General features: G+C 48.7%; 47 protein-coding genes, 1 tRNA gene and 3 other annotated features (1 of these 51 running past the window's edge). Of the genes, 4 read left to right on the forward strand and 44 right to left on the reverse strand.

All coding sequences use genetic code 11. From position 1 onward, the window contains the following. Positions 1-234 precede the first annotated feature (234 nt). Positions 235-883, reverse strand: a sequence feature (16S ribosomal RNA rRNA prediction is too short). Positions 884-1261: 378 nt separating this feature from the next. The 12 genes from BN1360_RS26170 to BN1360_RS01335 all read right to left on the reverse strand — a co-directional run bounded on the left by BN1360_RS26170 (position 1262) and on the right by BN1360_RS01335 (position 12403). Beyond that, a complete protein-coding gene (locus tag BN1360_RS26170; protein WP_068778105.1) occupies positions 1262-2956 on the reverse strand; it encodes a LysM peptidoglycan-binding domain-containing protein in 1695 nt (564 codons plus the stop codon). Positions 2957-3123: 167 nt separating this feature from the next. Then, a complete protein-coding gene (gene ilvE / locus BN1360_RS01285; protein WP_068778106.1) occupies positions 3124-4002 on the reverse strand; it encodes a branched-chain-amino-acid transaminase in 879 nt (292 codons plus the stop codon). Continuing rightward, on the reverse strand, positions 4002-4892 hold the full coding sequence (gene pheA / locus BN1360_RS01290; RefSeq protein ID WP_068778107.1) for a prephenate dehydratase: 891 nt from the start codon (positions 4890-4892) through the stop codon (positions 4002-4004). Before pheA ends, ilvE begins: the two co-directional genes overlap by 1 nt. Further along, on the reverse strand, positions 4889-5863 hold the full coding sequence (gene thrB, locus BN1360_RS01295; RefSeq protein WP_068778108.1) for a homoserine kinase: 975 nt from the start codon (positions 5861-5863) through the stop codon (positions 4889-4891). Before thrB ends, pheA begins: the two co-directional genes overlap by 4 nt. Positions 5864-5932: 69 nt before the next feature. Next, positions 5933-7219, reverse strand: coding sequence for a homoserine dehydrogenase (locus tag BN1360_RS01300; RefSeq protein ID WP_068778109.1), 1287 nt, complete (start codon positions 7217-7219; stop codon positions 5933-5935). Positions 7220-7265: 46 nt separating this feature from the next. Continuing rightward, positions 7266-7703: an ACT domain-containing protein gene (locus BN1360_RS01305; RefSeq protein ID WP_068778110.1), complete on the reverse strand. Its 438-nt coding sequence runs from the start codon at positions 7701-7703 to the stop codon at positions 7266-7268. Positions 7704-7941: 238 nt separating this feature from the next. Then, a complete protein-coding gene (gene obgE, locus BN1360_RS01310; protein WP_068778111.1) occupies positions 7942-9255 on the reverse strand; it encodes a GTPase ObgE in 1314 nt (437 codons plus the stop codon). Continuing rightward, on the reverse strand, positions 9246-9911 hold the full coding sequence (locus tag BN1360_RS01315; RefSeq protein WP_229520739.1) for a Spo0B domain-containing protein: 666 nt from the start codon (positions 9909-9911) through the stop codon (positions 9246-9248). The genes obgE and BN1360_RS01315 overlap by 10 nt, the downstream gene beginning before the upstream one ends. Positions 9912-10355: 444 nt before the next feature. After that, the gene (rpmA, locus tag BN1360_RS01320) at positions 10356-10667 is read right to left on the reverse strand and encodes a 50S ribosomal protein L27 (RefSeq protein WP_068697198.1); all 312 of its coding nucleotides are present in this window, start codon (positions 10665-10667) and stop codon (positions 10356-10358) included. A 19-nt stretch (positions 10668-10686) separates the two neighbouring features. Beyond that, the gene (locus BN1360_RS01325; protein ID WP_068778113.1) at positions 10687-11019 is read right to left on the reverse strand and encodes a ribosomal-processing cysteine protease Prp; all 333 of its coding nucleotides are present in this window, start codon (positions 11017-11019) and stop codon (positions 10687-10689) included. Between the two features lie 13 nt (positions 11020-11032). Next, positions 11033-11344, reverse strand: a complete 312-nt coding sequence (rplU, locus tag BN1360_RS01330; protein ID WP_068778114.1) for a 50S ribosomal protein L21 — start codon at positions 11342-11344, stop codon at positions 11033-11035. Between the two features lie 13 nt (positions 11345-11357). Next, positions 11358-11441, reverse strand: a sequence feature (ribosomal protein L21 leader region). A gap of 176 nt (positions 11442-11617) precedes the next feature. Next, the gene (locus BN1360_RS01335) at positions 11618-12403 is read right to left on the reverse strand and encodes a DeoR/GlpR family DNA-binding transcription regulator (protein ID WP_068778115.1); all 786 of its coding nucleotides are present in this window, start codon (positions 12401-12403) and stop codon (positions 11618-11620) included. 573 nt (positions 12404-12976) lie between these two features. Between BN1360_RS01335 and BN1360_RS01340 the strand changes: the two genes are divergently transcribed. Together BN1360_RS01340 and BN1360_RS01345 are read left to right on the forward strand one after the other, a co-directional pair. Then, entirely contained in the window at positions 12977-13924 is a 948-nt protein-coding gene (locus BN1360_RS01340; RefSeq protein ID WP_068778116.1) for a metallophosphoesterase family protein, read from the forward strand. 22 nt (positions 13925-13946) lie between these two features. Continuing rightward, a complete protein-coding gene (locus tag BN1360_RS01345; RefSeq protein ID WP_068778117.1) occupies positions 13947-14807 on the forward strand; it encodes an EamA family transporter in 861 nt (286 codons plus the stop codon). 264 nt (positions 14808-15071) lie between these two features. On the opposite strand, the gene BN1360_RS01350 is transcribed toward BN1360_RS01345, so the two are convergent. The 32 genes from BN1360_RS01350 to BN1360_RS01505 all read right to left on the reverse strand — a co-directional run bounded on the left by BN1360_RS01350 (position 15072) and on the right by BN1360_RS01505 (position 56522). Beyond that, positions 15072-16265 (reverse strand): Rne/Rng family ribonuclease, encoded by a 1194-nt coding sequence (locus BN1360_RS01350; protein ID WP_068778118.1) that lies wholly within the window; start codon positions 16263-16265, stop codon positions 15072-15074. Between the two features lie 64 nt (positions 16266-16329). Further along, positions 16330-17187, reverse strand: coding sequence for a M50 family metallopeptidase (locus BN1360_RS01355; RefSeq protein WP_068778119.1), 858 nt, complete (start codon positions 17185-17187; stop codon positions 16330-16332). After that, positions 17180-18124, reverse strand: coding sequence for a M23 family metallopeptidase (locus tag BN1360_RS01360; RefSeq protein WP_229520740.1), 945 nt, complete (start codon positions 18122-18124; stop codon positions 17180-17182). The genes BN1360_RS01355 and BN1360_RS01360 overlap by 8 nt, the downstream gene beginning before the upstream one ends. A gap of 191 nt (positions 18125-18315) precedes the next feature. After that, positions 18316-19110 carry a septum site-determining protein MinD gene (minD, locus tag BN1360_RS01365; protein WP_068778120.1) on the reverse strand — a complete coding sequence of 265 codons (795 nt, stop codon included), beginning with the start codon at positions 19108-19110 and terminating at the stop codon, positions 18316-18318. 3 nt (positions 19111-19113) lie between these two features. Then, positions 19114-19773 carry a septum site-determining protein MinC gene (gene minC, locus BN1360_RS01370; protein ID WP_068778121.1) on the reverse strand — a complete coding sequence of 220 codons (660 nt, stop codon included), beginning with the start codon at positions 19771-19773 and terminating at the stop codon, positions 19114-19116. Between the two features lie 76 nt (positions 19774-19849). After that, a complete protein-coding gene (gene mreD / locus BN1360_RS01375) occupies positions 19850-20377 on the reverse strand; it encodes a rod shape-determining protein MreD (protein ID WP_068778122.1) in 528 nt (175 codons plus the stop codon). 2 nt (positions 20378-20379) lie between these two features. After that, complete coding sequence (gene mreC / locus BN1360_RS01380) at positions 20380-21255, reverse strand: rod shape-determining protein MreC (protein WP_068778184.1); 876 nt, start codon at positions 21253-21255, stop codon at positions 20380-20382. A 276-nt stretch (positions 21256-21531) separates the two neighbouring features. Then, complete coding sequence (locus BN1360_RS01385) at positions 21532-22566, reverse strand: rod shape-determining protein (RefSeq protein WP_068778123.1); 1035 nt, start codon at positions 22564-22566, stop codon at positions 21532-21534. A gap of 39 nt (positions 22567-22605) precedes the next feature. After that, positions 22606-23295, reverse strand: a complete 690-nt coding sequence (gene radC / locus BN1360_RS01390) for a RadC family protein (protein WP_068778124.1) — start codon at positions 23293-23295, stop codon at positions 22606-22608. A 130-nt stretch (positions 23296-23425) separates the two neighbouring features. Next, a complete protein-coding gene (locus BN1360_RS01395; RefSeq protein WP_068778125.1) occupies positions 23426-24031 on the reverse strand; it encodes a Maf family protein in 606 nt (201 codons plus the stop codon). Positions 24032-24242: 211 nt separating this feature from the next. After that, complete coding sequence (locus BN1360_RS01400) at positions 24243-25508, reverse strand: SPOR domain-containing protein (protein ID WP_069188263.1); 1266 nt, start codon at positions 25506-25508, stop codon at positions 24243-24245. 226 nt (positions 25509-25734) lie between these two features. Then, positions 25735-27111: a UDP-N-acetylmuramate--L-alanine ligase gene (gene murC / locus BN1360_RS01405; protein WP_068778127.1), complete on the reverse strand. Its 1377-nt coding sequence runs from the start codon at positions 27109-27111 to the stop codon at positions 25735-25737. A 5-nt stretch (positions 27112-27116) separates the two neighbouring features. Beyond that, positions 27117-28493 (reverse strand): bifunctional folylpolyglutamate synthase/dihydrofolate synthase, encoded by a 1377-nt coding sequence (locus tag BN1360_RS01410; protein ID WP_068778128.1) that lies wholly within the window; start codon positions 28491-28493, stop codon positions 27117-27119. A 597-nt stretch (positions 28494-29090) separates the two neighbouring features. After that, positions 29091-31763, reverse strand: a complete 2673-nt coding sequence (locus tag BN1360_RS01415; RefSeq protein ID WP_068778129.1) for a valine--tRNA ligase — start codon at positions 31761-31763, stop codon at positions 29091-29093. Positions 31764-31874: 111 nt separating this feature from the next. Further along, positions 31875-32145: a binding site (T-box leader), on the reverse strand. 1689 nt (positions 32146-33834) lie between these two features. Beyond that, positions 33835-35091 carry a LysM peptidoglycan-binding domain-containing protein gene (locus BN1360_RS01420; RefSeq protein WP_068778130.1) on the reverse strand — a complete coding sequence of 419 codons (1257 nt, stop codon included), beginning with the start codon at positions 35089-35091 and terminating at the stop codon, positions 33835-33837. A gap of 233 nt (positions 35092-35324) precedes the next feature. Next, the gene (locus BN1360_RS01425) at positions 35325-36230 is read right to left on the reverse strand and encodes an RluA family pseudouridine synthase (protein WP_068778131.1); all 906 of its coding nucleotides are present in this window, start codon (positions 36228-36230) and stop codon (positions 35325-35327) included. Then, on the reverse strand, positions 36227-37528 hold the full coding sequence (hemL, locus tag BN1360_RS01430; RefSeq protein ID WP_068778132.1) for a glutamate-1-semialdehyde 2,1-aminomutase: 1302 nt from the start codon (positions 37526-37528) through the stop codon (positions 36227-36229). Before hemL ends, BN1360_RS01425 begins: the two co-directional genes overlap by 4 nt. Positions 37529-37574: 46 nt before the next feature. Next, positions 37575-38579, reverse strand: a complete 1005-nt coding sequence (gene hemB / locus BN1360_RS01435; protein ID WP_068778133.1) for a porphobilinogen synthase — start codon at positions 38577-38579, stop codon at positions 37575-37577. A 29-nt stretch (positions 38580-38608) separates the two neighbouring features. Next, positions 38609-40165 carry a uroporphyrinogen-III C-methyltransferase gene (cobA, locus tag BN1360_RS01440; RefSeq protein ID WP_068778134.1) on the reverse strand — a complete coding sequence of 519 codons (1557 nt, stop codon included), beginning with the start codon at positions 40163-40165 and terminating at the stop codon, positions 38609-38611. 7 nt (positions 40166-40172) lie between these two features. After that, complete coding sequence (gene hemC / locus BN1360_RS01445; protein ID WP_068778135.1) at positions 40173-41138, reverse strand: hydroxymethylbilane synthase; 966 nt, start codon at positions 41136-41138, stop codon at positions 40173-40175. A gap of 3 nt (positions 41139-41141) precedes the next feature. Then, positions 41142-41789, reverse strand: coding sequence for a precorrin-2 dehydrogenase/sirohydrochlorin ferrochelatase family protein (locus tag BN1360_RS01450; RefSeq protein WP_068778136.1), 648 nt, complete (start codon positions 41787-41789; stop codon positions 41142-41144). A 579-nt stretch (positions 41790-42368) separates the two neighbouring features. Then, entirely contained in the window at positions 42369-43760 is a 1392-nt protein-coding gene (gene hemA / locus BN1360_RS01455; protein ID WP_068778137.1) for a glutamyl-tRNA reductase, read from the reverse strand. A gap of 393 nt (positions 43761-44153) precedes the next feature. Then, a complete protein-coding gene (gene speD, locus BN1360_RS01460; protein ID WP_068778138.1) occupies positions 44154-44552 on the reverse strand; it encodes an adenosylmethionine decarboxylase in 399 nt (132 codons plus the stop codon). A gap of 315 nt (positions 44553-44867) precedes the next feature. After that, positions 44868-45455 carry a non-ribosomal peptide synthetase module gene (locus BN1360_RS01465; protein ID WP_068778139.1) on the reverse strand — a complete coding sequence of 196 codons (588 nt, stop codon included), beginning with the start codon at positions 45453-45455 and terminating at the stop codon, positions 44868-44870. A 205-nt stretch (positions 45456-45660) separates the two neighbouring features. Next, positions 45661-46278: a ribosome biogenesis GTP-binding protein YihA/YsxC gene (gene yihA / locus BN1360_RS01470; RefSeq protein WP_068778140.1), complete on the reverse strand. Its 618-nt coding sequence runs from the start codon at positions 46276-46278 to the stop codon at positions 45661-45663. A 16-nt stretch (positions 46279-46294) separates the two neighbouring features. After that, entirely contained in the window at positions 46295-48631 is a 2337-nt protein-coding gene (gene lon, locus BN1360_RS01475; RefSeq protein ID WP_068778141.1) for an endopeptidase La, read from the reverse strand. A gap of 124 nt (positions 48632-48755) precedes the next feature. Further along, positions 48756-50477: an ATP-dependent protease LonB gene (gene lonB, locus BN1360_RS01480; protein ID WP_068778142.1), complete on the reverse strand. Its 1722-nt coding sequence runs from the start codon at positions 50475-50477 to the stop codon at positions 48756-48758. A 234-nt stretch (positions 50478-50711) separates the two neighbouring features. After that, positions 50712-51857 (reverse strand): flavodoxin-dependent (E)-4-hydroxy-3-methylbut-2-enyl-diphosphate synthase, encoded by a 1146-nt coding sequence (gene ispG, locus BN1360_RS01485; protein ID WP_068778143.1) that lies wholly within the window; start codon positions 51855-51857, stop codon positions 50712-50714. Positions 51858-51971: 114 nt separating this feature from the next. Beyond that, on the reverse strand, positions 51972-53228 hold the full coding sequence (gene clpX, locus BN1360_RS01490; RefSeq protein ID WP_068778144.1) for an ATP-dependent protease ATP-binding subunit ClpX: 1257 nt from the start codon (positions 53226-53228) through the stop codon (positions 51972-51974). 19 nt (positions 53229-53247) lie between these two features. Then, positions 53248-53832 (reverse strand): ATP-dependent Clp endopeptidase proteolytic subunit ClpP, encoded by a 585-nt coding sequence (clpP, locus tag BN1360_RS01495; RefSeq protein ID WP_068778145.1) that lies wholly within the window; start codon positions 53830-53832, stop codon positions 53248-53250. Positions 53833-54115: 283 nt separating this feature from the next. Further along, positions 54116-55462 carry a trigger factor gene (gene tig / locus BN1360_RS01500; protein WP_068778146.1) on the reverse strand — a complete coding sequence of 449 codons (1347 nt, stop codon included), beginning with the start codon at positions 55460-55462 and terminating at the stop codon, positions 54116-54118. Positions 55463-55658: 196 nt separating this feature from the next. Further along, complete coding sequence (locus BN1360_RS01505; RefSeq protein ID WP_218652988.1) at positions 55659-56522, reverse strand: hypothetical protein; 864 nt, start codon at positions 56520-56522, stop codon at positions 55659-55661. A gap of 205 nt (positions 56523-56727) precedes the next feature. On the opposite strand from BN1360_RS01505, the gene BN1360_RS01510 reads away from it, so the two are divergent. Further along, positions 56728-56801, forward strand: a tRNA-Arg gene (locus BN1360_RS01510). Between the two features lie 663 nt (positions 56802-57464). Beyond that, a protein-coding gene (locus BN1360_RS01515; protein ID WP_068778148.1) for a phospholipase D-like domain-containing protein crosses the window boundary here: on the forward strand, positions 57465-57671 show its beginning. The gene runs 1254 nt beyond the window's last position; only the first 207 of its 1461 coding nucleotides appear in the window; the start codon lies at positions 57465-57467; the stop codon falls past the right edge of the window.

Consider the following 57671-nt stretch of genomic DNA (forward strand, 5'->3'; position numbering starts at 1 on the left):
CGTCCTTCTTCGGCTCCTAGTGCCTAGGCATCCTCCGTGTGCTCTTAGTAGCTTAACCATGACTTTTCCCAATAAAAAAAAAAAAAAAAAAAAAAAAAAAAAAAAAAAAAAAAAAAAAAAAAAAAAAAAAAAATGTTTCTAAAACGCAAAATTTCGTTTCGTATATCCAGTTTTCAAGGATCAAAGACAAAATTCAAAACAATCACGCAAGTGACGTTTGAAATTTCTGTCAAGTTGAGAGTTGAACTCTCAAAACTGACCAACGAGTGAGCGAACAGCTTTACATCGTAAAGCTTGCTTCGGAAGCATTGCTTCCTGAAGACTTTTNGCCCCCTACGTATTACCGCGGCTGCTGGCACGTAGTTAGCCGGGGCTTTCTTCTCAGGTACCGTCACTCCGGTAGCAGTTACTCTACCGAACGTTCTTCCCTGGCAACAGAGCTTTACGATCCGAAAACCTTCATCACTCACGCGGCGTTGCTCCGTCAGACTTTCGTCCATTGCGGAAGATTCCCTACTGCTGCCTCCCGTAGGAGTCTGGGCCGTGTCTCAGTCCCAGTGTGGCCGTTCACCCTCTCAGGTCGGCTACGCATCGTCGCCTTGGTGAGCCGTTACCCCACCAACTAGCTAATGCGCCGCAGGTCCATCTGCAAGTGACAGATTGCTCCGTCTTTCATTACTTCCCCATGCGAGAAAATAAATTATCCGGTATTAGCTAACGTTTCCGCTAGTTATCCCAGTCTTACAGGCAGGTTACCTACGTGTTACTCACCCGTCCGCCGCTAACTCTCTGGAGAGCAAGCTCTCCATCAAGTCCGCTCGACTTGCATGTATTAGGCACGCCGCCAGCGTTCGTCCTGAGCCAGGATCAAACTCTCCAATAAAGTGTTGCTCATTGAAAAGAGCGATTAGCTCATTTTGAATCTGACTTATTTCTTAGATTTCACTTGACGTGAAACCCGCTCACTCGTTGTTCAGTTTTCAAAGATCAACTTCGTTTTTAGCGTCGCTGCGTTCTCAGCAGCAACTCTTATAATATATCATGTTGTTCCGTGAAAGGCAAGCTCTTTTTTAAAAAGTTTTTGAAGCCTTTTATTAAAAACAGCCTGTACTTTTCACATCCGTGAACGATCATTTAATCGTCCAACGGGTTATTAATATATCATAGAATACTGCTCAGTACAAGCCTTTTTGCAAATTAAACAGGATTCAAACAAAAACGAGAGCAGGGCATCCTTTTTTGCCCCACTCTCGATCTTCTCTTATCTCTGCCCCCAAGGATTGCGCCGTGTAGAACTCGCGCGGCTCTTCTGCGATGAGGCACCCGACTTCGAGCCAGTGCGCTTGCTACCGCTTTTCTTGCTTGCAGAACTTGCTGAGCTTCCCGAAATTTTAACTTCTTTTTTCCCTTTTGACCTGGTCTGTGCCTGAGGCTTCGAAGCTTCCAAGGTTTCTGTGCTTTCTTTTTGCTCCGAGATTGTTGCCTCTTTGAAAGCTCCCGCCTGCTGTTCCCGTTCAAGGTTAGTTTCATTAAAGGTTCCGAATCCACCTTCAAACCAGACAGGTTGTTGTCCCCCTGAAGCTGCAAAAACCGGATTAGAATTATAGTTCATAGGGTAAGCCTGGAACGAAGGGTCAAACGAATTTACCGGATATTCATATCCATAAGGATATCTATAATGACAGCCGCAAGAATGCATTGGCCACACAGGTCCCGGTCCACAATGTTGTGGCGATACCCCTGGATATTGGCTGTTTGGCGCCATATTTGGAGACATGTTAGGCGACATATTAGGGCCCATATTAGAACTCATATTGGCTTGTGCATTATTGTCACTATAAGGCATCGGTGTCGGCCAACCGCCTTGACCTTGCTCCTGAACCCATGGCTGATTGTCTACCTGGCCCATAGGCCCCCATCCCATACCCATCATTTCATGGTTGTGATGCATAAAATCATTTCCGATTCCCGGATATCCTCCAATAGAAGCTCCATTATCCATCATATTGCCCATCGTGGACGGACCTTGGTTAGGCAGCTGCGGAAAATCATAGAAGGATGATACATTCCCGCTTGGCAGTTCTTCATGCATCGACATGTTTTCTTTCATAGGATGAGTATGATGTCCGTGTTGGGTCATATGTCCGGTATGATCATCACATCCACATGGAGAAGACGGATGCATCATTCCCCCGCCGCCAAAAGGCTCAACGGAGTAGAATGGCGAAGTCCATGGATCCGGGCATTCAGGAACTGGCTTGCATGACGGCTCTTCTTTTTTGATCGTCTGGAATTGAATCTGCTCCACAAATTCTACTTTGATTGGCTGAATTGGAGCAGGCATTGGCGGATTGGGATTAGGCATCGGTGGATTGGGAATCGGCATTGGTGGGTTCGGATTTGGCATCGGCGGGTTTGGATTTGGCATTGGCTTCGAAACTGGCGGATTCGGATTTGGTTTTGGAGCTGGTGCGATTGGCTTCGGTTTTGTCATTTCCTCTTTAGGCGGAGCTGGCTTTACTTCCGGTGCCGGCGCTGGCAATGGCGTTGGCTTCGGAGCTGTATTCTTCTTCCCGCCCGTTCCTGGAGCAACATTCGAGCCGCCATGTGCCGGCGGGTTCGCCGCGCCTCCCCCCTTGACCGGGATCAAGACGACATCTCCTACCTTCAGCACATTTGGATCACTGATTTGCGGGTTGGCATCGATCAGCGTCTGCAGAGGGATCCCCCAGGCTTTGGACAGCTTCCAGAGCGTATCCCCTTGTTTGGCAACATGCTTGTAGCCGTCGCCTTCCACCTGCACTGCACCAGCCGGAATTTTAATCTTCTCTCCGATGCTCAATTGATCTGGATTAGCGATCTGCGGGTTGGCTTCAATTAACTTCTGCAGCGGTACATTGTACTTTTGAGATAGCTCATATAATGTATCGCCTTTTTTCACGATGTGTATTTTCACGCGCTAAAGACCTCCTAGGTTTCTTCTCCGGTACGTGATATTCGCCCGGGGCCCAATTAATACATCCTATGCAAAAAGCCTAGTTTTGACATCCACGAAAATAAAAAAAGCAAAACAAAAAAAGCCTCGCCATCCACTAGGGAGGCGAAGCTCTTCTATGAATTGAATTACCAGACTTTCACTCCGTCTTGATCCACGATGCTGCGGAACTCTTCAAGCAGTTTCAAGGTTACAGGGCCAGCTTGACCGCTGCCGATAATCCGTCCATCGACTTCGCGAACAGCAATAACCTCAGCCGCCGTGCCCGTCAGGAACACTTCATCGGCCACATAGACATCATGCAGCGTGAATGGCTCTTCCTTCAGCTTGCAGCCCTTCTTCTCACAAATCTCGATGATCGCCTGACGAGTAATCCCTTCAAGCGCTCCAAGATAGCACGGTGGCGTCGTAATAGTTCCATTTTTGACTACGAAAATATTATCCCCGGACCCTTCCGTAACATAACCTTGAGCATTCAACATGATCGCTTCACCGGCACCGGCCAGGTTCGATTGAATCTTAACGAGAATATTATTCAAGTAGTTCAACGATTTGATCTTTGGATTGAGCGCATCCGGGATATTGCGGCGCGTCGACACGGATACCGCCTTAAGTCCGTTCTTGTATGCTTCCTCGGAGTAGATCGCAAGCTGCTCCACAATAATAATGACAGAAGCCTTCTCGCAACGATTAGGATCAAGTCCCAGATTGCCTGGGCCACGGGAGACAATAAGGCGAATATAGCCATCGCGCATCTCATTGCGACGCAGTGTCTCTACCAGCGCTTGCTCCATTTCCTCATAGCTTAGCGGAATTTCCAGCATAATCGACTTCGCCGAATCATACAGACGATCCAAATGCTCTTTGCATTTGAAGATATTGCCGTTATAAATGCGGATACCTTCAAAGATCCCATCACCGTATAAGAAGCCGTGGTCATAGACAGAGACGGTTGCCTTCTCCTTCGTCACATACTGCCCATTAAGATAAATCCATTGTTCTGCCATTAATATTGCACCTCCGAATTTAGTACTTTGCTAGAATAACTAGGATAACTACCAAGCACTCTGACTTGGCATCCTAAGGCCTCGATCTCTTCTATAGCAGAGGGAAGCAATACCGCATCCAGTGCGGCCAACACATCCATATAAAAATAATAACTGCCTAACCTCTTCTTCGTTGGACGGGATTCAATTCTTGATAGATTCAGCTTGCGCCAGGCAAATGCAGATAACACTTGGTGCAGCGCACCCGGAAAATCCTCGGGCAAAGTGACCAGAATACTGGTCTTCCTTTGCGCGCCTTCTTCTAAAACCGGCAGCGGCTTAGGACCAATCAACACAAAACGAGTGTAATTATTGTCATGATCCGTCACTTTGCTGGCAAGCACATCAAGTCCATGCCGTCTGGCCCCAAGCTTAGTCCCAATGGCTGCCCAGCCTTCACCTGGATTATGCTTCACCAGTTCAACAGCCTCCGCTGTACTTCCCACATTCTCCAGCTCTGCGTGCGGCATATGCGCTTTAAGAAATTTCATGCATTGCGCCATCGCCACCGGATGGGACAGGACTCGGGACACCCTGGAATAATCCATTTCTCCATCAGTGTCCACCAATTCACTACGCCGTCCAATCAAATTTTGAATGGAAGGATAGACCCATTCGATCTGCATCGGAACGTCCACCTCATGAACAAGCCAATCCATATGCAAACTCACTGAGCCCTCAATCGTATTCTCCATCGGAATCACGCTGTAATCCGTAAGACCATTCTCGGTTGCCAGAAAAACATCGGAGATCTGTTTGTAATGAAGCAGCTCTACAGGCTCGTCGCCAAACAACTGAAGAACCGCCTCATGAGACACCGTCCCCTCAGGCAACAATGCTATTCGTATCATGCCTTGACTTCCCCTCTTACATAATCCAATAATGAACTTTCTTTATCCATAGTAAGCTCCTTAGCTCCATGTGTGCAAGGTTTTAGCCAAAGCGTACTTGCTGTTATATCATGGGATTTGAGCACCTTTAGAAGAAAAGCTTCCAACTGCTCGCCCTGTCCTGACTGTGCATCGACCAAAGCGAGCAAGGTAGGACCAGCCCCGCTAAGCGCTGTACCCAGGGCTCCATGCTGCGTAGCCTCCTCCAAAATTCGCGTCATTCCGGGAACAAGCGAAGCCCGGTAAGGCTGATGCAACCGGTCCTGCATTGCCGTGGAGATAAGATCGAGCCTCCCCATGGCCAAGGCCGCGGCAAGCATCGAGGAATGACTGATATTATAAACCGCATCTCCCAGGCTTACTTGCTTAGGCAGAGCCTCGCGCGCCTTGGAAGTGGACAATTGAAATTCCGGGATAGCCACCAGAACTTCCAAATGCTGCGGCGGCTCAATCCGCAATATATCGGCGTGGGCCCCGTCCCATACAGCCGTAATAATTCCGCCGTATAACGAAGCTCCTACATTATCGGGATGATTCTCCAGTGCTGTAGCCATATCGAGTAGACGGGCAAGCGGCAATGGAGAGCCAATCAGTGCATTGGCAGCATATAACGCTCCGACAATGGCCGATGCGCTGCTCCCCAGACCACGGGTCAGCGGAATATCCGAGTACATCGAAATTTCCAGTTCAGGAATCCGGACTCCGGCTTCTGCAAATACGGTCTGCGCCACAGTATAAATAAGATTGCTTTTATCTTTCGGCAGTCCATCCAAATTGTCCCCGTATAAATGAAAAACCGTTGTATCGGCCGGCTTCATCTCTATCCATGAATAGAGGGATAATGCCATGCCTAGCGTATCAAATCCCGGCCCCAAATTGGCTGTACTTGCCGGAACCTGAACCCGAACGCCTGAGCTGCGAACCCTACTCATAACCTACCACCTTCATATCGTCAACCATCATCATCTTGGAATTATTCATGATCTATAAGCTCCTTACTCTTAGCCCTCTACGCGGTACACGCTCTTCACCCTGCGGATAACATCCAGCGATTCAAAGTGGCTTAGTACCTTATTCATCGCCGCTTTGCTCGCATTATGGGTAACGATAATAATCTCCACATCGCTCATGCTGGCATTTGGAGACTGCACGACGGATTCCAGGCTTACGTCATATTCGGCGAATACCTGAGTGATCTTCGACAGTACCCCTGCCTTATCGGCCACCTGAAGCAGCAGGTAATTTTTATAAGCGATTTGCTCATCGTCCTTCAGCTTCTTAGGTTTGTACGGACCAATCGCTCTCAGGCCATTTACCCCGAGCTTCTGATTCTTGATTACTGCGACCAGATCAGCAACGATCGAAGTCGCCGTTGGCATTTCTCCCGCACCGGGACCGTAGAACATCGTCTCTCCAACCGCTTCGCCATACACATATACTGCGTTAAACACGCCATTTACTGCAGCGATCGGATGGCTATGCTTCACCATGGTCGGCTCAACACTTATGCTGTACTCATCGTCCTGCCGTTCCGCGATGCCAAGCAATTTTATCTCATAGCCCATTCTCTTGGCATACAGTATATCTTCCTTAGAGACTGCAGTTATCCCGCGAACGGCTACGTCCTGCAGATCCACATTGGTCCGGAAACCAAGCGAACCGAGAATGGCCATCTTACGAGCGGCATCCAGTCCCTCGACATCCGAAGTCGGGTCTGCCTCAGCGTAACCAAGCTCCTGCGCCTCAGCCAGTACATCATCATAAGAAGCGCCTTCCTGGCTCATTTTTGATAAAATATAGTTCGTTGTTCCATTCACGATACCCATGATCTTCATAATACGATCCGAGGAGAAGCCCTCAATCAGCGTGCGGATAATCGGGATCCCTCCAGCCACGCTCGCTTCATAGAATATATCGCATTGTTTCTCCCTAGCCACATCCATAATCTCCGCTCCATAAAGCGCCATCAGATCCTTGTTGGCTGTGACGATATGCTTGCCCCGGTTCAACGCTTCCAGAATGTACTCCTTCGTCTGGTCCACGCCGCCCATTACTTCAACGATGACATCGATCTCGGGATCACGAATCACTTCCCAAGGATCCTCCGTCAACTTGCTGCGCTCAATATCTATGCTGCGGGTCTTCTCTATGTTCTTCACCGCAACCTTCTCAATCACGATCGGCGATCCTACTTGACTGCTCAAATCCTCCTGATGCCCTTCCACGATACGGACGACGCCAGTTCCAACCGTACCGAGTCCAAGCAAACCTACCTTCACTGATTTCACTCGCTGTCCCCTCCTATATCCCCTAATCGGGGGAATTGATTCATTCCTATCCTTGACCGACGATTTCCGTCTTTCTTACGCCGGGAGTTCCTTGCAGCATCTTAATTATCTCATCCAGTTCCTCTGTCAAGCGCGAGGTCTCTACGGAAATAACCACATTCGCCTTACCCTGCAGCGGGATACTCTGATTTATCGTAAGTACGTTACCCCCGGAGCCTGCGATCAGCCCCAGAACTTTGGATAAAATACCGGAACGATGCTCCAGGTCGAACGATATCGTGACAATGCTCTCACGTTCAATCTGATTCAATAAATGGATTCCGTCCTTATATTTATAAAAGGCGCTCCGGCTAAGCCCGACTCTCGCCACCGCCTCGTTGACCGTCTTAACGTCCCCCGAGGCTAGCAGCTGCTTAACCTGAAGCGTCTTGATCACAGCATCCGGCAGAATATCCTCACGAACCAAATAGTAGCGTTCCTTCACAAACGTCCTCTCCTTAGAGACTTCTGTTTTTGTATAGTGGACATTATAACGGAAATCTACCGTTCCGGCAATCCATTTTTCGCGTAATTTATGTAGGTACACATCTAAAAATAACTTAGCGTGTGGGTTTTCAATTAATCCGGCTCTCAGCACCAATCAGGCTGGATGAAGCCAGGTATACAGAAAACGGCTACTGTCCCCCTCCAGGAGACGTACCCGTTTCTGCGTACATTTATGATTAATAATAGTAGCTGCTGCCCTCTACAAATTCAAATTCAAAGTCGCCGATCCGCACAATTGTACCGTCTTCAGCTCCGCGTTTGCGCAATTCTTCATCCACACCCATATGGCGGAGGGTGCGGGCCAGCTTCAGGATGGCCTCATGCGTATTCAACTGCATTCGCTTCATCATGCGCTCAATCGTCTCGCTCTCCACGACGAACATTTCGTTCTCACGGCGGATAGTGAAGCTGTTGTCTTCCTTCTTATCCAGCTTATAGATCTTACGTTCCGTCTGCTCAGCAACCGCTTCGACAGCCGGCTCTTCAGGGATCTGATCCAGCAGATCAGCGGCCTTATACAACACTTCCTGAACTCCTTGCCGGGTCAATGAGGACATCTCCAGAATTTCAAGCTCCGGGTTAATCTCCCCAATCCGCTTGCGGAATTCCTTCAGGTTGTCCGCGGCCTCAGGGATATCCATCTTGTTAGCAACAATAATCTGCGGACGCTTAGCCAGCTCAGCGTTGTACTGATCCAATTCAGCATTAATCTTCTGCCAATCATCGAAGGGATCGCGCCCCTCAGAGCCGGCCATATCAATCACATGAATAATCAGCCTTGTACGCTCAATGTGGCGCAGAAATTCATGTCCCAGCCCGACTCCTTCATGCGCACCTTCAATCAGACCCGGCAGGTCAGCCATAACAAAGCTTCGGCCATCACCAACATCTACAACACCGAGATTCGGTGTAATCGTTGTGAAATGATAAGCTCCGATCTTTGGCTTCGCAGCAGATACAACCGAGAGCAGTGTAGATTTACCTACGCTCGGAAATCCGACCAAGCCGATATCAGCCATAACCTTCAGCTCCAGCACGACCCAGCGCTCTTGGCCCTCTTCTCCATGCTCGGCGAGTTCCGGAGCCGGATTATTCGGCGTCGCAAAGCGGATATTTCCGCGTCCCCCACGCCCACCTCTGGCTACAACAACCTGTTGACCATGGCGTGTCAGGTCCGCGATAACTTCCTGCGTGTCATCATCAATGACGACAGTACCCGGAGGAATTCTTACGATCATATTCTCAGCATTAGCACCGTTCTGGCTTTTGTTGCGTCCCTTCTCGCCACGCGGCGCCTTGAAATGGCGTTGGTACCGGAAGTCCATCAGCGTACGCAAACCTTCATCAACGCGAAAAATAACGTCCGCCCCTTTGCCGCCATCTCCGCCGGCCGGACCACCTTCCGGAACATACTTTTCACGTCGGAAAGCGACGATCCCATCTCCACCGTCGCCTCCTTTTACATATACTTTCGCTTTATCTACAAACATGCGTTCACCTCATTTGTATTTTGCACTGAAGCCTTCAGCGGTACTCTTAATCTACAGGAGAAGCGGTTTGATTCCATCCGCTCCACTTGAACCCGTCTGTCACGCTGCCATTCATCGATATATCGATGTAATTTCTCAGCGTTGTCCGCCTCTACCTCTGGATAGAAAGCGGCAATAACCTCACCATTTTCCTGATACAGGCTCATGCGAAGCTCCAAGACTTCATCCCATGAGGAGCGCCCTATGAACTGGAACTTCTTAATCGTCTCCACAATCGCTTCCGTCAACTCTTCAGCATCCTCAACCTGGAGCATATGATCCAGCTGCAGTTCATCCCTGATCTCTATTTTGAGATCGATTGATCTGTTCACCTCACGGAAGGATTGCAGAAAGAATACGAGCGCCGGAACACCCAGCCTTGATATTTTGCTCTCTAATGCCATTTGATCTTTTATTCTTTCCACACAGCTACCCAGTTTATCATATTTTCCAAGCTTCAAATAGCCGTAAATCAGCTGCAGATCATTCATCCAGTCATGGCGATGATGACCCAGCGTAGCTGTGGCCGTCCTCTGTACCGATTCCAGTAAATGCTTGCGCTCATCTGCAGCCCGTCTTTGGATATATCTGATATAGCCCTGAAATAAAATTAACAAACATAGACTGATAAGGATAAATCCGGTTATAGATTGAATGAAATACATGGAAGTTAGATAACCTTCCTCGTTTCTGCACAGATTAAGTAAAATCATTACAACTCGATATATACACAGTATATCACAATCCTTGTCCGAAAACGCTTATTCTCCAGTCAGTTCTGGTAGAAAATGCCGTCTATAAAATCAAAAAGTCCTTNCAAGTCAGCACAATCACTGCGAAAAGAGTCGGAATCGCGAATCGACGTTTCATAACCTTCCTCGTTTCTGCACAGATTAAGTAAAATCATTACAACTCGATATATACACAGTATATCACAATCCTTGTCCGAAAACGCTTATTCTCCAGTCAGTTCTGGTAGAAAATGCCGTCTATAAAATCAAAAAGTCCTTGGCATCTAGGTGCCAAGGACTTTGTAAACCTTCGCTATATTAGCAAAGTTCTTAAGCTTCGACTGCAGCTGCTACTGGAGCAACTTCCACTGGGTAGACGCTCACTTTTTTACGGTCGCGGCCCCAACGTTCGAACTTCACTACGCCGTCAACTTTTGCAAACAGCGTATCGTCTTTGCCGATGCCTACATTAGTACCTGGGTGAATTTTCGTTCCGCGTTGACGAACGAGAATGCTTCCGCCAGTTACAACTTGACCATCCGCACGCTTAACGCCAAGGCGCTTAGCAATACTGTCGCGTCCGTTCTTTGTAGAACCTACGCCCTTCTTCGAAGCGAACAACTGAAGATCTAATTTCAACATTGTCCATCTACCTCCTTCTTCAAGTAATAACGTTCTGTATCTGAATATACGTTCCGTATGAATCCTCGATTGTCTTCAGCATTACAACCATAGACGAGAGCAACAGCTGTACCTGCTCCGAAACCTCTGCCTTCAGATCCGTTGGCAGCTTTGCATTCAGAAAGCCGCTCTTCACCTTCGATTTCATCACAGTACCTGTGAGCTCCTCGATGGAATTAACCGTTCCAACAGTGATGGCCGAGACTCCGGCACATACTATATCCTTCCCACTATCGTCGTAATTAGCATGACCGGACACTTTAAAACCAACGATGTTGTCATCCTTTTGACGCAGTATAGACACGATAATCAATTACCGCACCTTCTTACGCTTGGATTTTCTCGATCGTTACTTTAGTGTAAGGTTGACGATGACCTTGTTTCTTGTGGTAGTTCTTCTTAGGCTTGTATTTGTAAACGACTACTTTTTGGCCTTTGCCGTGCTTCTCAACTTTCGCTGTTACACTAGCGCCGGATACCAACGGAGCCCCCGCTACCAAACCTTCACCTTTGGATACTGCCAATACACGGTCGAACGTCACGCTTGCGCCGTCCTCAGCATTCAATTTCTCGATGTAAAGAACATCGCCTTCTTGAACGCGGTATTGTTTACCACCAGTTTCGATAATTGCGTACATTTGCTTGCACCTCCTCATGTCTCAGACTCGCCTAATTCAGGTGCCGCTCTACAAGAAAGCGGACTTGCATACCTGATCGGAGCGGTTACAGCATGTGTACAAGACTCCCTCATAACACATACCATAGTATGATAACATGAACAAAAACGAAAATCAATTATTTTTAAAGGGAGCATGGAAGTCCACTGCTAATATGAAAACCGATCGAAGAAAATCAAGGATAGAGCAACCGTGCTTCAAAGTGATTTAATACCTCAATTTTAGTGTAGCCGTTCACCCCGTCGCTTCGCTGCTGCTGATCAGCACCTCGACATCCAGCTTGTTTAACGCATCGATCCATTCCTGCGAGCAGCCCGGATCGGTAACGATCATGGAGATCTGCTCCAGCGGAGCGATTTGCGCAAAGGTCGTAACTCCGAACTTGGAGTGATCGGCAACGAGAATAGCTTCCTCTGTACGCTGCATCATTTTCCGCGACATTTGCGCTTCTTCCAGATTATACTCGGTAATTCCATCGACCAGCGAGATGCCCCCGGCAGAAATAAAGGCCTTGTTCACCTTAAACTGGTCAAGTAAATGGTGGGCGATCGCATCTGTGGAGGCCTGACAAAGCTTGCTAACCTCCCCGCCAGCAAAAATAATTCTTCCCTGGAATTCCTCCAGCGCACAGGTGAGTACTGGCACGGAGTTGGTAATGACGGTCACATCAGCACGATGCTTCAGCTCCCGCATTATCTCCAGCGTCGTTGTTCCATTATCAAGGAGAATGGTCTCCCCTTCTCTAACCAGCGAAGCCGCAAGTTTGCCGATCGACTGCTTCTCGGCGTGATTCATTTGCGATCGCTTCATGAAGGTTGGTTCAATCCATTCCGAACGGGTCTGGACAGCACCACCGTATACTTTGCGTAATTTCCCTTCCCTTTCCAATCGATCCAGGTCACGGCGAATTGTCTCCGTGGAGACGTTAAATATTCCCGCCAATTCATGTACCTGGACCTTACCTTCTTTGCCTAGCTGTGCGAGAATGGTCTGACGGCGCTCTTCATAGGTTAAGGACATGTCGTTCCCTCCTGTATTCAACAAGCTATATGATTTAGCGGGGATCCAAAGTCCGCTTTGGATAAGAAAACCGGTCGAAACATTCAAAATGAACGACCGCAATGCGAATGTAGGTTGCCATGTTTCCATCTGTCGGACAGCAGGATGATCGGGGTAAGCGTAATCCCATTGATCTCAGGTGGTCACATACTCACTACAAGCAAATGGCCTTCGCGGTCGTGTTCTACGAAAACGTATAGTTCCGCTCCTCAGTCCCTAGCTTCATCCAGCTGAATCGTTTCAATGAAACGGACATCAAATGTATGAGCATGGGTGCTGAATATCAATCTTTTACACACGCACATTAATGTGTTTTGTTGTTGTTTTTGTTTTAAGTGTATCGTTTACTTGGAAATTTTGTCAAACTTCACATCTCTGTTTGCCGCTCGTTTCTTGATTACAATCTCCCCATATTTACATAGATTTTACAAACTTCTATAAAAGGATTGACAAAAGTGTTATCAAGGCATAGAATCAACACGAAAACAACATTAATAAACAAGAAACAACAACATAACAATGAGGAGGGGCATTATGAGCCGCCGCTTATCTTATCGTCAGGATGGAACCTTTACAATTGTACAATTTACGGATCTGCACTGGAAAAATGGATCCGAGGCCGACCAGCACACCCGCAAATTAATGGAGCTGGCATTAGAAACCGAGCACCCGGATCTCGTCGTATTTACAGGGGATGTTATCTATACCGGGGATGACAATGATGAATGCGTAAATCCCGCACAGGCCTTCAGCGACGCTGTAGCTGTTGTGGAAGAACGCCGCATCCCATGGGCTGTCGTCTTCGGCAACCATGATACCGAGAATCGGATTACCCGCAAAGAACTTATGCAGGTTGTTTTATCCCAGCCGCATACGGTGGCCGAAGCCGGTCCTGAAGAGCTTTATGGTGAGGGCAATTATTCTATTGAATTGATCGATTCCAAAGGTAATCCCGCTTTCCATTTGTATTTTCTTGACTCCGGGAGCACATCGCCACTGGAACATGTCCCGTACTATAACTGGGTGCGCCGGGATCAGATCCATTGGCTGGCCAGCGAATCGGCTCGTCTTAATGCCGGGTATCAGACTGAGAAATCGCCAGCCCTTGCTTTCTTTCATATCCCGGTTCCCGAATACCAAGAGATGTGGGATACACAGGTCTGCTACGGCAATAAATTCGAACGCGTCTGCAGCGCACCTGTGAATTCAGGTCTGTTTACGACGCTGCTTGAAATGGGAGATGTCGTCGGGACCTTCTGTGGTCATGACCACGTCAATGATTATCACGGCAGCCTCTACGGCATTCGTCTCTGCTACGGCCGGGCAACAGGCTTCAACACCTATGGCCGTGAAGGATTCCCGCGCGGGGCGCGCGTCATTCGTCTCACTGAAGGAGAGAAGGACTTCACAACCTGGCTGCGTCTTGAGGACGGTACAGCAGTGACTGAACAACCGATCCATCAACCTGAAAATGCAAAATAATAGAGAGGCTGCTGTATAACAAATGGTGATACCTATCTTGCTAGTTCTGGCCTCCGGATTGTGTCATGCAGTCTGGAACCTGTTTACGAAGCGCAGCATCAATAAGGGCGTCTTCCTGTGGACGATCATGATGATCCCCTCAGTTCTGCTTCTGCCCGTACTTATTGTGGAACTTTGGAAAACCCCGCTATCCTTAGGCGCTTATGGATTATTATTGTTATCCGTTCTTTTACAAGGGGTATATTCCTGGTTATTATCAAAAACCTATGAACTCGGCGATTTGTCGCAGATTTATCCGATTATGCGGGGCACAAGCACATTGCTGGTGCCGCTGATCGGGGTCATATTTCTAAAGGAATCCTTGTCGTTATTCGGATGGACCGGCATTATACTTATGATCGGCGGATTCTTCGTTCTAAGTGGTATCAGTGTCGGACACAAGCAAACCGCCAACAGACAACCGCAAAATCTGAAACCCTTCGCTTTGGCGCTCTTAGTAGGACTGTGTACTACCAGCTATGTCTTCGTAGATAAGTTGAATCTGGGGAATATCTCCCCCTTGGCCCTGCTTGAAGTGACCAATATCGGCTTTGTGGCCGGATTGACCCCACTCGTGTTAAGGTCGAAGGCGTTGAAGCGAGAATGGAAGACAAACCGCAACACCATCCTTCTCGGTGCGTTCCTGAACCCCGGTTCATATCTGCTCTTCCTGTTTGCGATGCAGCAGGCGCCGATGGCTCATATCAGCCCGCTGCGAGAAATCGGAACTGTATTCGCTACCTTCCTCGGAGTTATGCTTCTGAAGGAGCAGCAAGGCTTAAGAAGAATCACCACCTCCATTATCATCTTCTGCGGCATTTTGATGATCGGAGTATTAGGATAAAAAGAAACCACACTTCGTTTTGAAGTGTGGTTTCTTTTTTTCTCAACGCCTTCCTCTGACATAACGAAACTGTAAATCGCTATTTCCTCAAAACAAGAGGAATTCTATTCTAACGAAACTCTATATCGTTATTCGGACTCATTACAGGCGAAAAGCTGCTAATTCGCTCATATAACGATACCCAGTTTCGTTACAATTTCTGATGGCCTTATTTCACGTAAATAGCGGTACTACGTTTCATTAGAGAAACAATCACTACATGGACTAATCAGTTAGCAGCAGTACACTTTCTTCCCGCACCCGCTTACGGGTCATCTCCAGCAGGCCTAGCTTGGTCCATCCCAGAACATGATGTTGTGTACGATCCCCGTCCAACGACGATTCCAGCATGTCCAATACCTCACTCTGATGCTCTTCCCGATCCATATCGATGAAATCGACGATAATAATGCCTCCGGCATCGCGGAGCCGCACCAGCCTGGCAATTTCCCTGGCGGCTTCCATATTCGTCTGGAATACCGTCTCCTCCAGCGTCTGTCCGCCGGTAAAGCGGCCGGTATTCACATCGATTACGGTCATCGCCTCAGTATTATCCCATACTATGTACCCGCCACCCGGAAGCCAGATCTTACGCTGGAAATCCTTCTCCAGCTGCTGACGAATTCCATAATGCTCAAATAATCCGTCCTCTCCCTCATATACCGTAAGCTTGGGGAATTTCCCCGGGAGCATCGTACCCAGAAATTCATTCGTCTGTTCCAGCTGCTCTGGACAATCCATAATCAGCTCGTCCGTCTCAGGACTATAAATATCCCGCATAAGACGTTGAACCATTCCAAGATCATGATGCAGCAGGCTTGGCGCACCGATCTTCTTGGCTGTGTCCTGGATATGGTTCCAGCGATCACGAAGCAGGCCCAGGTCCTCTGCGATCGAAGCTGGCTCCGCATTTTCCGCAACCGTCCGCAGAATAAGTCCCTCATCTTCCGTGCGCAATTCCTCACCAATTGCTCTTAGTCTTGATCTCTCATCTTCATGTCCGATTTTCTTGGATACAGCAACATACCCTGCAGTAGGCATGTAGACAAGCCATCTTCCAGGTAATGAATAATGAGTTGTAACCCGGGCTCCCTTGTTGCCTAACGCATCCTTAACAACCTGCACAATCAGTTCTTGCCCTGCTTTGAGCAGGCTCGTAATCGCCGGCTTTTGCCGCGGCTGTCTCTCCAAATGCGGGTGAAGCAAGTCATCAATATAAAGAAATGCATTCTTCTTCTGTCCTATATCAACAAAAGCAGCCTGCATACCAGGAACAACATTCACAACCTTGCCCTTAAAAAAGCTGCCCACCAGTCCCCGCCTCTGAGAACTCTCTGCTGCATACTCCACCAATCTGCCGTCTTCCAGCAGCGCCATTTGGGTGGAATCAGGGCCGCAGTGAACAATCATTCGCTTCATCATCTCACCCTTTGCCTTACTTTCTATCAAAACTGCTCTACCATTATAACATGATATAGTCCTACTAATCCTTAGGCTTGCCCCGCAAAAAAGAGGAAATAATTCTCTGTTCTGGCAACACAGCCACAATATCGCCCTGCCTGTTCATGACATATATAAAATGGTACTTCTGTCTTCTAAATAGACGTAAGATTTGTTCTAAAGGTTTCGCTTTATTCGCTACAATTGGCTGAGCGAGCCCCCCGGTCGTCCAGTGACGAACAAAGGACTGATCCCGATTAACGAGGAAACGCATAAAACGATAAGGGATATTACGGTAATCCGTCCAATTGGAATAGAGCAGAAATAATCCTACCAGCAGCAAATTTAAATTCAGCATACCTTGTCCAAGCAAAGGTGGAAGTACAGAGTAGACCAGCACCATAAGGCTGAATAATAAGCTGATTCGCAGGGAGTAGACCAGCGTCAGATGAAATGGCAGTATTAAACTGATTAGAGCTTGTGATATTTTCCCTCCATCCAATGGAAGAATCGGAAGTAAGTTAAATGAGGCGATGATGAGATTGCTATTAATAAAATAGAGAAAGAAAGCTCCCTCCCATAATCCACAAACATGTAACAGCAGCGACACTCCGATTAGAAGAATATTCTGCAAAGGTCCGGCCAAGGCGATGACGATCTCCCTTCGTGCCGTGAGATGAGTCGTATCCTCCATTTCCGCAACCCCACCGAAGGGCAACATCTGAATCGCCAGCACCTGAACGCCGTAACATCGGGCGGCGACGACATGTCCTATTTCATGAATAAATACGATTGTGAACAAGGCGATGAGCTCCAGAAAATGGCCGGTTAGCACCGAAGCCAGCATGATGATGACAAAGAAGGGATGTACCGAAATCTTGATGCCGTTCCACTTAATCAAACGAGATCACATCCGTCGGATCGATAAATCGATCGTTCTTTTTTAAGGCAAAATATAGGGTTGGGAGTGTATCCCCCTCTCCAGCATCAAGACTCCCGATCGAATCGCCCCCTTCAACCCAATCTCCCTTGCTGACCATAGCCTGTTCCAAATGCCCATATATCGATTTATAGCCGTTCGAATGCTGCACCGTTACGGTCATTCCGGTCAGGGCATCCAGCTTCACGTCCAGCACGCGTCCAGTATCCACACTTTTCACCATCGTACGATCTGCTTCCAGCTCCTTCGGAATGATCTCCACCCCTTTCAGACTGAGGGCAAAGGGATTGGCCAAATGTCCGGTTAACGGCGATGTGAACCCGCCGGCTGCGCCAACCTTCATACCTTTATCCTCATTATGCTTAAAAATGGGAATGAAGGAGGGAGCGCCACCGATATTCCTCTCATACCAAGCCTCGATAGCGCCAAAATCAATCTCCTCTGTTAGAGCTCTGGCTACAAAAGCCCTTACCGGAAACGCCCAATCCGGTTCATATCGCTCGACACCCCAAATGCCCACGAAGATAAGCGCACTAATCATAAGTCGAACAAACAGCGAGGTCCAGAAGTTAGGCCTCCGCTTGTCTCCGAAGTAATCATCTCCTCCGCCTCCGCTGGAATTATAGCCGCCGATATCTTGCCAGCGGCCTTGTCCTCTCTTCCAGAGCAGTTCCGGATCGGGTTCCACCTCATCCGACACGCCGCTATAACCGACGATGTTCCCTTGTCCGGGCTGGGCGGACGACCGGTATGGATGATCGTTGCGCATTCTATCCTGGAGGATCGGCTTGTACGCCTCTGCCGAGGTTAGCTGTCTGATCCTCTCCTCACGCCGTTTCTTAACATTCGACTTCACATCCATCGTTCTCATTCCTCCGCTCAGGCCGCTTGCTTCCAATAAACCACTCCACCTCCGGTGCAGCTTGGAACAGCAGCCCGCTTTGTCATACTCTATATTTATGAACAGCAGCGTCAGAATATGAACAAGCTTATTTTCAGTATGAATGGAACACCAGCGTAGGAAGTACCTGCAGCCAGGCACAAAAAAACCGATGCCAACGGCACCGGTTCAATCAGTTATATAATAGATCAGCCCATTCCAAAAAATTTCTTGAAACGTTTGAATCTGCCCTGTTTCTGCTCCAGAAGCATCAGCGGCACGGTATCCCCCAGAATTCGGCGCGCGATGTTGCGGTAGGCAATCGCCGCCATCGATTCCGGATTCATCACCGTAGGCTCGCCTGAATTGGCCGCTTTGATTACCAGTTCATCGTCAGGAACAATACCCAGCAGATCGATATTCAACACTTGAAGAACATCATCAATATCCAGCATGTCACCCGATTTCACCATATTCGTGCGAATGCGGTTCACCACCAGCTTGGGAGAAGAAATTTGCGAATTTTCCAGCAGTCCGATAATACGATCCGCATCACGTACAGCTGCATTCTCCGGTGTTGTAACTACGATAGCCTGATCAGCGCCAGCAATCGCATTTCTGAATCCCTGCTCAATCCCGGCAGGACAATCGATAATGACGTATTCATACTCCTTCTTTAATTCCAGCACGATATCCTTCACTTGCTCAGGCGAGACGGAATTTTTGTCCTTCGTCTGCGCTGCAGGAAGCATATATAACTCTTCGAACCGCTTGTCCTTCACAAGCGCTTGATTCAAGCGGCAGCGTCCTTCTGCGACATCGATCAGGTCATAGATAATTCTATTCTCCAGACCCATAACGACATCCAGATTTCTGAGACCGATATCTGTATCGACCAGACAGACCTTCTTGCCGAGCAACGCAAGCGCTGTGCCAATGTTAGCCGATGTCGTCGTTTTGCCGACGCCGCCTTTGCCAGACGTGACAACGATAGCTTCTCCCATCAATTACACCCCTTTGAACACGTTTAAATCCGGCCTGACCCGGAGCATATTCGTAATCTTGTCTATCTGCATTTTCCCGTCACGTAAAAAAGCGAACTCCATACTTGTCTCCCGATTCTCCCACTCGTCCGGTGGCCTGCTGATGATCTCTGCGATCCTAAGCTGCGTGGGTGCCAAATAGGAGGCGGCTATGACCGCCTCCTCATTGCCAGTATAGCCGGCATGGGCCATCCCTCTAAGAGCTCCCAATATTAAAATATCTCCGGTGCACGTAATCATTCCCCCGGGATTAACGTCTCCCAAGAAGAGCAGGTTGCCTTCATGATGCAGCACCTGCCCGGAACGAATCATTCCGCACATCGTCGTAATCTTCGCCGTATCCTCTTCAGTTACCACACCCGGTGTATCTACGGAACGGATAAGCAAGTTTCCTTTTTGCTTTAATATATCAAGCAGCGCTTCCTTCTCTTCATCCGAGATCACTCTCATTCCGAATTTCACATCGACATGAATAATCGGACCGGTCAGTATGTTCTGATGGCTGTGCTCCAATTTATAGCGCAATTCTTCAAGAAGAGCTTCGAATTCGCAATTATCGTCAAACAGGAAAACCAGGCCATCCTTGATGCCCTTAATTGTCACATGGTTGGATTTCACCGTCATAAGCCTGTCCCTCCCTCTTATTCAATTCGCGCAGAGGCAAACAAGTTCCTGCTTGCATTCATTGAAATATACGAAGTTAGGACTTCTGTTCCGGAGAACGGCGCTTCGTAATAATCTCAAGCTGCCGTCTTAACGGCACATAAATCGCCAGAGCAAATACAAATTGAATGAACAGGTTCGGAATAATGTGATTGACGAATGCCCACGAGTAAGGTTGATGCGTAAGCTCGAACAAGGAATAGATGCCAAACAACGTAGAGTCCAGCAACAGGCTTCCAAGTATAATGACGATCAGTACCATAGGGAGTGGCATCGGGCGCGACCGCGACGGAACCCCGACCAGATAGCCCGTAAATCCCATCGCAAAAGAATACGACCCGATGATAGCCCCATAGAAAACAATATCATGCAGCAATCCGAAAATAATACCAAGAACCAAACCAGTATAACGGTTCTCAAAGATAGAAAAATACATAATCACAACAAAAACCAGATGAGGGAACAGGCGCGTCTGCCAAGCGTATGGGATCAGCCAGGGGATGATTGTACCTTCTATAATGAACAGGACGAACAGCAGCAAAATCAATACAGATTTCCTATTCATCACTATTCCTCAACCTCCGGAGCAAACACCACGAACAGTTCTTTCCAATCGGTAAAGCTTGCTGCCGGTTTCACCGTGGCCGTGTAGGTCAGACCATATTGACCAACATCAATGCTTTGCACCGTGCCGATCACCATTCCCCGAGGGAATACACCGCCGACACCCGAGGAGACGATTAGGTCATCCTCTGCGAGCGGAGAAGGCGAAGTGATCCGAGACATGAGGAAATTGCCGGTGGTCTGATCATAAGATTCAATGACTCCGAACACATCATTTTCCTTACCTTGGGCAGTTACTGCAATACCATTGGAATTCGGATCCTTGGCATCCATCGTTGTAGCCAGTCTGACGGTAGATGTGAAGTGGCTCACTTGGCTAATCACACCAACTAATCCTTCTGTAGAATGTACGGCCATCCCTACCTTGACGCCCTCCCGCTCGCCGATGTTCACGACAATCGACCGGTTGATGGGATCATCATTGACGCTGACAACCTGAGCAATCTTCCAAGTATAGTTATATTGTTCTTTCTGGGCCTTGGTAAAATCAAGAGCTTTCTGAAGTTGCGCATTATCCTGCTCGAGCCGGTTAAATCTAACTTTGTCGCGCGTGTAATGAGATAAAGCAATCTTCAGTTGTTCATTCTCTTCCTGGAGAGAACGCAGGTCGGAGATGTCCTCTACAATACCCGCTATATATGAGGTAGGTTTATAAAATATATATTGCACGAAGCCTACCGTATCCTTCACAAACTTCTCCGGCCAGGATAAGCCTGCTCTTGATCCGAGGGTAAAGCCCATCACCGCAATAAATAGAATAAGTCCTATCAACAAAACAAATAATCTTTTGTTGCCCAGCAGCTTAAACAGTGGAAGCACCCTCCAATCCTTCGTATTTCTTCTAATTGTACCTTGCCACAGTTCGTCTTGAAACAACCAATTTGCCGGAAGGATGCTCATGGAGTAACTTCTTTGGCAAATCGGCTTGCAAAGATGTGCGGCTATCATCAAATCCGCAATCTTAAACAAGCAGAAACGGCCCCTCGTCTATGACGAACGAATCCGTTTCTGGCAATGGATACAAATAGAAAAGCGGCTTGGCCGCCCGGAATGGACGGCGCCGCTAATCATTATCGTCTTCACATTCGCCCGATCTTAACGTCTCGAACGAAGTGTCGAACTGTTCTTAGTCTTAAACAGGTGAATATTATCGAGCGCACGGCCCGTACCAATCGCTACGCAATCCAGCGGATTATCTGCAACGATGACAGGCATTCCTGTCTCACTGGCAAGCAGCTTATCCAGATTGCGAAGCAGCGCGCCTCCGCCTGTAAGCACAATACCGCGATCCATAATGTCGGCCGCAAGCTCTGGCGGGCATTTCTCAAGCGTGACTTTTACCGCATCGACAATCGCACTCACCGTATCATTAAGCGCTTCGGTAATCTCATCGGAAGTAATTGTGATCGTCTTCGGCAATCCGGTAACCAAATCGCGTCCACGAATCTCCATCGTCTCAACCTTCTCCAATGCGAGCGCAGAACCGACATCCATCTTAAGCTGCTCGGACGTTCTTTCCCCGATCATTAAATTATATTGACGTTTAATATATTGAATGATCGATTCGTCCATTTCATCACCGGCTACACGCACCGATTTGCTTGTTACGATCCCGCCAAGGGAGATAACTGCAACCTCTGTCGTACCGCCACCGATATCTACGACCATGCTACCTGTTGGTTCCCATACCGGAAGATCGGCACCAATCGCTGCAGCAAAAGGCTCCTCAATTGTATAAGCCTCACGGGCACCCGCCTGCTTCGTTGCATCCTCTACTGCACGCTGCTCCACCGCAGTAATTCCCGAAGGAACACACACCATGACGTTAGGATGGCGTTGGAACATCGAACGCTGTTTTTGCGCCTGACGAATGAAATATTTAATCATCGTTGCCGTCGTATCGAAATCCGCGATAACTCCGTCCTTCATCGGGCGAATCGCACGGATATTGCCTGGAGTTCTGCCGATCATCTTCTTAGCTGACTCCCCTACGGCTACGATATTCTTATTATCAGTATGGATGGCAACCACTGAAGGCTCCCTCACAATAATTCCTTTGCCACGGATATAAACAAGGGTATTCGCAGTCCCCAAATCAATTCCTAAATCCTTCGAAAAGCCACCAAACATGCTGTAATCTTCCTTTCTTCCTGTATCTAATCAATTATATTACATCAAACCCTGCTCCTTCAAACTTACGAATTGACCGTCTCCAATCACGACGTGATCGAGTACATCAATTCCCACAATCTCGCCAGCTTCACACAAGCGACGCGTCATCCGGATATCCTCCGGGCTTGGTGTTGGATCTCCACTTGGGTGATTATGAGCGCAGACGATCGATGCACTGCTGCATTTGATAGCAGCACGAAACACTTCGCGAGGATGAACAATCGAGGCGTTCAGGCTTCCTACGGAAAGCGTCTCCTGAGCAATGATATGATTTTTCGTATTCAAAAAAAGACATACAAAGTGTTCCTTAGATAAATACCTGAGCTGCTCCATTAGCAGATCGGCTGCATCCTGTGGACTCCGAATACTTACCGTATCTGGCAAGCGTGATTGAGCCAACCTTTGTCCAAGTTCAATCCCGGCCTTGATCTGCACAGCCTTCGCCATCCCGATCCCTTTCATCTGGGTCAATTCCTCCAGACTAAAATCTACCAGGCCGCGGATACCGCCAGTATCGGCAAGAATCCGCTGTGCCATATGGATGGCTGACTCATTCTTCGTTCCTATCCGCAGCAATATCGCTAATAACTCAGCTTGACTTAGCGCCCCTGCTCCATTTTTCATCATCCGTTCACGCGGGCGCTCCTCGCTAGGAAAGTCACGCAGCATATAAGGTGTCATAACCATAAATGAATCCCTCTCTTCCGAATATTAGTTGCCAAGTCCTTAACGAACTATTGACACAAACTCAATTCGGAAGGATATGCTTTATCACTTCCTAGAATAAACGGATTTTCAATTGTTTTTGTTACATTATCTACAATACTGTTACTCCAAATTGGCCAAGCATATCTACAAGTAACGATAGCGGCAAGCCGACAACATTGAAATAGCAACCTTCTATACCTGTAACTATCGTTGCTCCCAAGCCTTGAATCGCGTAGGCACCGGCTTTATCGAGTCCTTCTCCGCTAGCTGCATAAGCTTCAATCTCACGCTCATTCAGCGGCTTCATCGTAACGGTCGTTGAACGATAGTCAACGAGGGTCTCTCCTGTCCGGCTGTCTATGCAAGCGACTCCTGTATACACGATATGGCTCCTGCCCTGAAGAGAACGCAGCATCGCAGCAGCCTCCTGCTCGTTCTGCGGCTTACCTAGCACCGTCCCATCCCTGACAACAACCGTATCGCTTCCGACGATAATTCCTGCAGAATCTCCGTCGAATGATGTAGAATGATATACCGCTTCGGCTTTCCGTTTGGCAAGCTCCTGAACCATTTGCTCTGGTGTCCACTTCTCCGATGTGCTCTCGTCAGCATTGCTAGGAACAATGTCAAAGGGAATCCCTAAGGCAGCAATCAATTCCCGGCGACGCGGTGAGGTCGATGCCAAAATAATATGGCGTGGTACATTGGATTCCAAGACTAGGTCTCTCCTTCAAGCATTAAAATAGGGGTAAATATCAAATAATGACGATATAACATACTAAACTGTTGTCAACCTCGCCATTTTTTGACACTTTATTATTATAAGGTTATTTCACCCGCAATACAAACACAAAAAAGGCAGGGGGAACTATTTCCAATTCCCTTTCCTGCCCGATTCATCGTTATTCCTATGCTTTCCATTCATTTTAACTATGAAGCAGTTCCTGCTCGCTTAGAATGAAATGCATCAGTTCATCCTGTACTTCCCACAAAAGCGATTTGGAAGGCTTCTTGTTGTATTCGGACAACGCTTCAATAGCGCTGTTCATCGCTTTCTCCATAGAGCCCGTCACCGCTACCGAATTTACCGATATATTACCGCGAACCGCTGCAGCGCTCTCTGTCCATAGCTGATGCTTCTGGCTTAGCTCCGCAATTTGGTTCGCGCTCTGCGGACCCGGCTCAGCATCGCTTAGTCTTGCAGCCGAGAATGTGCTGAGAAGCTCCACCAATTCAGCGCTCTGCGCCAGAAATTGTTCAAGCGGCTTGGTGTCTCCCTCATACTCCATCATCGCCGAAGCAGGCAGGGCTATCTCATGCAGAATCAGATTGACTCCCGCTGATTTAAGCTGACTGCTTAGCAGTTTGGCCTGTTCCCGGTCGACGGATACCCCTGCATACACCCGCTTCGTATCTACCGTATCTCTCGCCGCTGCGACTCCCGAGGATTGCAGCTCCTTCTGAGCTAGCTCAACGCCTTGAGCCGTACTGAACACGCCGTATTGAAGAAAATAATAAGTCCCGGACGGCAAGGCGACATTTACCAGCTCCTTCGGGTTAGCATCCCCCTGCTCTTCTTCAAAGATCTGTCCCATGACAGGGATATCCGTGGATTGCCCGGCTGCCGACTGCTTTGGCACATTAATGCCAGGAATCGGCAGGGTTATCTCCTGATTGAAGATAGATAGAACCACAAAACCGAATAAGGCGCCGGTTACAATCGCTCCGGTAACCGATCCGGCCATCTTCCACCAGGAGTTTTTTGGGGGTCTGATAGAACTGGAAGGGACTACAACTCCGCCTGCCCCGGTGTATTCTGAAAATGGGTCGCTATAATCTACCAAAGTCTCGACAGTACGAAATGTACCCGTTGTACGATCCCAGTCATATTCGTCATACTCTGAATTCAAATGCGGCGATTCCCCTGAATCAGCTTGTCCCAATACGGGGTGAACCTCGGGGCTGCGAGGCGCTGGTGTCTGATCTTTCAAAGGACTGAATTTCGTAGGTGTACGAACCTCTGATGCTTGAATATACCCGTCATGACCTTGCTCCCTTTCATGCACTTCCTGCGTCCTATCAAAAGTTGATGCTCCGTCATTCTTATGAATCCATGCCTGATACAATGGTTCCTCAGCTATGATCTCCTTGCCCTGCTTGTCAAACCGAAAGGTCATTTTCGCCTTGTTCACGATCCGCACGCTCCTTGTCCATTCTCCTAACCTACCTTATGTCCTGAAACCGGATTATATGCTTCTCAAAGGACAAGTTGCGAAAATAAGGAAGAATTCAGGCGCTTAGGAATTTTATAAACGGTTACGCGAGATGTAGGCACATACCAAAAAACCTCCATATTCATACGCAAACACATGAATATGGAGGTTCTCTATTCGAATCAACTTTTCAAATGCAAGTAAACTATTGGGAGATTCGCTTGGATAATTCGTCCCCAACTCTCCAGATATCGCCAGCCCCCATGGTCAGCACAAGATCCCCGGGTTGCAGCCGGTCCTCCAGATCGGCAACAACATCCTGCTTCGCAGGCAAATATCTTGCCCCCGCATTGCTGTTCTCCTTAATTAATTCGACCAGCTTCGAGGAGTTGATTCCCTCAATCTGCTTCTCTCCGGCAGGTGAATAAATGTCGGTAATGATCACCTCATCCGCACCACCAAAGGCTCTGCTAAAGGCATCCAGCAGGAAAAAGGTTCGCGTATAGCGCTGCGGCTGGAACACAGCGATAATGCGCTTGCCGGTCGCTTTAGCGGCAGCGATCGTGGCTTCGATCTCTGTCGGATGGTGGGCATAATCATCGATAATGAGGATGTCTTTGCTATCGCCAAGAACCTGAAAACGGCGCTTGGCCCCATGAAATTGCTTGATCGCTGCTGCGATCTCCGCAAATGGAACCCCTGCCTCCAGGCAAACAATAACCGCCGCCATGGAGTTATACACATTATGCTTACCCGGAACCGACAGCTCTACCGTTCCGAGCTTTTCGTCGCCGCGCTTCATAGTATACGACACATATCGATCGCCAAGCTCCATATCCTCAGCGTTATAATCGCAAACCGAGTCAATTCCATAAGTGATGATATTGCAATTCAGCTTAGGCAGTAATTCGCCCAGAATATCATCATCGCCGCAGACGATGGCTGCCCCGTCCGGTTTAATCTGATTAAGGAATTGGACGTATGCTTCTTTGAGACGTCCGAAATCTCCGCCGTAATTCTCCAGATGATCCGCCTCAATATTTGTTACAATTCCTAGCGAAGGATGGTATTGAAGAAAAGAACCATCGCTCTCGTCCGCCTCGGCAACGACGTATTTTCCTTGTCCTGCCTTGGCATTTGTACCGATATCCAGGATTTCTCCGCCAATAATATAGGTTGGATCGATTCCACATTGCTCCATCACAAGTGCGATCATCGATGAAGTCGTCGTTTTTCCGTGCGCTCCGGCCACCGCTACTCCTGTCCGTTCATTAAGCAGACGGGCCAGCATTTGTGAACGATGCAGAACCGGGATACCGCGTTCCTGCGCTTCAACCCGTTCTACATTGTCCTTCGGGAGAGCTGTCGAATATACGACCAGATCGGCGCCGTCAACCTGCTCAGCCGTATGGCCGATATAGACCTTGGCTCCCTTCGCCTTCAGCTTCTCGATCAATTCCTGGGAAGCTACATCCGAACCGGTTACCGTATAGCCCATCTCCAGCATTACACGGGCGATGGCGCTCATTCCGTAACCGCCGATACCTATAAAATGTACATGTTGTTCTCTAGTATTTAACAATATGGTCACCAGCCTTTTTCAGAATCGGTGTGATGTAAGAGAGTCGCGCGTACGTCAGAAATCATGTACAACGTACCTGTAACCACTCCTAAATCCTCCCGTTCCGTCCGCGACATCAACAGCTCTAAAGCCTTTTTCCAGTCGCGTTCTACGATAATTTCCAAGTTTTCTTTTGCTTTCGTTTCTTTAAGCTGCTCCACAATACTATGGAGCGCCTCCACATCCATTTTCTTACGAAAATCAGGCTCGGTCAAAATAAGCGTATCCACTATTGGTAATATATGCTCCAAGTAGCCACGATGATGCTTATTTGCCAGCATGCCCATCATCAAATTCAGCTTGCGATACTTATAGATGTCCGGAATGCTCCTGGCTAACATTTGAGCTCCTTCCGGGTTATGCGCTCCATCGAGCACAATACGAGGCTCGCTGTTCACCTGCTCCAATCTTCCCGCCCAAGCCGTACTGCGAAAGCCGGACAGAACCGCTTCATCCTCCAGCACAAAAGCCATATACTGACGAAGCACCTCAAGCACCATCATGACCCCGGCCGCGTTCTTGCATTGATGTTCACCAAGCAGCGAGAGCTTCAGTACAAGCTCCCGGAACGGACCGTGAAAGTCCATGGATTGCTCATGATCATCACCCTCCAGCCGTTCATAGGTGAACTGTTCTCCAAGCAAGTATAGGGTAGAACGCTGCTCTTGAGCTGTCTGGCGCAGCACTTCGATCGCTTCCGGCTGTTCTGCACAACTCACGACAGGAACACCGGGCTTGATGATCCCGGCCTTTTCCCTGGCAATCTGCTCTATAGTATCGCCTAATACATCGGTATGGTCCATGCCGATATTTGTAATCAAGGAGACGATAGGCGTAACAATATTTGTTACATCCATCCTTCCCCCGAGACCTGTCTCCCATACTACGACATCAGGATAACATTCTTCTGCAAAATATAAAATCGCAATCGCTGTACTTACCTCGAACATCGTTGGCGAACCTAGCTCTGAATCGGCAATTTCCTCTACAAGAGGCAGAATCCGATTCGATAATGATACCAGAGTAGCCTCCGGAATGTCCTGACCATTAAATTGAAATCGATTCGTAAACTTGGTGATATAAGGAGAAGTAAAGGTCCCAACATCAAAACCGGCCTTCATTAGCGCAGCTGTTAAAAAAGCGCATGAAGAACCCTTGCCGTTCGTCCCGGCAACATGGATAAATTTCAGCTTGCGCTGCGGATTGCCCAGACGTTCCATCATGAGCTCAATACGCCCCAGTCCGGGACGGATCCCGAACGCAATTAGCCCATTAATCCATTCTACCGCTTCGTTATAATCCTGTAGAGATCGCTTGTTTCCTTTCTCAGTATGAGCCCCCATGAAATTCACCTTCGTCTATGATTTATATAGATATAGAGGTAGTCCAAACATATATAGTGCATGTTCAAAAAAGGTCGGATTTCAGCACCAAGCTCATCCATTCGGTATTCGTTTCTTCGAAACGCCTCAGTTGGATAATACCAGAAGCAAGGGAGCAGAGCTGCAAGTTTCTGAAGAAAACGAATCCTGAAACGTATGCTTATAGCTTGTACAAGCACGCCTGAGACGTTTCTGTTGGAAACATGACTTCGCAAGCCTCTGCTTAAGCCCGGCTGAATTCAGGTTCAGATCCATGCGATTCCACTTCCGGATTGGATTCGTGTTAGATATAGAATTTATCAGTTATCAGCGCAGCTGATGAAATTTTATATCACAAGAAGATCTGCCTTGGCGTCGCAGTCGCTTATCCTTGAATGACATCGATTGGTTTTCTTGTCAAACCGGAACTTTTTGAACAACCTCATATCGTTAAATTATCGATTGCAGAATGCCTGTTCCCTGATCCAAGTCCTTAACGCCTCAGCGCAGAACAATCGGACTGTTACCTCTGATAACAATCCGATTGTTCTATTTCTAGGACGTAGAGGCAATTTGGCACTAGGCTTTTAATTCATTGATTCGTGCAAGCACCTTGTCGCGTTTGGCAGAGTAATCATCCATCTTGGCACGCTCTTCTTCAATCACCTTGGCAGGTGCTTTAGCGACAAAACCTTGATTAGACAATTTCTTCTCCACACGTTCTACTTCTTTATTCAAATGGTCGATTTCTTTTTCCAGACGAGCGATTTCCTGGCTGATATCGATCAGGCCGGCCAGCGGCAGATATAATTCCGCTCCTGTGACAATCGCGGTCATTGCTTTATCCGGCGCTTCTACCGTTAGCGATGCTTCGTAATCCGACGTGTTACAGAACCGGCGAACATAGTGCTCGTTACGGTTAAGGATGTCAAGCAACTCAGCGGAGCTCGGCTTAACGATCAGCTCGATTTTTTTGCTCATCGGTACGTTCACTTCAGCACGAATGTTGCGGACCGAGCGAATAATATCGATCAGTAGATTCATTTCCTGAACTGCATCAGGTGCTTCCAGGGCAGGGTCATACTTAGGCCATTCAGCCAAAGTAATCGTATCGCCATTGTGCGGCAAATGCTGCCATATTTCCTCGGAAATATACGGCATGAACGGATGGATCAGTCTCAGCGTGCGATCGAGCACATAAGCAAGCACCGATTGGGTCTTGCGCTTGGCATCCGCGTCTTCGCCATAGAAGCTCAGCTTCGCGAATTCAATATACCAGTCGCAAAGATCATCCCAGATGAAATTGTACAATACACGACCGGTTTCGCCAAATTCATAGGAATCGATAAGACGCGTCACATCCCGAGCCGTCTCATTAAACCGATGCAAAATCCAGCGATCCGAAGTTGAAAGGTCACCGCTAATGTCGATGTCCTCATAGGACACTCCTTCCATGTTCATCAGAGCGAAGCGCGAGGCATTCCAGATCTTATTGGCAAAATTGCGCGCTTGTTCTACACGTTCCCAATGGAAGCGAACATCCTGACCCGGCGTACTGCCCGTCGAGATCATATAGCGCATTGCATCCGCGCCGTATCTCTCGATAATGTCAAGCGGGTCTACCCCATTGCCCAGGGATTTGGACATCTTCTTGCCCTCGCTATCGCGAACAAGACCATGCATTAATACATGTTTAAAGGGCATCTTGCCTGTGAAATCAAGCGAGGTAAAGATCATACGGGCTACCCAGAAATAAATAATATCATATCCGGTAACCAGTACGTCCGTTGGGAAGTAGCGTTTGAAATCCTCGCTCTCCTCATTTGGCCAACCTAGCGTCGAGAACGGCCACAAGGCAGAGCTGAACCATGTATCCAGTACATCCTCATCCTGTTTAAGGTCATCCCGTCCGAGCTTGGCGCGGGCTTCTTCCTCGCTGCGGGCAACAACCATCTCTCCGGTCTCTTCGCTATACCAGGCCGGAATACGATGTCCCCACCATAATTGTCTGGAAATACACCAGTCGCGAACATTCTCGATCCATTGCAGATAGGTTTTCTCGAACCGTTCCGGAATGAATTCTACACCTTTGCCCGAGTTTTGCTCTGCAATTGCAGCTTCAGCGAGCGGCTTCATTTTGACGAACCATTGCATGGACAGATAAGGCTCTATAACTGCCCCGGTCCGTTCACTATGGCCTACCTGATGCAGGTGATCCTCAATTCTAATCAATACGCCCATATCCTGCAAATCCTTCACGATCTGCTTGCGGCATTCACTGCGATCCAGGCCCACATACTTGCCAGCCGCATCGTTCATCTTACCACTCTCGTCCATGACGATAATCTGCGGCAGATCATGGCGTTGCCCTACCTCGAAGTCATTCGGATCATGAGCCGGGGTGATCTTAACTGCGCCACTACCGAATTCCTTGTCAACATAATCATCAGCGATGATCGGAATTTCGCGGTTCACAATCGGCAGAAGCAGCGATTTGCCGATCAAGTGGCTGTAGCGCTCATCCTTAGGATGAACAGCGACTGCTGTATCGCCGAGCATCGTCTCCGGACGTGTCGTGGCAACCGTAATATATCCGTCCCCATCCTTAAGCGGATATTGAAGATGATACAAATGTCCGTTAACTTCCTTGTACTCGACTTCAATATCGGACAATGCCGTACGAGCAACCGGGTCCCAGTTGATGATATATCTGCCTTTATAAATCAGACCCTTCTCATACAGCTTCACGAATACTTCGCGAACCGCCTGAGACAGACCTTCATCTAGCGTAAACCGCTCGCGGGAATAGTCAAGCGACAGACCCATTTTGGCCCATTGTTCATGGATCGTATTCGCATACTGCTCCTTCCATTCCCACACTTTCTCAAGGAACTTCTCACGGCCTAGATCATAGCGGCTTATCCCTTGCTCACGCAGTTTTTGCTCCACTTTGGTCTGCGTCGCGATTCCCGCATGGTCCGAGCCCGGCAGCCATAAGGCGTCATAGCCCTGCATCCGCTTGGTACGGATCAGAATATCCTGCAGCGTGAAGTCAAGCGCATGTCCAATATGCAGCATACCCGTTACGTTAGGCGGTGGAATTACGATCGTAAAAGGCTCGGCTTCAGGCCGCATGCCCGCTTTGAAGAACTCATTCTCCATCCAGTAGCGGTACCATTTGTTCTCCGCAGCTTTCGGATCATAAGTCGTTGGCATCTCTGCCGTAGTTGGTGATGCTTGGTTTTCTGTCATTTTGCTTCAACCTCCATTAACAATTCAGCATTGCCTAGGCGAATTCAGGCCAATAAATTCAAGAAGCCCGTAATGATTCGCGACGGCAGAAAACACAAAAAGCCTCTCGTCTCAAAGGACGAAAGGCTTTATCTTTCGCGGTACCACCTTTGTTTCGCAAGCTGCTGGATTTCGCCTGGCCATGCAGTCAAGCACAGCTTGTCGCTTGCGACACTTATACAGATAACGGCTGCAACCGGCCCGCTCTAATGGTGAGACATCACCAGTTCAAACGGACGACTCCCGGGCGACTTCGGATAGCAGTATCCTGCGGAATCTTCCAGCGATACAACTCCGCTCTCTGAAGGGCTCACTTCCTACTCTTCCCGTTCCAAGTCTTTACATTAGTGTGTTCAGAAAATCTTATTTTGATAACAATAGGTGTCTTAGAAAATAAGAAATAGCATAACTTTGTAAAATCTATATTATCATAACGTGGATGAGGCTGTGAGTCAATATGACAAACGCACAATTAGCCCACCTTGTCTCTCGCTGGTTCTTAGATGTTTTCTTTGGCTGTTCTTTGGCTGTTCTTTGGCTGTTCTTTGGCTGTTCTTTGGCTGTTCTTTGGCTGTTCTTAGCTGTTCTTAGCTGTTCCTTCGTTACTACCTATCTGTTCCTCGAGCATCTCCAAGGTTATGACTGTTTCTTAGCTCCGCCTCCTAGCGGTTAGTGAGCTATTCCCTGATCTGCTCCTCAGCTGTTTTCTAGGTGACCTCTGCATAGTTGTTCCTAACTACTCCCTATCTATCCTCCAAACTACCTCTTAAGCTTTTTTGAGACCCTTTAGTTGCTCTTTAGTTGCTTTTTAGATGTTCCCATAGTATTACCAGCGCTTCTATCTCCTCCTTAGCTGCCCCACGAGTTGTTCCTTAACTGCTCTCTAGCTCTTCCTTACTTCTGCCATTAGTTGTTCCCTTGCTACGCCCTACCCGTTCCTCAAGCTGCCTCTTTAGTACTCTTTAGCTACTCTTTAGCTACTCTTTAGTACTCTTTAGCTACTCTTTAGCTACTCTTTAGTACTCTTTAGTACTCTTTAGTACTCTTTAGCTGTTCCATAGCTTTACCTACATTCCCTATGATGCCCCCCGAGTTGTTCCCAACTGCTCTCTAGCTTTTCCTTACCTCTGCACTTATTTGTTCCTTATCTGCCCTCTCTTTGTTCCCCGAACTGCCTCTTTAGCGTTCTCAACTACTCTCTAGCATTTCCCAAACTGCCTCTTTAACTGTTCTCCCGCTACTCTCTAGCTATTCCCCGAGCTGTACTCTGCTGTTCTCTAATTCATCTTGTCCCTTAATCTCCCAATCCGCTTTTAACGGAAATGACAGCCCTTATTTCCACCATATCGAGCGATTTAAAATTTTAACGGAAATATGGTTCTCTATTTGCCTCAAATCAGCCCATTAGAGCAGAATTTCCACCAAATAAGCGCACTCAGTTCCGTTACGTTTTACATTACAGCCTATTTGCCCAAATAGCGTCTGTACGTTCCGTTAGAAGTTGAAGTTGGCTGAAGCATAAAGAAAAGGACCATTTAGACTGGACCTTAACGGTTCTCTGGATAGTCCTTGCAAACGCTCCTTCACCTGCCTATGCATGACCGCCGTCATGCAGCAATGCACCGCGCTGTAAGGGGAGCCTCAATATATTATCATTTGGCTCTTAGCTACTCCCTTAATCTCTCAATCCGCTTTTAACGGAAATGACAGCCCTTATTTCCACCATATCGAGCGATTTAAAATTTTAACGGAAATATGGTTCTCTATTTGCCTCAAATCAGCCCATTAGAGCAGAATTTCTACCAAATAAGCGCACTCAGTTCCGTTACGTTTTATATCGCAGCCTATTTGCCCAAATAGCGTCTGTACGTTCCGTAAGAAGTTGAAGTTGGCTGAAGCATAAAGAAAAGGACTATCCAGACTGACCTTAACGGTCCTCTGGATAGTCCTTGCAAACGCTCCTTCACCTGCCTATGCATGACCGCCGTCATGCAGCAATGCACCGCGCTGTAAGGGGAGCCTCAATATAATATTAAGGGATATATAACACTTGTCCTTCCGCCAGATCATGCTCGGACAGTCGGTTGTACAGTTGGAGTTCACGCGTGCTAAGCTGATAGCGCTCCGCGATATCATCCAGCGTCTCTTCCCGTTGTACAATCACGAGGCGAACCTTGCGGAACGGAGTCTGATCCTCGGTATTGCCCAGGAACAGGCTCTTCCAGCGGACTTCTTCTCCCTCTTCCTGATCAGGAATAACAATTTCTTCTTCGAAGTACTCTACACCACCATCCTTCTCCGGACGGTTGTGCAATAGCTTGCTGATGCCAAAGCCTTCATCGCGATCCTTGCTGCCAAAGGCAACCTTCAGCTCCTTCTTCTCTTCCTGCGCATGCGCTCCTTCTTCCTTCTCCTGTTGAACACTTTCCTCGAATACTTCTACAGCCTCTGCTTCTTCAACCTCCGCGGTCACATCCTCCACTTCAGCCTCCGCATAGCTATCTGTCTTCAACACAGCTTCCGCCTCATCCGCTCGTTCGGAATGGGCATTCACTTGCTCTTGATCTTCAGACCATACCGCCGCATTAGGCTCCTCTGCCTCTGAATCTTCCCACTGCGCAGCCTCCAATGACGGCTCTCCCTCATTAAGCCCCTTGTCCGCTGTAAATGTCGGTGTCAATAAGGGAGCTGAGTCTAACCATGACAACGTCTCTTCATTCTGTTCTTCGTGCTGCTCGCGGGCCCCGTACTGCTGTGCGGATGGGAAAGCCTCCTGTGCAACATATGAATGATCTACCGAAACCTCTGGTACCTGATACGAATAATTGTCCTGCTGGGACTGAGCCTCCCCCACTTCTCCCGTTCCAATAACCGGTTCGTGCGCGGCAACATACTCCCTGTCCATCCATTCTTCCGCCTCGGAACGCATAGTGGCCGTCTCAATTCCCTGCAAAGACAGAACTCCCGTAATATTCAAGCTGCGAGCGCTAAGCAGATCTACGTCAAAATTTTCGATTTCTACTGTAATCTCCTCTAGCTTGTTAACCCGACTGAGTGGAATCGTAATCTCAACAGGGATCCAATGCTCCAGCTCCCGACTCTCTCCCTCACCGCGATAAAGGCCTGACAACAATAAATGACCGCGCAGAGCTGCATATTCATCACCGGGATATACTTGGATTTTCGGAAAAAGTTCAATCTCCTCCAGTTCCTCGATGCCGATCACATCTTCGGATAGATGGACGCGCTCGTAAATATCAAAACGCAGGCCGTAGGAATGATCTACCAAGAACAACTACCTCCTTTTTTAGCAAATCCGAATATGACCCACATCCCCTTAAAAGGTTGTTCAAAAAGTCTCTTTTGATCACGAAGTAAAACATAAAGCGGTGTTGAAAGCCGAACTTTTTGAACACGTACATAAAGATGGATGGTCCAAATCTTCGCTCATTCTATCTATATGCTAAAAAAAGAAGAGCATGCCTTCTATTTCCAGGCACACTCTTTCAGAACTATATATAACTAGGACAAAGCCAGCTGCTTGCGCAACCGGTGCCATTCCTGGGGCCAAGGATCATCTACTCGAATCAGCTCACCAGTAAGCGAATGGGCAAAGGTTAGGCTCTCGCCATGCAGCGCCTGGTAGGGAAGCAGCTTTGTGCTGCCTCCATACAAAGCATCTCCAAGCAGGGGATGCCCGGCATAACTTAAATGGACGCGAATTTGATGCGTTCTTCCGGTTTCCAGTGTCAATCGCACCAAGCTCGCCTGATTTAATGTCTCTACCAGTTCAATATGCGTAACCGCTCTTTGCCCGGATGGAGAGACACGCCGACGCTGATTATGATGCCGGTCCCGCCCGATCGGCTCATCAATGATTCTAAGTGTCGGACTTACTGTCCCTTGCACAAGTGCAACGTATACCCTGGAGATCTCTTTGTGTGCCATCGCCGCATCAAGCTTAAGCTGGGCGTAAGCATTCTTCGCGTACAGCACCGGACCGGAGGTATATTCATCCAGCCGATGAATGTGAAGCGGGGCTACCTTCTCCCCACGCTCCGCATAAATAGCACAAACTTGGTTTGCCAGTGTGGGCTCACGGCTTTCTCCGTCCGGATGAACCTTAACCCCCACCGGCTTATGTACGACAAGACAGAAGTCATCCTCATACAAGATCTCCGGAGGTGTGCCGATCGGTGCAAAAGACGATTGCTTGGGCGGGAACACAAGCAGACGGAGACGATCGCCCGCCAGCTTGATACCGCCCTCAGCCTCAAGCGTCTTCAAAAGCTTGGGCGGGGCTGCCAATTCCTCTTGCAGCCAGGCCATAACCGCCTCATACCGTCCGCCATTCTCCGGCATCGGCAGTCGGCCTGGCATCAGCTCCAGCCATTCCCCCCGCCTCTGCCCTGCCGACTTCAAACTCACAGCCGTCTCAGCGCATTGCGATGCGCTTCAATGGTCAGCTCGATATCTTCATCTGTATGCACGCCCGAGATGAACATGCCTTCAAATTGAGATGGCGCAACATTAATTCCTTCCTCGGACAACGCCGCGAAGTAGCGGCGGAACAAATCGAGGTCACTCGTCTTAGCTGTCTCAAAGTTGGTGACTGCCTGATCCGTCAGGAATGGACACATCATTGAACCAACACGGTTGATCGTACAAGCCAGTCCGCGCTCCTTCGCATTGGCCGTAAAGCCTGCCTCCAATTTGGCCGACAAGTTCTCAAGACGATCATATACTTCTGGAGTCAAGAGCGACAAAGTCGTAAAGCCAGCGGTCATCGCCAGCGGATTACCGCTTAATGTTCCCGCTTGATAGATAGGACCGGACGGAGCAATCTGTTCCATGATCTCCTTCTTGCCGCCATATGCGCCGACAGGCAAGCCGCCTCCGATGACTTTGCCCAGACAGGTTAAATCCGGTGTGATGCCGAAGCGACCTTGTGCACAGTTCAAGCCTACCCGAAATCCGGTCATCACTTCATCAAATATAAGCACGCTGCCATACTCTGTCGTCAGACGACGCAGACCTTCAAGGAAGCCTGGCTGCGGCGGCACAACGCCCATATTGCCGGCTACCGGCTCAACAATGACACCCGCAATCTCTTCGCCAAAGCGCTTGAATGCCAACTCAACCGATTCCAGATCATTGTAAGGCACAGCGATCGTGTTGGAAGCCACCCCTTCGGGGACGCCGGGACTGTCCGGGAGGCCTAATGTAGCAACCCCGGAGCCAGCCTTGATCAGCAGACTATCCGCATGACCATGGTAAGAGCCTTCGAATTTCAAAATTTTGCTTCTGCCTGTATATCCCCGCGCTAGCCGGATAGCGCTCATCGTCGCTTCCGTACCTGAGTTAACCATCCGTACGATATCGATGGATGGCACGCGCTCTACAACCAGCTTCGCCATCTCCGTCTCCAGCAATGTAGGCATGCCAAAGCTCGTCCCCTTGGCAGCAGCCTCTTGAAGCGCCTTTACCACTTCAGGATGAGCATGGCCCATAATGAGCGGTCCCCAGGAGCCTACATAGTCGATATAGCTGTTGCCGTCGATATCATATACTCTTGAACCGGAGGCATGCTCCGCATAGATCGGTGTTAATCCGACGGACTTATAAGCCCGCACTGGACTATTTACACCTCCAGGCAAATATTGCTTCGCTTCCTCAAAAGCCGTAAAGGAACGTCCATCCTGCTTGCGTCCGAGCTTGTCATTCATTGCAGCTTCACTCCTCACCTTATTCGGTAGAATCTATTGAAACCAATTATTTGCCTTCACGCAGCCAACGCGCAGCATCCTTGGCAAAATACGTAATGATAATATCCGCGCCTGCCCGCTTCATGCCAAGCAACATCTCCGTTACAATGGCGCGTTCGTTAATCCAGCCTTGCATGGCCGCAGCTTTTACAAGCGAGTATTCTCCACTGACATTGTAAGCGACAAGCGGCAGGTCAAATTGATCGCGAACGACACGAAGCACATCAAGGAAAGCCAGAGCCGGCTTCACCATCAGCATATCCGCTCCCTCCAGCACATCAGACTCGGCCTCGCGCAATGCTTCCCGAACATTAGCCGGGTCCATCTGATACGTCTTGCGGTCACCGAACTGTGGAGCTGAATCAGCAGCCTCACGGAATGGACCGTAGAATGCGGAAGCATATTTCACGGAATATGCCATAATCGGCACCTGGCTGAAGCCAGCTTCATCCAATCCGGCGCGGATCGCTGCGACATAGCCGTCCATCATGTTAGATGGAGCGATAATGTCAGCTCCTGCCCCCGCTTGCGAGACCGCCGTGCGAACCAGCAATTCCAGCGATTCATCATTCAGCACATCGCCGCATACATGGCCGTCGCGCTCATACGTATGCACCATGCCGCAATGCCCGTGATCTGTGAACTCGCATAAGCAAGTATCAGCCACAACAAGCAGATCCGGATACAGCGATTTGATCTTGCGCGTAGCCTGCTGCACGATGCCGTCCTCGGCATAGGCTCCCGAGCCCACACTGTCCTTGGACTCCGGTATACCGAACAGCAATACCGCACGGATTCCCAGTTCGGCAATTTCCTTAACCTCTTGCTCCAACGTATCCAGCGAAAATTGATAAACCCCAGGCATTGAGGTTATTTCTTTCTTAATGCCGCTGCCAGGAACGACAAAGATCGGTTGAATGAAATCATCCACAGTTAATACCGTCTCACGCACGAGGCCACGAATGCCCGCAGATTGACGCAAACGGCGATGTCTTACAATTGGAAAAGCCATATATAATTCCTCCTAGTTCTATAAGATGGTTAACGGTTGTATAAATTTTGAGCTTGCTTCCAGGCACATAACCCGGTCACCAGACTTGGAATCGTGGACTCCTCAGCGGTCACCGCCACGTTTAATCCAGCTTGCTCTGCCGTCTTTGCAGTAACTGGACCGATACAGCAAATTGCAGCGCCTGCAAGGGCCTGAACAGGGTCAGGCACCCCCATCCTGCTCAAAGCCGACAGCAAATTGGTCACCGTCGACGAGCTGGTAAAGGTAACGGCATGAATTCCGCCCTGCTCCAGCAGCTTAAGCAATTCATCGTCTTCATCCGCGGTTGGTACCGTCTCATACATAACCGCATCCGTCACGTTAAGTCCTCTGTTCTGAAGCACCTCAGCCAGCCAGGAGCGCGCCAGATTGCCACGGGCAAGAAGCACTTTCTGACCGGCCAGCAATTGCTGATCAAAAGCTTCGAACAAACCTTCAGCCTGAAAATGGCCAGGCAGCTCCTCAGCAGCAATTCCGTAACGGCGCAGCGCTTCCTTGGTCGCTGGACCCACCGCGGCAATGCGGGCGGCGTGCAATGCGCGAATGTCTTTCCCAAGTCTGTCCAGATGCCTGAAGAAATACTCTACCCCATTGACGCTTGTGAAGAATACCCAATCATACTGCTCCAGATCCTCCAGATCCTTAGCCGTTGCATGTAAATATTCCGGATTCGGCATCACCGTCTCAATGACCGGGAATTCATAGGTTTCTCCGCCCAGCTCCTCGATTTGCTTCACTAATTCGCTTGCTTGGGAGCGGGAACGGGTGACCAGGAACCTCGCGCCGAACAGAGGCATATCCTCGGCCCACTTCAGCAGCTCGCGCTGCCGGACCGCCTCGCCGACGACGATTACAGCGGGTGATTCAAATTTCGCCGCCAGTACCTTCTGTTCGATATCTTCCAGCGTGCCGATCAAAACGGCCTGCTCCGCGCGGGTCCCCCAGCGAATAAGAGCCACCGGCGTCTCCGGCGGTCTGCCGTGGTTGATTAGCTGTGCGGATATATGGCCGATTTTGGCCAGTCCCATCATAAAGACGAGCGTCCCCGTAGCCTGGGTCAGCTTGGCCCAATCAATCGATAGGTCCAGCTTGTCTTGGCTCTCATGCCCGGTAATGATCGATAAGGATGAGGCAATATCTCGGTGGGTAACGGGAATACCAGCATATGCAGGGACAGCAATTGCCGCGGTTATGCCCGGAACAATCTCATACGGAATCCGGTGTTGCCGCAGCAGTCCGGCTTCTTCACCAACGCGGCCAAAGATCGTCGGGTCTCCGCCCTTGAGACGAACGACGATCTTGCCCGACAGCGCGAGATCAACAAGCAGTTGATTAATTTCCTCCTGCTTCATCGTGTGTCGATTCACCGTCTTGCCTACATAAATCTTCTCGGCGCCGCGCTTCGCCCGGGTCAAGAGGCTCGGATTGGCCAGTCGATCATATACGACTGCGTCCGCTTTTTCCAGGCACTCCAGCCCCTTCAGCGTAATTAAGCGCGCATCGCCTGGGCCTGCGCCAACTAAATATACTTTACCAGCTCCAGCCACTTCTCCATCACTCCCTGACCGCAGCCAATATTCGATCTGCACCTTGTGAAATCAATTTCTGTGCTACATCTTCCCCAAGCTGAACCGGGTCGTCTCCGGTAAGGCTTTCTTTTAGAATCAGGCTTCCGTCAGGCGCACCGACCATTCCAGTCAGAGTAATCGATCCTGTTCCCGGGCCAGCCGCCTTACCATCAGCCGCTCCATTCCACACTGCAAAGGCTCCAATCGGTACCTGGCAGCCGCCGTTCAATACAGCGAGGAAGCGCCGTTCCGCAGTAACGGTAAGGGAAGTCAGGCGATCGTTATACAAAGACAACAGAGCTTTAAGTTCCTCATCATCTTCACGGCACTCTAGTCCAAGAGCTCCTTGTCCAACCGCCGGAAGACAGATATCAACCGGCAGCAATGATGAAATCCGATCTTCCCAGCCCATCCGTGTGAGCCCGGCCGCTGCTAGAATAATCGCGTCGAAACCTTCTGTCCCCAGCTTGCGCAGACGGGAATCAATATTTCCACGAATCGACTCCAGCTGTAAATCGGGGCGCTTCGCACGAAGCTGACTGGAACGACGCAAGCTGCTAGTACCTACCTTAGCGCCATGTGGCAGTTCCTCCAGGGAGAGCCCCTCTTTGGAGATTAATGCATCCCTGGGTTCAACCCGCTGCGGAATGGCCCCATTGATGAGCCCCTCCGGCAGCTCGGAAGGCATATCCTTCATGCTATGTACCGCTAAGTCAATCTCCTTCTCGAGCATAGCCTGCTCGATCTCTTTGACAAATAAGCCTTTACCGCCTACTTTGGACAGAGTCACATCTAAAATACGGTCACCCTTCGTCACGATCTTGCGAATTTCAAACTGGAACGGGAGCCCATGCTGCGCGCAGAGCTTCTCCAAGGCACCGATAACCTGTCCCGTCTGGGTTAGAGCTAATTGGCTTTGTCTTGTTCCGACAACTATCGTACGCTTCGTCATTCCCTACTCCTCCTGCTGAACATTTATCCAAGACAACAGTTCTTCCTCACTGCTTAGCGAAAAATCACCGGTCCTTATTCCCTTCAAAACATCGATCGTAGCCAACTTCTGAAATAATCGCTTCCTTTGAGCGACATCAATCACTCGCCTCTTAATCACCAGTCTGGCCCATGACAAAAAACGGATATACTCCTCGTACTCATCTCCGAACTGCTCTTCGATCTCGGCGCTTATTCTCTTGGCCGCCTCTGGCGCCGCACCGGAAGTAGATACAGCAACGATCAGTTCTCCTCGCCTGAAGGAGCTAGGCGTAATAAATGATCCCCGGGCACCTTCCCCAGCGTGGTTAACCATAATTCCCAGCTTATGGGCTTCAGCGGCAACCTGATCGTTAACAGACAATTGATCCGTTACGGCAAAAACCATAAAAGCTCCCTGCAAGTCACCTTGCTTATAACAGCGCGCATTCCAGCTAATCTGCCCTTGTTGCCAAGCTCGAAGAAGCTTAGGGGTTAGCTTAGGGCTGATGACCTGGATCTCGGCTTCAGCGGGCTGTAGTGCCGCCACCTTCCGCTCTGCAACAAGCCCTCCGCCCACCAGAATACATTTGCGGCCTTGAAGATCAAGCATAACAGGGACATAATGCGTCATCCAACACCCACTCCCGAGTCCGCTTTTAACAAGCCAATCAATAGTCGAGTTCAGTTTTTTTGAACTCGCAACGTAAAATATAATAATGAGTATAGGATACCCTACCCTGTCGTATTTTGCCATCGAGCTTTTGAGTACGAAGACTCAACCTGTAAATGTTCTTTAATAAAAAAACAAGCCCCGTTGCCGATCCGCCTGACCTTCCTGCCTGCAAATGGTGCGGTGGCAATCAGAATCAAAGCAGTGGCCTCAGGGCATAGCATTCTTTAAGAGGTTATTTAACAAGTTCCCCTCTGATCACGAAGCAGCACGGGCAGCTTGATCAACCGTTGAGTCTTGAATTCAGCCGAGCTACAAGCTAAGCGAATACTAACGAGGTCATGTTTATCCCAAAAACATCTCAGGTACTCATGTTGCTGCTACAAACACAGGTCTACGAAGCCGTTTTTCATAAAAACGTATCGCGCCTTATCCCTGGCTTCAAGCAACTGAAGGGTTTTGGAGAAACGCGCATCAGAACCATATGCTTCCGTGCTGAAATAAGACTTTCTAGATACAAACTTTAAACGGATAAAATATTCAGACCGAAGCCTTCATCATCGGAACAGGCACCTTATCCGGACTAACTTCCACGCCAACTGCAATCGGCTCCGGAACCGGGGCTTCCACAGCCAACGCCTCCATAGATGCGCTCTGCTCCTCAAGCTGCTCCTCCAGAGCAAATATCTTGGTAAACATATCCAGCGCCGCCAGACCGTTCTCCTCCCCGCTCATTTCCTTGATCCGTTTAATTGGATCATGCATCATCTGATTCACGATGCTCTTCGTTAGACGGGCAATTACTTTGCGTTCCCGTTCACCCAGGTCAGGCAGCTTGTTGAACAAGCTGTCCAATGTGCTTGCATGAATCGCAGACGATTTCTCTTGCAGCGCTCGAATAACAGGCTGAACGCCCAGGGTTTGCAACCAGCCGGTAAAAGCAGCAATCTCCTCTTCGATCATCCGCTCGATAAGGATGGCCTCTCCGCGGCGCATTTCCATATTGCTCTCAACGATTCCCTCCAGATCATCAATATCATAGAGGAACACATTCGGAAGCTCGCCAATCGACGGCTCGATATCACGCGGTACAGCAATATCAATAATGAACAACGGACGATCCGGACGAAGCCCCATGCTCTTGGTTACCTGCGCGGAAGTAAGCACATATCCTTCTGCCCCGGTGGAGCTGATCAGAATATCCACTTCAGATAGTCGCCGCATCGCCTCCTGCATTGTGCATGGCGTTCCGTCAAACTTACTAGCCAGCTCTTGCGCCCGAGTAAAGGTTCGGTTTGCAACGAGCACCTCTTCCGTTCCCCCGCCGCTTAAATGCTTCGCTGTCAATTCGCTCATTTTTCCGGCGCCAAGGATCAGAACCCGCTTCCCGGAGAAGCTGCCAAATACACGCTTGCCGAGCTCCACAGCCGCATAGCTAATCGAGACCGCACTCTCGCCAATCGCCGTCTCTGAATGAGCACGTTTACTAAGAGTAATCGCTTGTTTGAACAACATATTAAACCATTTACCGGTAGCCTTCTCCCCTTGTGCAAGCAAAAACGCACTGCGTACCTGGCCAAGAATTTGCGTCTCCCCAAGCACCATGGAATCCAGCCCGCTGGCTACCCTGAACAAATGACGAACCGCTTGCTCCTCTTCATACATATATAAATGCTTGGTAAATTCCTCGCGTGGAATACCAAACCATTTCTCCATAAAACTACGGATATAATATCCGCACATATGCAGCCGATCAACAACTACATAGATTTCCGTGCGGTTGCAGGTCGCAAGAATTACTCCTTCCATCACACTTTTGGTACGTGTTAATTCCAGCAGCGCCTGCGGCATATCCTGTTCTGAAAATGCAAAACGTTCTCTGACCTCCACAGGTGCCGTCCGATAATTTAGTCCGACAACGACAATGTGCATAGAAGTTCACCTGCCTCCACAAGACTTAAGAGGATATTCAAAAGGTCCACTTGGATCTTAAAGTGAATCATGAAATAACTCGGCATCGAGGTTTGAATTTATCGGGATTTCTGTTGCTCATGTACCCAAAAGGTACGTTCCACTTCTCAGTCCCAGCTTCCTTTAACCCTCTCGGTGCTGTTAAATCGACCTTTTTGAACTCCTACCTAAAGCATGATTCCAACACAAACAATGTTAATTATATCACAGGGCCAGTCTGTTACTCGGCAAAAAAAGCAGAGATTTTTGAATTATTTATGAATTTCCACAAATAAACAAATAACCATGGAAATGTCCCATGGTTATTCTATATTTCCCATTTCTAGCTTTTATAGAACAGGATTAAATTTATCTTTAGACGAATTCTACTTTATTGATCTCAGGTGTGGCTACTTCCATCTCGCCCATGCCGCGAACCAATTTCTTGGCAAAGGTCTTCTCCGGCTTCAAAACGGACACCAGGTAATCGACAGCTAATTGTGGATCAACCCATTCACCACAAGTGTAACAATCAATTGCAGCAAACCCTCTCTCAGGATACGTGTGAATCGAGAGATGGCTCTCCGACAGTAATACAAGTACTGTAGCACCTTGAGGCTCGAACTGCCTGGATTGCATGGATAACACGGTAGCACCGCAAGCTTCGGCTGCTTCCACCATATACTCCTGAAGAAGCTCAGCATTATTCAGCAACTCAAAATCTACTCCCCAAGTATCAACAGCAACGTGTCTTCCGAAAGTTGAATAATCCATCTTCCGGTTCCCCCTTCCTAGGAATAAAATGTTTGAAAAAATTTCATCCGCTAGGACCTACGTCATTCACTGCTCGAGGGAAAAATGTCTCGCAACATCTCCATGTCCTGAGTGAATCCTGGTTCCTATATTGTTTTCAACGAGATTAAAAATAACATCTATTGTAGACAATTGCAACACTTTTTTTTACAGCTGTGCCCAGTTCATGCCAGCAAAAAGGCTACCCTAACTAAAGGGTAGCCTACAATAGTAATTTATGTGATTGCAGTTCTGTTGGTGACTAGGTCAAAAAGATGATCCTACCCCTTGAAAGCTCTAGGCTTCCAGGACGAACAATCGACGTGAATGCTCGCGAAGCTGATCGTCAATTTGATTAACCACCACGGGATCATTCGCTGCAAAACGCGAATCAAGCAAAGCATTGATGCTCTCTTGAATACCACTGATCTCCTGCTCCACATCATTGTTGTGGTACAGTCGCTGCAGCCTACCCGCCGTATCCTTATGCTCGAACACGAGCTTATAAGAGTCCCGGGAATATTCCACGATCTTGCGAACGCGGCCTTCCTGATAATAATACATCATCATGAATCCACTATATACTCTGGTTACCAGGCCAGAACCTTTGAAAGCAGAGAACAAAAGTCTCATTACGTTCGTTAAATGTGGTTGTTCCAAGCGGAAAGACAGTTCACAGACATAATAACCGTCCCTACGGTCAAAAGGCAAACAGACTTCTTCACCCCCGTCATCCTCAAGTACAACCTCGTGGCTTCCGTTCTCAAGCACTTTCACTTTCTGACGGACATGGGGATCATAAACCTTATGAACAAACTGTGACATCTGAGCTTCTGACAAACGCAAACTGGCATTGACATATTCTGTGGCTAACCGCTGAGCCATAAAAATCTCCTCAATTCTTTTAACGATTATAATAATTATACACTACTCGTTGAAGAATTTGCTCAGCTATTAAACCGTGAATTCCAGCCATTTTTCAGAAAAAAACGGAATAAGCAGTTTTTTACTGCAAAAATCCCCCAGCATTCTCACTTTCCTACCGAGTGTTCTCCGAATCCCTTCTTAATCCGTTGAAAACGGCTTTCGTTTATTCTTCGATATTCTCCGCCTCAGGCTCGTTCGGACGGGTAAACCCGGCAATATGCGCCCATAGCTCGTCCTTGCCGATCCCCGTCTCTGAGGAGAACATAATCAGTTTATCGCCGCCGCGCATAACTAGCGCTTCCTTGATGACCTTGATATGCTTCTGCCAACGGGAACGCGGGATCTTGTCCGCTTTTGTGGCGACGACGCACACCGGCGAATCATAATGCTTGAGCCAGTCATACATCATCTCGTCATCCTTGCTAGGCGGATGCCTCAGATCGATCACCAGGATGATCAGACGCAGCGTCTCACGCTCAAGCAAATACTTCTCGATCATAGCCCCCCATACCTGACGCTGAGTCTTGGAGACTTTGGCATAGCCATATCCCGGCAAGTCAACGAAGTAGAGCTCATTATTGATCCGATAATAATTCAGATGCTGAGTTTTCCCTGGCGTCGAACTTGTTCGGGCCAAATTCTTGCGATTAATCATCTTGTTAATAAGCGATGATTTGCCCACGTTGGAACGCCCTGCCAGAGCAATCTCTGGCAAGGCGTCCTGAGGGTAACCACTCGGGCCCACAGCGCTAATCACAAATTCTGCATTCGTAACTTTCATTCATTCAAATTCCTCTCTATTGCAACCCGCTTTGTTCAACGAGCGCATGCCTCAAAACCTGGTCCATATGCGCCACAGGCACAAATTCAATATCTTCTTTCACACTGTCCGGGATATCGCGCAAGTCGCGTTCATTATCCTTTGGCAGCAATATTTTTTTGTAACCGGCCCGGTGAGCCGCTAATGACTTCTCCTTCAACCCACCGATTGGCAGAACCCGGCCCCGTAAAGTAATCTCGCCGGTCATCGCGATATCCTTGGAGACATGACGCCCGGTCAGAGCTGAGATCAGAGCTGTGGCAATCGTAATTCCCGCTGAAGGTCCATCCTTGGGAATCGCCCCCTCCGGGATATGGATATGAACATCATTCTTCTCATGGAAGTCAGCCGGAATCCCCAGCTCCTCCGCTTTGGAACGGGTATAACTAAAGGCCGCTTGTGCCGATTCCTTCATCACATCGCCCAGCTTCCCGGTCAGAATCAGCTTGCCGCTGCCCGGAACAACCGTAACTTCGATCAGCAGCGTCTCTCCGCCAACCTCGGTCCAGGCCAAACCGGTCACCATGCCGATCTGATCCTCCAGCTCGGCTACACCATAGCGGAATTTGGGAATCCCCAAATAATCCTTAATCTGATTCTCCGTAATCTCCAGGCATTCAATTCCCTCGGAGACGATTTTCTTGGCCGCCTTACGGCACAAAGCCGCTACCTGCTGCTCCAGATTCCGCACTCCGGACTCCCGTGTATATTCACGGATCGTCTTCAGTAATGCGGACTCATCCATCTTCAGTTGCTCCGGGTCTAGCCCATGCTCGCGCTTCTGTTTCGGCAGAAGATAACGCGTAGCAATTTGCAGCTTCTCAAGCTCCGTATAACCCGGAATAAACAGCATCTCCATCCGGTCGAGCAGCGGACGCGGAATATTATGAGCAGCATTAGCTGTCGTAATAAACATCACGTTGGACAGATCGAAGGGAACCTCGATGAAATGATCGCTGAACGTATTATTTTGTTCCGGATCGAGTACTTCCAACAGAGCGGCTGACGGATCGCCACGGAAATCCGAGGCCATCTTATCGATCTCATCAAGCAGGAACACCGGATTTAACGTACCCGCCGTCTTCATTCCTTGAATGATCCTGCCCGGCATAGCACCTACGTAGGTTCTTCTATGTCCGCGAATTTCCGCTTCATCGCGCACGCCGCCGAGCGAGACGCGTACAAATTGGCGTCCGAGCGATCGGGCGATCGAACGAGCGAGCGAGGTCTTCCCGACCCCTGGCGGACCAACAAGACATAGAATCGGGCCTTTCAGCTTCTTGACGAGCTTTTGCACCGCCAAATATTCAAGCACCCGCTCTTTCGGCTTATCCAGACCGTAATGATCCTCATCAAGCACCTGCTCTGCCTTGGCCAGATCCAGATCATCTTCACTCTGTTGATCCCAAGGAAGGCTCAACAGCCAGTCGACGTAATTGCGGATTACTCCGCCCTCCGCAGAGCTGATCGGCATTTTCTCCAGGCGATCTATCTCCTTGAGAATCTTCTCTCGAACCGCTTCCGGCAGAGATTTCTCTTCCAGTTGAGAGCGAAGCTCCTCGACCTCTCCGGCACGGCCTTCCTTCTCGCCAAGCTCCTTCTGGATCGCCTTCATCTGCTCCCGCAGATAATATTCCTTCTGCGTCTTCTCCATCTGCTTCTTGACACGCTGGCTGATCTTCCGTTCAAGCTCAAGCACTTCGCGCTCATTATTCAGAATATCGAGCAGCTTCTCCAGACGCTCTCTTACATCGATCGTCTCGAGGATTTCCTGCTTATCCTTGATTTTGAGCGACAGGTGGCTCGTAATAACGTCAGCCAGCCGTCCGGCTTCTTCAATATCGGAAACCGCCGCTAGCGTCTCGGGTGTTACTTTCTTGGATAAGTTAATATAATGTTCGAATTGAGTCAGCACCGTACGCATTAAAGCATCCACTTCAGGCTCCTCAGGCTCGATTTCCGGTCTCTCGACCGCGATGACCTCGTAATACTCCTCATTATCCAAATATTCCATAACCTCAGCACGTTCCATACCTTCAACCAGAACCCTGATTGTTCCGTTCGGGAGCTTCAGCATTTGCCGGACCTTTGCTACTGTGCCGATTCGAAATATATCTTCTTGCGTTGGTTCTTCAATGTTCACTTCAGATTGAGAACATAGGAGAATCAAATTGTCGTCAACCATCGCTTTTTCTAACGCCTTTACGGATTTCTCCCGTCCTACATCCAAATGCAATACCATGCTTGGATAGACGAGCAAACCGCGCAAAGGCAATAGAGGAAAACGACGGCCTTTGTTTTTATGAGGTCCCATCGCTTTCGCACCTCCAGTCGTTCTCGTAAGATATCATTCATATTTTAGCAAATGTTACATGAAAACACCAATGAAGAACGGCTGCACAAAGGCAGCCGCCAAGAGGAGTGTCGCATAAACTCATTTACATGGAAGTGTTCGAAGAAGGCGACTCGGCATGAAGGAATGGAGCTGGCGTTGGTACAGGAGCGAAGATCTCCTCTTCCTCGGATATAAGCCCCAGATCCTTCTGCATTTCTGGCCCGAATACATGCTGGAACACCTCGTTAATTGATTCAACTGGTATGACTCTCAGCCCATCCAAACCTTCAAATAAAGACTGCCAATTTTCTTTCGGAATCAGAACGGTCGTTGCACCTGCCTGGAAAGCAGCCTCTACCTTGGCCACCACACCGCCAACCGGCTTGGCGTTGCCGTAGATCCCCAGTTCCCCGGTCATCGCAATCCGATGATCGACCGGGATCGATTTGATGGCCGAAGCGACAGCCGTGGCAATAGCAAGCCCTGCAGATGGACCATCGATCGGTGTTCCTCCGGGGAAGTTGATATGAATATCATACTTGCTAATATCAAGGCCGATTCGTTTCATAACCGTCAGGACATTCTCGACCGAGCCTTTGGCCATGCTCTTGCGGCGCAGTGTTCGGCTTCCGCCGCCAAGCTCCTCTTCATCCACAACCCCTGTGATCGTGAAGTTGCCTTGCCCTTTCTCCACCGGTATTGCGGTCGCCTCTATCTCCAGCAGAGTGCCCTGGTTTGGCCCGTAAACAGCCAGACCATTTACAACCCCTACCTCGGAGCGGGTTGGAATCTTCCGTTCGGGTCTTGGCGATAGCTGGCTGCTGGTTGCCACCCACTCTAAGTCAGAGGCCAGCAAATGATCCCGCTTCTCCGTCAACGCCAGTCCCACCGCCAGCTGTACCATATTCACCGCTTCGCGCCCGTTCGTCGCGTATTTCGTAATTACCTCAACTGCCTCAGGACAAGGCTGGAAGCCGATTCGCTTGATCGCATCGTCAGCTATTTGCGCAATCTCCTCAGGGAGAAGCGGACGGAAATAAATTTCCATACAACGGGATCTAAGCGCTGGCGGGATCTCTTGCGGTGAACGGGTCGTTGCTCCAACCAGCCTGAAATCCGCAGGCAGCCCATTTTGAAAAATATCATGGATATAAGCGGGTGTATTCGAATCCTCAGAGCTGTAATAGGCGCTCTCTAAATACACCTTGCGATCCTCTAGTACTTTTAGCAGTTTATTCATCTGCATCGAATGTAATTCACCAATCTCGTCTATGAACAAAATTCCGCCATGCGCCTTTGTCACTGCTCCCGGCTTAGGCTGGGGAATCCCAGCTACTCCCATAGCGCCGGCTCCCTGGTAGATCGGATCATGAACCGAACCGATCAGCGGATCAGCAATGCCACGTTCATCAAACCGGGCGATAGTCGCATCAATTTCAAAAAACTTAGCATCCACTTTGAAGGGAGAGACAGGATTCTTCTTGGCCTCTTCCATCACAACGCGAGCCGCAGCCGTCTTGCCAACTCCAGGCGGCCCGTAGATAATCACATGCTGCGGATTCGCACTGCACAGCGCCGCTTTCAGCGCGCGAAGCCCATCCTTCTGACCGACAATATCACCTAATGAAGCAGGCCTTGTCCGTTCAGCCAGCGGCTTTGTCAACGAAATCGCCCGCAGCTTGCGCAGCTTCTCCATCTCTTTCCGCGACTCGCGGTCAACCGCACTGCGATTGCCCTTCTGGCTGCGCAGCTGATTCCAGAAGTATAGCCCGATCACTACCGCAAAAAACATTTGCACGGACATCAGAATGACACTTAGTTCCATAATTCGTAAGCCTCCCACACTTCGACTGATACATGAGGTAGTTCAATAAGTCATTCTCAAGATTCAGCCGACCTTCTCGGCAGCTGAAACCGGACTTGCTGAACTTACATTATAAGGGTAGTATTGCCCTTTCGCTCAGTCATAAAACGCAGATCAGCTTTAAAATGTCACTAAAAGCAAAAACCGTAAGCTGCAATCCTGCAGCTTACGGCTAATCAGCGACTTTATTTAATTTTATACACCGGCGTTTTCTTTCATTTTAGCTGCGATCTTCGCCTGATGTTCCTTGCGTCCAGGAATCTCCCCTGTCTCTTCAAACACTTTAGCGATATGGTCGATCTCCTTTTTCAACTCGGTGACTAATTCCGCCTCTGGAACCTTGCGAACCATCTCCCCGTAACGGAACAGCAGACCTTCCCCGCGCGCTCCGGCGATCCCGATATCCGCCTCCCGAGCTTCACCCGGACCATTGACCGCACAACCCAGCACCGACACCTTAATAGGCACCTTCAGGTTCGAGAGATATTCTTCCACTTCGTTAGCAATACTGAACAAGTCAATATCCAGTCGTCCGCAGGTTGGGCAGGACACAAGTGTAGGCGCATTGGCAATAAGACCAAACGACTTCAGTAGCTCACGGGCTACCTTGACTTCTTCCACCGGGTCCGCACTAAGCGAAATCCGCATCGTCGATCCGATTCCCCGCGAGAGCAAAGCGCCGATCCCGGCTGCACTTTTTACGGTCCCTGCGAACAAGGTACCCGCTTCTGTGATCCCCAGATGCAGTGGATACGGAATGACTTCAGCCGCCTTCGTATAAGCCTCAATCGCCATAGGCACATCCGAAGCCTTCAAGGATACGATGATGTCGTGGAAATCCAGCTCCTCCAGAATTCCAATATGATACAGCGCACTCTCCACCATAGCCTCTGGTGTCGGATAGCCATACTTATCAAGCAAATGCTGCTCCAGCGATCCGGCATTTACGCCGATACGAATGGGGATCCCCTTCTCCTTACAGGCATTTACAACCGCTTCAACCTTCTCGCGTCGCCCGATATTGCCGGGATTAATACGAACCTTATCAATTCCGTTCTCTATAGCTTGAAGCGCAAGCTTGTAATTGAAATGAATATCAGCAACCAGAGGAATATGAATCTGCTTCTTGATCTCCTTGATGGCAGCCGCCGCTTCCTCATTATTAACGGTTACGCGCACCATTTGGCAGCCAGCTTCCTCGAGACGGAGAATCTCGGCTACCGTTGCAGCAACATCGGCCGTCTTGGTTGTGCACATACTCTGAATGATTACTTCGTCGCTACCGCCGATCGTCAAATTGCCTACTTTGACCGGACGTGTATCTTGTCTCAAGAATGTCATTTCACGTCTCTCCCATAACGTCAAAGCTCCACCCCTGTTAAGGGACGCGCCCGAATTACAAAGGTGGAGGAATTGACTTTTATTTAGCAGCGCGTAGGCGCTATATTATTCTGATTATGCACTCTCTTCTTGCTTCTTGTTCTTCTTCGCTCCGAGTTCAGGAATCGTCTTCTCTTCTACGACCTGCTCAGTAATAACGCAATCCTCAACATCATCTCTCGACGGAACCTCATACATCACGTCCAGCATGATGCCTTCAATGATTGCCCGCAGTCCGCGCGCACCGGTATTGCGCTTAATGGCTTCACGCGCGATCGCTTCCAGAGCCTTCGGTTCGAAACTCAGATTCACGTTGTCTAGCTCCAGCAGCTTCTGATACTGCTTCACAAGGGCATTCTTCGGCTCGGAAAGGATGCGAACCAAAGAGCTCTCATCGAGCGGCTCCAAAGTTGAAATAACCGGTAAACGGCCGACAAACTCTGGAATCAACCCGAATTTAAGCAGGTCCTCAGGCAATACCATGGACAAATATTCGCCCGGCTTCAGGTCCTTTTGACCTTCACTAGCCGCATTAAAACCGATAACCTTCTTGCCAATCCGGCGTTTGATCATTTGCTCAAGACCATCGAAGGCCCCGCCGCAAATAAACAGGATATTCGTGGTATCAATCTGGATGAATTCCTGATGCGGATGCTTGCGTCCACCTTGCGGCGGAACAGAAGCAACCGTGCCCTCAAGAATTTTCAAGAGCGCTTGCTGCACACCTTCCCCGGATACATCGCGAGTGATCGATGGATTCTCGGATTTGCGCGCTACTTTATCGATCTCATCGATATAAATAATTCCGCGTTCTGCCTTCTCCACATCATAATCAGCAGCCTGGATCAGCTTGAGCAGAATATTCTCTACATCTTCACCAACATAACCGGCTTCAGTCAATGAAGTAGCGTCTGCAATGGCAAACGGAACGTTCAAAATTTTGGCCATGGTCTGTGCAAGCAAAGTTTTACCGGAACCTGTAGGTCCGAGAAGCAGAATGTTACTCTTCTGCAGCTCTACATCTTCAATCTTGCTTTGCGTGTTAACACGCTTGTAGTGATTGTATACCGCTACCGATAGAGATTTCTTCGCTTGCTCTTGACCGATTACATACTGATCAAGGATTTCACGAATTTCTCTTGGTTTTGGGATCTCTTTGAGGTCCAATTCCTCTTCATGTCCCAATTCTTCCTCAACGATCTCCGTGCAGAGTTCAATACATTCATCACATATATAAACGCCAGGTCCGGCAACGAGCTTACGAACCTGATCCTGCGATTTGCCGCAGAAAGAACATTTCAACTGCCCTTTCTCATCGTTGAATTTAAACATGTAAACACCCCTTTAACGTTTAATGGGCTTGATAAATCACCTTATCAATAATCCCGTAAGCCTTCGCTTCTTCCGCGCTCATGAAGAAATCGCGGTCCGTGTCGCGCTGAATTTTGTCCAGGGGTTGACCCGTACGATCTACATAGATCTGATTCAACTTCTCTCTGGTCTTAATAATCCAGTCAGCATGTATTTTGATATCAGTGGCTTGACCTCGAACTCCTCCAAGCGGCTGATGAATCATTACCTCGCTGTTCGGCAGCGCAAAGCGCTTGCCAGGCGCGCCTGCCGTAAGCAACAATGAACCCATGCTTGCAGCCATTCCCACACAGATCGTGGAGACGTCAGGCTTGATATATTGCATTGTATCATATATACCCATTCCGGCCGTAACTGACCCACCGGGCGAGTTAATGTACAGATGGATGTCCTTCTCAGGATCTTCCGCTGTCAAAAACAGCAATTGGGCAATCACGAGATTGGCAACTTCATCATCTATCGCGCTGCTGAGAAAAATGATGCGATCCTTGAGCAGTCTTGAGTAAATATCGTAAGACCGTTCACCCCGATTTGTTTGTTCAACGACCATTGGAACCAGACTCATGCGACCAACCTCATTTCTTTTTCAATTTTCTTTGCTGCTCTCATCAAGTATTTTATCACGTTCAAAGGTCTATGTCATTTTTCACACGATACAGTTTATGACCTCTGAAAGGGAATATATACCCTGGAGCTCGTCTAAAAGCAACTGGAAATAAATGTATTACAAAAAGGTGAAAAATTAAGGCACGCATTTAATATACGTGCCTTAACATTTAAAGGTTGCGCTGTTATGTTACGACGAAGGATCGCCGTTATCTGGATGCCCAAGGGAATCGATATTCGCCTTAGTTTTCTTGCGCCGCTTCTTCTTTAGCTTCTGACTTTGCAGCCAGTTTCTCAGCAGGAACTTCCTTGCTGTTAGCAAGCAGGAATTCGATCGTCTTGCGCAAGAGCACCTCTTCGTTCAAGCTGTTCAAAGCACCGTTTGCTGCAAGAATGTTGCGGATTTCTTCTGGGGAGCGTTTGTATGCATCGGACATGTCCGCAAGCTCCTTAGTGATTTCTTCTTCAGTTGCTTCAATCTTCTCAGCCTTAGCGATTTGCTCAAGAACGAGATTGTTGCGAACGCGCTTCTCAGCGTCAGCTTTCATTTGTCCTTGCAGGTCTTCGATCGTTTGGCCGGAGAAGTTCAAGAACAGGTCAAGGTTCATACCTTGAGCGCGAAGACGGTTGTCGAAGTCGCGAACCATGTTTTGTACTTCTGTTTGAACCATAGCTTCAGGAATCTCAACCTCAGCGTTAGCTCCAACAGCTTCTACAACAGCTGATTCACGAGCTGCCTTGCCTTCGTTCTCTTTACGAGCGGCGATTTGCTTCTTCAAATCTTCCTTGTACTCGTCAAGCGTATCAAATTCACTAACGTCCTTAGCGAATTCATCGTCAAGCTCAGGCAGTTGTTTACGTTTGATTTCATGCAATTTCACTTTGAATACTGCTTCCTTACCAGCAAGCTCTTCTGCATGGTAAGTCTCAGGGAAAGTAACCGTTACATCCTTGAAGTCGCCAGTTGCCATACCAACAACTTGGTCTTCAAAGCCAGGAATGAACGAGTTGCTTCCAAGCTCAAGCGAATAGCGCTCGCCTTTGCCGCCTTCGAAAGGAACTCCATCAACGGTACCTTCAAAGTCGATAACTGTAACGTCGCCATTTTGTGCTGCTTCTTCATCGATAACAACCAATTCAGCATGACGTTCCTGCATACGAGTAAGCTCTTCGTTCAGCTCTTCTTCACTAACTTCAATGTTGATCGCTGCTACTTCGACTCCCTTGTAATCGCCAAGAGTAACTTCAGGTTTAACCGTTACTTTTGCTTTGAACTTGAAAGGTTGTCCCTTTTCAAATTGCTCTACGTCTACTTCTGGACGATCCACCGGGAAAATGTTTGTTTCATCGATCGCTTCTGTGTACACTTCTGGAAGTAAAATATCGATTGCATCTTGGTACAAGCTTTCTACACCAAAACGAGCTTCAAAGATCGACCGAGGCACTTTACCTTTACGGAATCCAGGTACGTTGATCTTCTTCACTACTTTTTGAAAAGCTTTATCCAATGCAGAGGCTACGCGTTCTGCCTCAACTTCAACCTCGAGAACGCCGAGGTTTTTTTCTATTTTCTCCCAAGTTGCTTTCATTTATGCCTTCCCCTCCAAAATTCATATATACTAAAGTACTGAAACCGAATCGCGATAAAGCAGCTATCAAGGTTCCAGTATAGCTGTCCTTATTCCACGTTCAGAATAACCATTCCATTATAAACAACAATGTATCTTTTTACAAGAGCCTGCAAAAGCCTGGAAAGGATCGCCACCGCACCCCAATCAACTTGGCTTATTTCAACCCGAAACTTGCAAACTGGCGCATCGAACGATACGCCTGTTCAAAGCGCAGCCTTAAATGATCCGTGATCCCATATAAAGCACGAATCTCCTCATCATCCTGACCGCCCGGCAGGGTATCCGATACGATCTGATGCAAAGCGGCGGCCCAAATATCGATCATATCATCCTCTTCGGCCAGCATGGAACGATAATCCAAAGTCCCGTAAATAGCCATTACGAACTGGAACCACAGCTCCTGGGCGAAATAAAAAAGCGTGGGGTCATGAACCTGGGTCTGGTTGCCAACCCGCTCCAAAATGCTCTGAATCGATGACGGAAAATCCTCCGGTCTTAACGGCACGGATTCCACATCGATCTCAACCCGCTCTCCTGTGCGCAGGAATGCAACGTGCCCGGTCTTGCCTCTGCGTCGAAGTGTTTGCAGCACTCTATATTGCAGCAAGGGATGCAGCTTCTGGCGTCCAAGCCATTGAACGAGAACTTCATCCACTTCGGACGACTCCAGATAAGAGAGTTGATCCAGCGCTAAGAAGGTCTGTTCCGACAACGGCTGGCCTGTTACGGTCTGAAGCAGCTTGGCAGCATACTGCTTGTCCTCGGCCGCTTTGGCCTGAACATGCTGTCTGGCCATGTCCTCTTCGGCCTGGTCGGAGAAGCCGGCCTCCTCAGCCTCCAATGATTCTTCCTGCAATCCTGGAAAAGCGCTGATCAGCCAGTCCAGCAAAGCCTGCCACTCATCATAGTTCCTCTGTTCCATTCCTTGACACTGCAGTAAAAAACGCAGAAGGCCTGCTGCCTCTTTGTATTGTTCCCGTTCCAGCATCCTGGTCAGTTCAATTTGGTAATAATCCAAAGTTTTCGGGAATAGAAACACATTATCCTTTTCATCGGGCCGTAAGTTGTTAATAGCAGCAGCCCCCTTTCTTCCGAAGCAATTTATTTGAAATTATAGCATAGACTTTGTACAGGGCAAAAAATTAGCCTCAAAATCCGCCTAAAATCTATTGTTGCCTAACTCGCCCTCGATATGTTATGATACTTTTTGCTTGCTTTGTTTTGTCCCAGTAGCTCAGCAGGATAGAGCAACGGCCTTCTAAGCCGTCGGTCAGGGGTTCGAATCCCTTCTGGGACGTATAGAAGAAGTCCAGTTCAATGAACTGGACTTTTTTGCGTTCTTTGCGATGAGAACCCCATCTACATAGCCCAAGCGATTCTAATAGTAAGAGTACGAGCCACCAGCCACATTTGCGTTAACTCTCTATTGATCTATCGACGCGCGACACGAATAGCCGCTTGCAATCTGAAGTATAACTAAAACCAGGCAAACCGCCTCTAACAAAACACCCTATCGTCATTTATGCTGAACAGAAACTTTTCAACTGGCGTCCATTACGAATGAGATCATCGCCTTAAGGGGCGCTTTGCTCTATAGAAGAGATTACCGAATAGACTTCGGAAAATTAAATTAGCGGTGCATGTAATGCAAAGGGTTGTAATGGTTACAGCGGCCCCTGGAATGGTATTTTTGATCGTTATGAATTTTCACAGGCCACACATAGCCGCATGTTATCTGATAAAACACCCTTTTCGGCAGTGGTTTTCAGCATTGAAAAGGATCAGGTAACACTTAAAATAACGACTGTTTTTTTGCATATTAACATCACGGATGTCCGTGACAAGTCAGTCCCCTGATTCAAAGCTATGTTGGAGGGCAAAGCTATCTCAACTCCACTAGGGGGGGTAAGAAACTGTATTTCCCGACCGGGAAGATCGTAATTAAGAAAGGCAGGTTACTATGAAAAAGAAAACATGGCAGCGACGGACGCTAAAATACGGACTGGTCGGTCTGACGCTGTACTTGCTCTATATAGTCGCATTCGGCCTCATACCTTATGCTTTTTTCCCTGAAGTAAACCAACAGTTTAAGGACAGCTTTGATTCAGCATCCTTTTACGGCTCTGAAGCCCCTTCAGTGGACAGAGCAGGAATTATGGAGATGGGA

The organism is Paenibacillus sp. GM2, assembly GCF_900069005.2.
Taxonomy (GTDB): Bacteria; Bacillota; Bacilli; order Paenibacillales; family Paenibacillaceae; genus Fontibacillus.

Excerpts from the sequence above, each read along its gene's own strand:
- lonB (WP_068778142.1), bottom strand. The coding sequence starts at position 50,477 with ATGGAACTAAGTGTCATTCTGATGTCCGTGCAAATGTTTTTTGCGGTA.
- radC (WP_068778124.1), bottom strand. The coding sequence starts at position 23,295 with ATGGTTATGACACCTTATATGCTGCGTGACTTTCCTAGCGAGGAGCGC.
- hemC (WP_068778135.1), bottom strand. The coding sequence starts at position 41,138 with ATGACGAAGCGTACGATAGTTGTCGGAACAAGACAAAGCCAATTAGCT.
- BN1360_RS01340 (WP_068778116.1), top strand. The coding sequence starts at position 12,977 with ATGAGCCGCCGCTTATCTTATCGTCAGGATGGAACCTTTACAATTGTA.
- ispG (WP_068778143.1), bottom strand. The coding sequence starts at position 51,857 with ATGACATTCTTGAGACAAGATACACGTCCGGTCAAAGTAGGCAATTTG.
- BN1360_RS01335 (WP_068778115.1), bottom strand. The coding sequence starts at position 12,403 with ATGTCCTTAACCTATGAAGAGCGCCGTCAGACCATTCTCGCACAGCTA.
- ilvE (WP_068778106.1), bottom strand. The coding sequence starts at position 4,002 with ATGGCAGAACAATGGATTTATCTTAATGGGCAGTATGTGACGAAGGAG.
- hemA (WP_068778137.1), bottom strand. The coding sequence starts at position 43,760 with ATGCACATTGTCGTTGTCGGACTAAATTATCGGACGGCACCTGTGGAG.
- BN1360_RS01410 (WP_068778128.1), bottom strand. The coding sequence starts at position 28,493 with ATGGGGGCTCATACTGAGAAAGGAAACAAGCGATCTCTACAGGATTAT.
- mreD (WP_068778122.1), bottom strand. The coding sequence starts at position 20,377 with ATGAATAGGAAATCTGTATTGATTTTGCTGCTGTTCGTCCTGTTCATT.
- BN1360_RS01385 (WP_068778123.1), bottom strand. The coding sequence starts at position 22,566 with ATGTTTGGTGGCTTTTCGAAGGATTTAGGAATTGATTTGGGGACTGCG.
- speD (WP_068778138.1), bottom strand. The coding sequence starts at position 44,552 with ATGGATTATTCAACTTTCGGAAGACACGTTGCTGTTGATACTTGGGGA.
- yihA (WP_068778140.1), bottom strand. The coding sequence starts at position 46,278 with ATGAAAGTTACGAATGCAGAATTTGTGATTAGCGCTGTGGGCCCGAGT.
- BN1360_RS01465 (WP_068778139.1), bottom strand. The coding sequence starts at position 45,455 with ATGGCTCAGCGGTTAGCCACAGAATATGTCAATGCCAGTTTGCGTTTG.
- hemL (WP_068778132.1), bottom strand. The coding sequence starts at position 37,528 with ATGAATGACAAGCTCGGACGCAAGCAGGATGGACGTTCCTTTACGGCT.
- minD (WP_068778120.1), bottom strand. The coding sequence starts at position 19,110 with ATGGGAGAAGCTATCGTTGTCACGTCTGGCAAAGGCGGCGTCGGCAAA.
- minC (WP_068778121.1), bottom strand. The coding sequence starts at position 19,773 with ATGACGGTGAAATCCAACCATGTGACAATTAAGGGCATCAAGGATGGC.
- clpP (WP_068778145.1), bottom strand. The coding sequence starts at position 53,832 with ATGAGTCTGGTTCCAATGGTCGTTGAACAAACAAATCGGGGTGAACGG.
- hemB (WP_068778133.1), bottom strand. The coding sequence starts at position 38,579 with ATGGCTTTTCCAATTGTAAGACATCGCCGTTTGCGTCAATCTGCGGGC.
- BN1360_RS01415 (WP_068778129.1), bottom strand. The coding sequence starts at position 31,763 with ATGACAGAAAACCAAGCATCACCAACTACGGCAGAGATGCCAACGACT.
- obgE (WP_068778111.1), bottom strand. The coding sequence starts at position 9,255 with ATGTTTGTAGATAAAGCGAAAGTATATGTAAAAGGAGGCGACGGTGGA.
- rpmA (WP_068697198.1), bottom strand. The coding sequence starts at position 10,667 with ATGTTGAAATTAGATCTTCAGTTGTTCGCTTCGAAGAAGGGCGTAGGT.
- pheA (WP_068778107.1), bottom strand. The coding sequence starts at position 4,892 with ATGATACGAATAGCATTGTTGCCTGAGGGGACGGTGTCTCATGAGGCG.
- rplU (WP_068778114.1), bottom strand. The coding sequence starts at position 11,344 with ATGTACGCAATTATCGAAACTGGTGGTAAACAATACCGCGTTCAAGAA.
- tig (WP_068778146.1), bottom strand. The coding sequence starts at position 55,462 with ATGAAAGCAACTTGGGAGAAAATAGAAAAAAACCTCGGCGTTCTCGAG.
- lon (WP_068778141.1), bottom strand. The coding sequence starts at position 48,631 with ATGGGACCTCATAAAAACAAAGGCCGTCGTTTTCCTCTATTGCCTTTG.
- thrB (WP_068778108.1), bottom strand. The coding sequence starts at position 5,863 with ATGAGTAGGGTTCGCAGCTCAGGCGTTCGGGTTCAGGTTCCGGCAAGT.
- clpX (WP_068778144.1), bottom strand. The coding sequence starts at position 53,228 with ATGTTTAAATTCAACGATGAGAAAGGGCAGTTGAAATGTTCTTTCTGC.
- BN1360_RS01450 (WP_068778136.1), bottom strand. The coding sequence starts at position 41,789 with ATGACGCATTATGTCCCTGTTATGCTTGATCTTCAAGGCCGCAAATGT.
- BN1360_RS01345 (WP_068778117.1), top strand. The coding sequence starts at position 13,947 with ATGGTGATACCTATCTTGCTAGTTCTGGCCTCCGGATTGTGTCATGCA.
- BN1360_RS01350 (WP_068778118.1), bottom strand. The coding sequence starts at position 16,265 with ATGAAGCGAATGATTGTTCACTGCGGCCCTGATTCCACCCAAATGGCG.